At 73.3% G+C, this 54,766-nt stretch carries 56 protein-coding genes and 1 pseudogene (2 of these 57 only partly in view); 30 read left to right on the plus strand and 27 right to left on the minus strand.

The features are described from left to right. Positions 1-17 carry the beginning of a LacI family DNA-binding transcriptional regulator gene (locus HDA33_RS10440; protein WP_184173072.1) on the minus strand. Its footprint begins 1,003 nt before the window's first position, so 17 of the gene's 1,020 nt are visible here — the first part of the coding sequence; its start codon is at positions 15-17; the stop codon falls past the left edge of the window. 315 nt (positions 18-332) lie between these two features. Between HDA33_RS10440 and HDA33_RS10445 the strand changes: the two genes are divergently transcribed. The 4 genes from HDA33_RS10445 to HDA33_RS10460 all read left to right on the plus strand — a co-directional run bounded on the left by HDA33_RS10445 (position 333) and on the right by HDA33_RS10460 (position 5,010). Beyond that, positions 333-1,688, plus strand: coding sequence for a sugar ABC transporter substrate-binding protein (locus HDA33_RS10445; protein WP_184173074.1), 1,356 nt, complete (start codon positions 333-335; stop codon positions 1,686-1,688). A 116-nt stretch (positions 1,689-1,804) separates the two neighbouring features. Continuing rightward, on the plus strand, positions 1,805-3,433 hold the full coding sequence (locus tag HDA33_RS10450) for an ABC transporter permease subunit (RefSeq protein WP_184173076.1): 1,629 nt from the start codon (positions 1,805-1,807) through the stop codon (positions 3,431-3,433). A gap of 101 nt (positions 3,434-3,534) precedes the next feature. Beyond that, the gene (locus tag HDA33_RS10455) at positions 3,535-4,431 is read left to right on the plus strand and encodes a sugar ABC transporter permease (RefSeq protein ID WP_184173927.1); all 897 of its coding nucleotides are present in this window, start codon (positions 3,535-3,537) and stop codon (positions 4,429-4,431) included. Between the two features lie 93 nt (positions 4,432-4,524). After that, positions 4,525-5,010, plus strand: coding sequence for an SRPBCC family protein (locus tag HDA33_RS10460; RefSeq protein ID WP_184173078.1), 486 nt, complete (start codon positions 4,525-4,527; stop codon positions 5,008-5,010). A gap of 80 nt (positions 5,011-5,090) precedes the next feature. Here HDA33_RS10460 and HDA33_RS10465 read toward each other — a convergent pair whose 3' ends face one another. Continuing rightward, complete coding sequence (locus HDA33_RS10465) at positions 5,091-6,437, minus strand: fatty acid desaturase family protein (protein WP_184173080.1); 1,347 nt, start codon at positions 6,435-6,437, stop codon at positions 5,091-5,093. Positions 6,438-6,527: 90 nt separating this feature from the next. After that, positions 6,528-7,580 (minus strand): ferredoxin reductase, encoded by a 1,053-nt coding sequence (locus tag HDA33_RS10470; RefSeq protein WP_184173081.1) that lies wholly within the window; start codon positions 7,578-7,580, stop codon positions 6,528-6,530. Positions 7,581-7,670: 90 nt separating this feature from the next. Between HDA33_RS10470 and HDA33_RS10475 the strand changes: the two genes are divergently transcribed. The 4 genes from HDA33_RS10475 (at position 7,671) to HDA33_RS10490 (ending at position 11,031) form a co-directional block, all read left to right on the plus strand. Then, complete coding sequence (locus HDA33_RS10475; protein ID WP_184173083.1) at positions 7,671-8,978, plus strand: PucR-like N-terminal domain-containing protein; 1,308 nt, start codon at positions 7,671-7,673, stop codon at positions 8,976-8,978. Positions 8,979-9,248: 270 nt separating this feature from the next. Next, the gene (locus HDA33_RS12955; protein WP_338104338.1) at positions 9,249-9,788 is read left to right on the plus strand and encodes an excalibur calcium-binding domain-containing protein; all 540 of its coding nucleotides are present in this window, start codon (positions 9,249-9,251) and stop codon (positions 9,786-9,788) included. A 41-nt stretch (positions 9,789-9,829) separates the two neighbouring features. After that, a complete protein-coding gene (locus tag HDA33_RS12795) occupies positions 9,830-10,717 on the plus strand; it encodes a class F sortase (protein WP_246416940.1) in 888 nt (295 codons plus the stop codon). A gap of 104 nt (positions 10,718-10,821) precedes the next feature. Then, on the plus strand, positions 10,822-11,031 hold the full coding sequence (locus tag HDA33_RS10490; RefSeq protein WP_184173085.1) for a hypothetical protein: 210 nt from the start codon (positions 10,822-10,824) through the stop codon (positions 11,029-11,031). Positions 11,032-11,071: 40 nt separating this feature from the next. Here HDA33_RS10490 and HDA33_RS10495 read toward each other — a convergent pair whose 3' ends face one another. After that, positions 11,072-11,617, minus strand: coding sequence for a GNAT family N-acetyltransferase (locus tag HDA33_RS10495; RefSeq protein WP_184173087.1), 546 nt, complete (start codon positions 11,615-11,617; stop codon positions 11,072-11,074). Positions 11,618-11,626: 9 nt separating this feature from the next. Beyond that, positions 11,627-12,319 carry a M23 family metallopeptidase gene (locus HDA33_RS10500; protein WP_184173089.1) on the minus strand — a complete coding sequence of 231 codons (693 nt, stop codon included), beginning with the start codon at positions 12,317-12,319 and terminating at the stop codon, positions 11,627-11,629. Positions 12,320-12,602: 283 nt separating this feature from the next. On the opposite strand from HDA33_RS10500, the gene HDA33_RS10505 reads away from it, so the two are divergent. The 4 genes from HDA33_RS10505 to HDA33_RS10520 all read left to right on the plus strand — a co-directional run bounded on the left by HDA33_RS10505 (position 12,603) and on the right by HDA33_RS10520 (position 15,946). Continuing rightward, positions 12,603-13,349, plus strand: coding sequence for a DUF6318 family protein (locus tag HDA33_RS10505; RefSeq protein WP_184173091.1), 747 nt, complete (start codon positions 12,603-12,605; stop codon positions 13,347-13,349). Between the two features lie 278 nt (positions 13,350-13,627). Next, the gene (locus tag HDA33_RS10510; RefSeq protein WP_246416942.1) at positions 13,628-14,329 is read left to right on the plus strand and encodes a PKD domain-containing protein; all 702 of its coding nucleotides are present in this window, start codon (positions 13,628-13,630) and stop codon (positions 14,327-14,329) included. Positions 14,330-14,402: 73 nt separating this feature from the next. Then, positions 14,403-15,233 (plus strand): TSUP family transporter, encoded by an 831-nt coding sequence (locus HDA33_RS10515; RefSeq protein WP_338104339.1) that lies wholly within the window; start codon positions 14,403-14,405, stop codon positions 15,231-15,233. Between the two features lie 122 nt (positions 15,234-15,355). Continuing rightward, positions 15,356-15,946: a GNAT family N-acetyltransferase gene (locus HDA33_RS10520; RefSeq protein WP_184173093.1), complete on the plus strand. Its 591-nt coding sequence runs from the start codon at positions 15,356-15,358 to the stop codon at positions 15,944-15,946. Positions 15,947-16,235: 289 nt separating this feature from the next. Here the strand turns inward: HDA33_RS10520 and HDA33_RS10525 are convergent, their stop codons facing one another. Then, a complete protein-coding gene (locus HDA33_RS10525; protein WP_184173095.1) occupies positions 16,236-16,844 on the minus strand; it encodes a TetR/AcrR family transcriptional regulator in 609 nt (202 codons plus the stop codon). Between the two features lie 72 nt (positions 16,845-16,916). On the opposite strand from HDA33_RS10525, the gene HDA33_RS10530 reads away from it, so the two are divergent. Then, on the plus strand, positions 16,917-17,702 hold the full coding sequence (locus HDA33_RS10530; RefSeq protein ID WP_017488526.1) for an ATP-binding cassette domain-containing protein: 786 nt from the start codon (positions 16,917-16,919) through the stop codon (positions 17,700-17,702). After that, positions 17,702-20,161, plus strand: a complete 2,460-nt coding sequence (locus HDA33_RS10535) for a YhgE/Pip family protein (RefSeq protein ID WP_184173097.1) — start codon at positions 17,702-17,704, stop codon at positions 20,159-20,161. Before HDA33_RS10530 ends, HDA33_RS10535 begins: the two co-directional genes overlap by 1 nt. 114 nt (positions 20,162-20,275) lie before the next feature. Here HDA33_RS10535 and HDA33_RS10540 read toward each other — a convergent pair whose 3' ends face one another. Both HDA33_RS10540 and HDA33_RS10545 read right to left on the minus strand, forming a co-directional pair. Further along, entirely contained in the window at positions 20,276-20,416 is a 141-nt protein-coding gene (locus tag HDA33_RS10540) for a hypothetical protein (RefSeq protein ID WP_184173099.1), read from the minus strand. A gap of 77 nt (positions 20,417-20,493) precedes the next feature. Further along, positions 20,494-21,408 (minus strand): dioxygenase family protein, encoded by a 915-nt coding sequence (locus tag HDA33_RS10545; RefSeq protein WP_338104340.1) that lies wholly within the window; start codon positions 21,406-21,408, stop codon positions 20,494-20,496. Between the two features lie 74 nt (positions 21,409-21,482). Between HDA33_RS10545 and HDA33_RS10550 the strand changes: the two genes are divergently transcribed. Beyond that, positions 21,483-21,965 (plus strand): MarR family winged helix-turn-helix transcriptional regulator, encoded by a 483-nt coding sequence (locus HDA33_RS10550; protein WP_184173101.1) that lies wholly within the window; start codon positions 21,483-21,485, stop codon positions 21,963-21,965. Between the two features lie 53 nt (positions 21,966-22,018). Here the strand turns inward: HDA33_RS10550 and HDA33_RS10555 are convergent, their stop codons facing one another. After that, positions 22,019-22,612, minus strand: coding sequence for a YybH family protein (locus tag HDA33_RS10555; protein WP_184173103.1), 594 nt, complete (start codon positions 22,610-22,612; stop codon positions 22,019-22,021). Between the two features lie 27 nt (positions 22,613-22,639). After that, positions 22,640-22,795 carry a hypothetical protein gene (locus tag HDA33_RS10560; RefSeq protein WP_184173105.1) on the minus strand — a complete coding sequence of 52 codons (156 nt, stop codon included), beginning with the start codon at positions 22,793-22,795 and terminating at the stop codon, positions 22,640-22,642. A gap of 200 nt (positions 22,796-22,995) precedes the next feature. On the opposite strand from HDA33_RS10560, the gene HDA33_RS10565 reads away from it, so the two are divergent. Further along, complete coding sequence (locus HDA33_RS10565) at positions 22,996-24,246, plus strand: polysaccharide deacetylase family protein (protein ID WP_184173107.1); 1,251 nt, start codon at positions 22,996-22,998, stop codon at positions 24,244-24,246. A gap of 95 nt (positions 24,247-24,341) precedes the next feature. Here the strand turns inward: HDA33_RS10565 and HDA33_RS10570 are convergent, their stop codons facing one another. Further along, positions 24,342-24,695 carry a DUF2200 domain-containing protein gene (locus HDA33_RS10570; RefSeq protein WP_158493829.1) on the minus strand — a complete coding sequence of 118 codons (354 nt, stop codon included), beginning with the start codon at positions 24,693-24,695 and terminating at the stop codon, positions 24,342-24,344. 168 nt (positions 24,696-24,863) lie between these two features. Between HDA33_RS10570 and HDA33_RS10575 the strand changes: the two genes are divergently transcribed. Continuing rightward, complete coding sequence (locus tag HDA33_RS10575; protein WP_017488585.1) at positions 24,864-25,418, plus strand: TIGR03086 family metal-binding protein; 555 nt, start codon at positions 24,864-24,866, stop codon at positions 25,416-25,418. A 25-nt stretch (positions 25,419-25,443) separates the two neighbouring features. Here HDA33_RS10575 and HDA33_RS10580 read toward each other — a convergent pair whose 3' ends face one another. The 3 genes from HDA33_RS10580 to arsB form a co-directional block, all read right to left on the minus strand. Next, positions 25,444-26,142, minus strand: coding sequence for an arsenate-mycothiol transferase ArsC (locus tag HDA33_RS10580; protein ID WP_184173109.1), 699 nt, complete (start codon positions 26,140-26,142; stop codon positions 25,444-25,446). A gap of 170 nt (positions 26,143-26,312) precedes the next feature. Continuing rightward, a complete protein-coding gene (locus HDA33_RS10585) occupies positions 26,313-26,738 on the minus strand; it encodes an arsenate reductase ArsC (RefSeq protein ID WP_184173111.1) in 426 nt (141 codons plus the stop codon). Continuing rightward, positions 26,735-27,886 (minus strand): ACR3 family arsenite efflux transporter, encoded by a 1,152-nt coding sequence (arsB, locus tag HDA33_RS10590; RefSeq protein ID WP_184173113.1) that lies wholly within the window; start codon positions 27,884-27,886, stop codon positions 26,735-26,737. Before arsB ends, HDA33_RS10585 begins: the two co-directional genes overlap by 4 nt. Before the next feature lie 121 nt (positions 27,887-28,007). Here arsB and HDA33_RS10595 point away from each other — a divergent pair, with 121 nt between their 5' ends. Further along, complete coding sequence (locus HDA33_RS10595) at positions 28,008-28,370, plus strand: ArsR/SmtB family transcription factor (RefSeq protein WP_184173115.1); 363 nt, start codon at positions 28,008-28,010, stop codon at positions 28,368-28,370. A gap of 69 nt (positions 28,371-28,439) precedes the next feature. Continuing rightward, the gene (locus tag HDA33_RS10600; RefSeq protein ID WP_158493088.1) at positions 28,440-28,865 is read left to right on the plus strand and encodes an iron chaperone; all 426 of its coding nucleotides are present in this window, start codon (positions 28,440-28,442) and stop codon (positions 28,863-28,865) included. 90 nt (positions 28,866-28,955) lie between these two features. Here HDA33_RS10600 and HDA33_RS10605 read toward each other — a convergent pair whose 3' ends face one another. From HDA33_RS10605 to HDA33_RS10620, 4 genes are all read right to left on the minus strand, one after another. Continuing rightward, the gene (locus tag HDA33_RS10605; RefSeq protein WP_184173117.1) at positions 28,956-29,690 is read right to left on the minus strand and encodes a VTT domain-containing protein; all 735 of its coding nucleotides are present in this window, start codon (positions 29,688-29,690) and stop codon (positions 28,956-28,958) included. Between the two features lie 141 nt (positions 29,691-29,831). After that, positions 29,832-30,653 carry a GTP pyrophosphokinase gene (locus tag HDA33_RS10610; RefSeq protein ID WP_184173119.1) on the minus strand — a complete coding sequence of 274 codons (822 nt, stop codon included), beginning with the start codon at positions 30,651-30,653 and terminating at the stop codon, positions 29,832-29,834. 153 nt (positions 30,654-30,806) lie between these two features. Next, entirely contained in the window at positions 30,807-31,286 is a 480-nt protein-coding gene (locus tag HDA33_RS10615) for an acyl-CoA thioesterase (protein WP_184173121.1), read from the minus strand. After that, the gene (locus HDA33_RS10620; protein WP_184173123.1) at positions 31,283-32,734 is read right to left on the minus strand and encodes an FAD-binding oxidoreductase; all 1,452 of its coding nucleotides are present in this window, start codon (positions 32,732-32,734) and stop codon (positions 31,283-31,285) included. Before HDA33_RS10620 ends, HDA33_RS10615 begins: the two co-directional genes overlap by 4 nt. 84 nt (positions 32,735-32,818) lie before the next feature. Between HDA33_RS10620 and HDA33_RS10625 the strand changes: the two genes are divergently transcribed. From HDA33_RS10625 to HDA33_RS10635, 3 genes are all read left to right on the plus strand, one after another. Next, a complete protein-coding gene (locus tag HDA33_RS10625; protein ID WP_184173124.1) occupies positions 32,819-33,574 on the plus strand; it encodes a GNAT family N-acetyltransferase in 756 nt (251 codons plus the stop codon). Further along, positions 33,571-34,908, plus strand: a complete 1,338-nt coding sequence (glsA, locus tag HDA33_RS10630) for a glutaminase A (RefSeq protein WP_184173126.1) — start codon at positions 33,571-33,573, stop codon at positions 34,906-34,908. The genes HDA33_RS10625 and glsA overlap by 4 nt, the downstream gene beginning before the upstream one ends. 108 nt (positions 34,909-35,016) lie before the next feature. Continuing rightward, positions 35,017-35,763, plus strand: coding sequence for a Pr6Pr family membrane protein (locus HDA33_RS10635; protein ID WP_184173128.1), 747 nt, complete (start codon positions 35,017-35,019; stop codon positions 35,761-35,763). Between the two features lie 4 nt (positions 35,764-35,767). Here HDA33_RS10635 and HDA33_RS10640 read toward each other — a convergent pair whose 3' ends face one another. The 3 genes from HDA33_RS10640 to HDA33_RS10650 all read right to left on the minus strand — a co-directional run bounded on the left by HDA33_RS10640 (position 35,768) and on the right by HDA33_RS10650 (position 37,556). Next, positions 35,768-36,412 carry a GNAT family N-acetyltransferase gene (locus tag HDA33_RS10640; protein ID WP_184173130.1) on the minus strand — a complete coding sequence of 215 codons (645 nt, stop codon included), beginning with the start codon at positions 36,410-36,412 and terminating at the stop codon, positions 35,768-35,770. A 5-nt stretch (positions 36,413-36,417) separates the two neighbouring features. Then, positions 36,418-36,801 carry a YciI family protein gene (locus HDA33_RS10645; protein WP_184173132.1) on the minus strand — a complete coding sequence of 128 codons (384 nt, stop codon included), beginning with the start codon at positions 36,799-36,801 and terminating at the stop codon, positions 36,418-36,420. 89 nt (positions 36,802-36,890) lie between these two features. Continuing rightward, entirely contained in the window at positions 36,891-37,556 is a 666-nt protein-coding gene (locus HDA33_RS10650; RefSeq protein WP_184173133.1) for an SDR family oxidoreductase, read from the minus strand. 223 nt (positions 37,557-37,779) lie between these two features. Between HDA33_RS10650 and HDA33_RS10655 the strand changes: the two genes are divergently transcribed. Genes HDA33_RS10655 through HDA33_RS10670 form a run of 4 tightly spaced genes read left to right on the plus strand, consistent with a single transcriptional unit; the run spans position 37,780 to position 44,062 of the window. Further along, entirely contained in the window at positions 37,780-39,927 is a 2,148-nt protein-coding gene (locus tag HDA33_RS10655; RefSeq protein ID WP_184173136.1) for a site-specific DNA-methyltransferase, read from the plus strand. Beyond that, positions 39,924-42,506, plus strand: a complete 2,583-nt coding sequence (locus HDA33_RS10660) for a DEAD/DEAH box helicase (protein WP_184173138.1) — start codon at positions 39,924-39,926, stop codon at positions 42,504-42,506. Before HDA33_RS10655 ends, HDA33_RS10660 begins: the two co-directional genes overlap by 4 nt. A gap of 49 nt (positions 42,507-42,555) precedes the next feature. Beyond that, entirely contained in the window at positions 42,556-43,101 is a 546-nt protein-coding gene (locus HDA33_RS13045) for a Pycsar system effector family protein (protein WP_184173140.1), read from the plus strand. 37 nt (positions 43,102-43,138) lie between these two features. Then, positions 43,139-44,062, plus strand: coding sequence for a hypothetical protein (locus HDA33_RS10670; protein WP_184173142.1), 924 nt, complete (start codon positions 43,139-43,141; stop codon positions 44,060-44,062). Positions 44,063-44,284: 222 nt separating this feature from the next. Here the strand turns inward: HDA33_RS10670 and HDA33_RS10675 are convergent, their stop codons facing one another. From HDA33_RS10675 to HDA33_RS10695, 5 genes and pseudogenes are all read right to left on the minus strand, one after another. Beyond that, positions 44,285-45,337 carry a siderophore-interacting protein gene (locus tag HDA33_RS10675; RefSeq protein ID WP_184173144.1) on the minus strand — a complete coding sequence of 351 codons (1,053 nt, stop codon included), beginning with the start codon at positions 45,335-45,337 and terminating at the stop codon, positions 44,285-44,287. Then, positions 45,334-46,254, minus strand: coding sequence for an ABC transporter ATP-binding protein (locus HDA33_RS10680; protein ID WP_221432995.1), 921 nt, complete (start codon positions 46,252-46,254; stop codon positions 45,334-45,336). The genes HDA33_RS10675 and HDA33_RS10680 overlap by 4 nt, the downstream gene beginning before the upstream one ends. Before the next feature lies 1 nt (position 46,255). Beyond that, positions 46,256-47,332, minus strand: coding sequence for an iron chelate uptake ABC transporter family permease subunit (locus tag HDA33_RS10685; RefSeq protein ID WP_184173146.1), 1,077 nt, complete (start codon positions 47,330-47,332; stop codon positions 46,256-46,258). After that, positions 47,329-48,351: a FecCD family ABC transporter permease gene (locus HDA33_RS10690; protein ID WP_338104342.1), complete on the minus strand. Its 1,023-nt coding sequence runs from the start codon at positions 48,349-48,351 to the stop codon at positions 47,329-47,331. Before HDA33_RS10690 ends, HDA33_RS10685 begins: the two co-directional genes overlap by 4 nt. A 3-nt stretch (positions 48,352-48,354) precedes the next feature. Beyond that, positions 48,355-49,433: pseudogene (locus tag HDA33_RS10695) on the minus strand (iron-siderophore ABC transporter substrate-binding protein). A 197-nt stretch (positions 49,434-49,630) separates the two neighbouring features. On the opposite strand from HDA33_RS10695, the gene HDA33_RS10700 reads away from it, so the two are divergent. The 4 genes from HDA33_RS10700 to HDA33_RS10715 all read left to right on the plus strand — a co-directional run bounded on the left by HDA33_RS10700 (position 49,631) and on the right by HDA33_RS10715 (position 54,193). Next, positions 49,631-50,374: a ubiquinone/menaquinone biosynthesis methyltransferase gene (locus HDA33_RS10700; protein WP_184173148.1), complete on the plus strand. Its 744-nt coding sequence runs from the start codon at positions 49,631-49,633 to the stop codon at positions 50,372-50,374. 295 nt (positions 50,375-50,669) lie between these two features. Then, the gene (locus HDA33_RS10705; protein WP_026106846.1) at positions 50,670-51,398 is read left to right on the plus strand and encodes a response regulator transcription factor; all 729 of its coding nucleotides are present in this window, start codon (positions 50,670-50,672) and stop codon (positions 51,396-51,398) included. Then, positions 51,379-53,079, plus strand: a complete 1,701-nt coding sequence (locus HDA33_RS10710; protein ID WP_221432996.1) for a sensor histidine kinase — start codon at positions 51,379-51,381, stop codon at positions 53,077-53,079. Before HDA33_RS10705 ends, HDA33_RS10710 begins: the two co-directional genes overlap by 20 nt. A gap of 28 nt (positions 53,080-53,107) precedes the next feature. Next, entirely contained in the window at positions 53,108-54,193 is a 1,086-nt protein-coding gene (locus HDA33_RS10715; protein WP_158493846.1) for an Atu2307/SP_0267 family LLM class monooxygenase, read from the plus strand. 224 nt (positions 54,194-54,417) lie between these two features. Here HDA33_RS10715 and HDA33_RS10720 read toward each other — a convergent pair whose 3' ends face one another. Beyond that, positions 54,418-54,766: the end of an ArgP/LysG family DNA-binding transcriptional regulator gene (locus HDA33_RS10720; protein ID WP_184173150.1), read on the minus strand. 551 nt of this gene lie beyond the right edge of the window; 349 of the gene's 900 nt are visible here — the last part of the coding sequence; its start codon lies beyond the right edge, outside the window; its stop codon occupies positions 54,418-54,420.

A 54,766-nucleotide genomic window follows, 5' to 3' on the forward strand; every position in this document is an offset into this window, starting at 1 on the left:
TCCTTGATGCCGACCATGCGGCGGGTCCTCCTCTCCGGGCGGGACGGTGTGCTGTTGGTCACTGTGCTGTGGGTCACCCTACGCCACGCCCAGGGACGCGGTGGAATCGCTTCCATGCGTGCGGCCGGGCGGCGAGGCGGGGCCGAACCCCCAGAATCCGCGCCGTTCCGCGGGACATCCCGCCTGTGTGGAAAATCACAGTGGAAGCGCTTACACTATCGAGTGCTGTACCCCATCCCCACCGGAACGGGACGGGCGCCCGGGTCTCGGACGCGGTCCCGCCGGGCCCGGCCGGCTTCGGCGCGGGCCCCTCGTACCGTGAAAGGCACATCATGACGTCCACCACCCCTCGCGCCGCCCTGCGTCGCCCCCTCGGCCTGACGCTGACCGCCGCGTTCTCCGCCCTCGCGCTCACCGCGTGTGGTGGCGGCGGCGGGACCGCCGCCTCCTCGAGCCCCGCCGCGGGCGGATCCGCGTCGAGCTCCGCCGGGGGCGGCTCGGACCAGGGCGCCGCGTCGTCGTCCTCCGCCGGCCAGGACCTCACCGAGGCCGGGGCCGCCACCATCACCATGTGGGTGGACCAGAACCGCCAGAAGCCGCTGCAGGCCGTGGCGGAGGACTTCAAGGAGGACACCGGGATCACCGTGGAGCTGGTGGTCAAGGACAACTCGACGATGAAGGACGACTTCATCACGCAGACCCCCACTGGCGAGGGCCCGGACGTGATCGTGGGCGCCCACGACTGGATCGGCTCGCTCGTGCAGAACGGCACCATCGCCCCGCTCGAGCTCGGGGACACCGCGGACGCGTTCTCGGAGACCTCCGTCCAGGCCGTGACCTACGACGGCCAGACCTGGGGCGTGCCCTACTCGGTGGAGAACGTGGCCATCCTGCGCAACACCGCGCTGGCCGAGGAGACCCCCGCCTCCTTCGACGAGATGATCGCCGAGGGCCAGAAGGCCGTGGACGCCGGCGACGCGGACTACCCGTTCGTGGTGGGCCTGGACCCCGTGAACGGCGATCCGTACCACCTGTACCCGTTCCAGACCTCCATGGGCGCCCCGGTGTTCGAGCAGCAGGAGGACGGCTCCTACGACGTCAGCTCCCTCGCCATGGGCGGCGCCGAGGGCCAGGCCTTCGCCGAGAAGCTCGCCGAGTACGGCGAGTCCGGCGTGCTGAACCCGAACATGACCGCGGACATCGCCAAGGAGCAGTTCAACACGGGCAAGGCGGCCTACTTCATCACCGGCCCGTGGAACGTGGACGAGGCCGAGGAAGCCGGCGTCGACTTCGCCGTGGAGGAGATCCCGTCGATGGGCGACCAGCCCGCGCAGCCGTTCGTGGGCGTCAACGCGTTCTTCGTCTCCGCCGAGTCCGAGAACCAGCTGGCCGCCAACGAGTTCGTGGTCAACTACCTCTCCAGCGAGGAGGCCCAGGACGCGCTGTACGCCGAGGGCAAGCGCCCGCCGGCCCTGACCGCCTCCTTCGAGAAGGCCGCCGTGGACGAGACCGTCAAGGCGTTCGGCGAGATCGGCGAGGACGGCGTGCCCATGCCGGCGGCCCCGGAGATGGGCGCCGTGTTCGAGTTCTGGGGCGGTGCCGAGATGAGCATCATCAAGGGCGAGGGCGACCCCGTCCAGACCTGGGACAAGATGATCTCGGACATCGAGGGCCGCATCGGCCAGTGAGCCGTCCGGGCCGCCGTCGTCGGTGGGGCAGGTCCCCTCGACGACGGCGGCCGCACCCCGCGCCCCGACGGGCGCACGCCACTTCCACTGCAGGCCTGAAGGCCGGATGAGGGACCATGAGCACGTCTTCCACCACGTCGGCCCGCCCCGACGCCCCACACGAGGACCCGGCGGACGCCGGACGCCGCGGCCTGCGGGGCCGACGCGCGGACCGCGGCCCGGACGGCACAGCGGGCACGCTCGTCAAGATCGCCCTGCTGGGTCTCGTCGACGCGTTCGCGGCGTTCGTGCTGTTCCAGCTCGCCGCCGCCGGCGACTGGGTGGTGTTCGCCGTGACCCTCGCGGTCACCCTCCTGATCAACTGGATCTACCTGCGGCGCGGCGGGCTGCCCGCCAAGTACCTGGCGCCGGGCGTGTTCTTCCTCGTCCTGTTCCAGGTGTTCGTGGTGGTCTACTCCTCCTACATCGCCTTCACCAACTACGGGGCCGGGCACAACTCGGACAAGCCCGCGGCGATCGAGATCATCCAGCGCTCCTCCTCCATCCGGGTCCCGGACTCGCCCACGTACCCCGTCTCCGTGCTGGAGCAGGGCGGGGACCTGCACCTGCTGACGGTGCGGGACGGCCAGGCCGTGCTCGGCGGGGCGGACGAGCCGCTCGCGCCCGTCGAGGCGCAGATGGACGGCGCGGAGGCCGTGGCCGTGGACGGCTACACCACCCTGACGTTCGGCGACCTCCTCTCGCGGCAGGACCAGGTCACGCAGCTCAAGGTGCCCCTCAGCGACGACCCCGCGGACGGCACCCTGGAGACCCGGGACGGCTCGCGCGCCTACGTGTACTCGCCCCGGCTGGAGTATGACGAGGCGCAGGACACCTTCACCGACCTCGAGAGCGGCGTGGTCTACCGGGACAACGGCGAGGGCCGGTTCCAGGCGGACGACGGCAGCACCCTGCAGACCGGCTGGCGGGTGTTCGTGGGCGTGGACAACTTCGCCAAGGCCTTCACGGACCCCAGCCTGCGGGACCCGCTGCTGCGGGTGCTGGTGTGGACCTTCGCCTTCGCGTTCCTCAGCGTGGCCACCACCTTCGCCCTGGGGCTGCTGCTGGCCATCGCGTTCAACCGCGCGGACATGCGGGGCAAGTACGTGTACCGGGTCCTGATGATCCTGCCGTACGCCTTCCCCGCGTTCCTCTCCGGCCTGGTGTGGGCGGGCCTGCTCAACCCGGAGTTCGGCTTCGTCAACAACGTGTTCTTCGGCGGGGCGGACATCCCGTGGCTCACGGACCCGTGGCTCGCCCGGTTCTCCGTGATCGTGGTCAACCTGTGGCTCGGCTTCCCGTACATGTTCCTCGTGATCACGGGCGCCCTCCAATCCCTGCCCGAGGACGTGGACGAGGCCGCGCGCATGGACGGCGCGGGCCCCTGGCGGATCTTCCGCTCCATCAAGCTGCCGCTGCTGCTGGTCTCCGTGGCGCCGCTGCTGATCTCGTCCTTCGCGTTCAACTTCAACAACTTCAACATCATCTACATGCTGACCGGCGGCGGGCCCCGGTTCGCGGACGCCGCCACGAACATCGGCGCCACGGACCTGCTGATCACGGTGGTCTACAAGACGGCGTTCAGCGGCGTGGGCCGTGACTACGGCCTGGCCTCCGCCCTGTCCATCGTGATCTTCCTGATCGTGGCCACCATCTCGGCCATCAGCTTCCGGCAGACCAAGGCGCTCGAGGAGATCGACTCGTGAGCATCCCCCAAGACCCCTCCGCCCGCGCGCCGCATGGCCAGGCCGCCCCGGCCGCCGCGTCGCCCCTGGCCGCCGCCCTCGCCCAGCAGGAGACCGACCCCCTGCGCTGGGAGGACGGCGCGCCCCCGCCGCGGCGCCGCCGCCCCTTCGGGCGCTGGCTGCGGGAGCTGGGCTGGCGCCACGTGGTGGGCGTGCTGGCCAGCGCCTTCGCGCTGTTCCCCCTGCTCTACGTGCTGTCCGCGTCCCTGGACCCCACGGGCACCATGGCGAGCTCGAACAGCCTGTTCAGCTCGTTCAGCGGGCAGAACTACGTGGACCTGTTCTCGGACCCCAGCAGGCCCTACGGCCGCTGGTTCGTGAACACCATGGTGATCGGCCTGGTGACCTCGTTCTCCACCGTGTTCCTCGGCGCCCTGGCCGCCTACGCGTTCTCCCGGATGCGCTTCGCCGGCCGCCGCGTGGGCCTGCTGACCCTGCTGCTGGTGCAGATGTTCCCGCAGCTGCTGGCGGTGGTGGCGATCTTCCTGCTGCTGACCTACATCGGCAACCTCGTGCCGGTGCTGGGGATCGGCTCGCAGCTGGGCCTGATCCTCGTGTACCTGGGCGGGGCCCTGGGCGTGAACACGTACCTGATGTACGGGTTCTTCAACACGGTGCCCGCGTCCCTCGACGAGGCCGCGAAGCTGGACGGGGCCTCCCACGTGCAGATCTTCTTCTCCATCATCCTGCGCCTCGTCACGCCCATCCTGGCCGTGGTGGGCCTGCTGTCCTTCATCAGCACCGTCTCGGAGTTCGTGATCGCCTCGGTGGTGCTCACGGACCCGGCCGCCCAGACCCTGGCCGTGGGCCTCTACGGCTACGTGTCCGAGACCCGCTCGGAGAACTGGGGCGTCTTCGCCGCCGGCGCCGTGCTGGCCGCGGTGCCCGTGATGGCCCTGTTCCTCTTCCTGCAGCGGTACATCGTCTCCGGGCTCACCGCCGGCGGCGTGAAGGGCTGAGCCCGACCGCCGCCGCGTCGCTGCGGGGGTCGCGTCCATCCGGCGCGGCCCCCGGGCCTCCCGGTCCGGCGCACCCAGACCTACCCTGGCCGCATGGACACCGCCGACCTGCCCGACCTGCCCGCCCCCGAGGACCGCACGGCCACCGCGAGCCGCAGGGTCGAGGCGCCGGCCGGCGTCGTCTTCGAGTTGATCTCGGACCCGTCCCGCCAGCCGGAATGGGACGGCAACGACAACCTCGCCCAGGCAGAGGCGGGCCAGCGCGTCACCGCAGTGGGCGACGTGTTCGTGACGACCCTGCGCAAGGGCGTGGACCGGGCGAACCACGTGGTGGAGTTCGAGGAGGGCCGCCGCATCGCCTGGAAGCCCGCCGAGGTCGGGGGCGAGCCCTTCGGCCAGCTCTGGCGCTGGGAGGTGGAGGGCGACGACGGCGGCTGCCGCGTCGCCCACACCTACGAGTGGGCGCAGCTCACCGACCCGCAGCGCATCCGTCGCGCGCTGCGCACCGGCCCCGAGCAGCTGCGGGCCTCGATCGACCGGCTGGCCGCGCTCGCCGAGGCCGAGGCGCGCGAGGCCTGACGGCCCCGGCTGCCTGTCCCCAGGCTCAGGTCCCCAGACTCAGGTCCCCAGACTCAGACCGCCGGCTGGGCCCCGCCCCGTCAGGGCAGGGCGAGCCGGAAGACCTTCTTCCACGCCGAGCCGACCTGCTTGAGCAGCGGGCCCGTGGTGTACGGCAGGCCGTAGCGGGCGCAGATCTCGCGGACCTTCGGCGCCACCTCGGCGTACCGGTTGGAGGGCAGGTCCGGGAACAGGTGGTGCTCCACCTGGTGGGAGAGGTTGCCCGTCATGAAGTGCATGAGCTTCGAGCCGGAGATGTTGGCGGAGCCGATCATCTGGCGCACGTACCAGTCGCCGCGGGTCTCCCCGTCCACCATCTCCTCGGAGAACGTCTCCGCGCCCTCGGGGAAGTGGCCGCAGAAGATCACGGAGTGCGCCCAGATGTTGCGCAGCCCGTTGGCGAGCAGCCCGGCCACCAGCGCCGCCTTGCCCGAGCCCGTGAGGAACTCGGCCACGGCCGGGGTGGCCACGTAGTCCTTCGCGAACTGGCGCGAGGCCTTCACGCCCACCGAGCGCAGGTCCGTCATCAGCTCCTTGCGGGACTTCTCGCCGGCGCGCACGCGGTCCAGCTCGAGGTCGTAGAGGGCGATGCCCCACTCGAAGATCGGGGCCAGGCCCGCGTTGATCACGGGGTTGAGCAGGTGGCGGGGCCGCCACGGCTCGGACTCGTCCATGCGCAGCACGTTGTAGCCCACGTCCCGGTCCTTGCCGATCACGTTGGTCCAGCGGTGGTGCAGGTCGTTGTGGGTGTTCTGCCACGCGCGGGACGGGGTGACGAAGTCCCACTCCCAGGTGGTGGAGTGGATGTCCGGGTCGCGCATCCAGTCCCACTGGCCGTGCAGCACGTTGTGGCCGATCTCCATGTTCTCCACGATCTTGGCGACCGTGAGCATGGTGGTGCCGGCCACGAACGCGGCTGGGTGCCGGGCGTTGAGCAGGGCGGCGCGGCCGCCGATCTCCAGCCAGCGCTGCAGGCGGATGACGCGGCGGATGTAGGCGGCGTCCGAGGCGCCGCGGCGGGAGAGGACGTCGTCGCGGATGGCGTCCAGCTCGCGGCCGAGCTCGGCCACCTGCTCGTCCGTCAGGTGTGCGGCGCCGGGCGGGCGCACGGCCGGGCTCCCGACGACGCCGAGCAGGCCCGGCTTCGCGTTCGCGGCGGGACGGGTGGCGGCGTCGGCGGTGGGGGCCTCGGGCGTCTCCGAGGCGGCGGGGGCCGCGGCGTCCGTGGCAGCGTCGGCGGTCTGCGGGGCCCAGCTCGTGGTGTCCGGGCGGTCCTCCGGGAGGACGCGGGCGGTGCGGCCGCGCACGGTGGTGCCGGGGATGGCCAGGCTCAGGTCGTCCGGGGCGGTGGCGCCGGTGCGCTCGGTGGCGGGGAGTGTCTGGGTCATGCGGTGCTCCTGGGGGATGGGGAGACGGGAGGGAGGTCGGGGGCGGCGGGGCGGGCCGCGGCTCAGGGGACGGTGCTCAACGGACAGCGCTCACAGGTCGAGGCTCACGGGGCCGGCGGCGGCGCTGACGCAGGTCTGGACGAGGTCGCCGGGCTCGCCGTGGACCTCGCCGGAGCGCAGGTCGGTGACCTGGCCGGAGCGCAGGGGGGTCAGGCAGGCGTGGCAGATGCCCATGCGGCAGCCGGCCGGCGCGGCGACGCCGGCCTCCTCGGCCACGATCAGCAGCGGCACGTCGCCGGGGGCGTCGGCCTCGGCGTCGGAGTGCTCGAACACCACGCGGCCGCCCGCTCCGGCGACGCCCGGGGCGAAGTCCGCGCGGAAGCGCTCGATGCGCAGCTCCCCGCCGGCCTCGCGCCGCCAGAGGTCCTCGGCGTCGTCGAGGAAGGGGGCGGGGCCGCACGCGTACGCGGCGCGCTCGCGCCAGTCCGGGCACAGGGCCTCGAGCTCCGCGGGGGAGGACAGGTCCAGGCGGCCCTCGTCCGCGGTGTGGCGGTGCACCACGCGCAGGCCGGGGAACTGGTCGGCCAGCTCGGCGAGTTCCTCGCGGAACAGCGCCGTCTCCGGGGTGCGGGAGGAGTGGACCAGCACGACGTCGGCGTCCCGGCGGGCCGGGACGAGCGTGCGGATCATGGACATCACCGGGGTCAGGCCGGAGCCCGCGGTGAGCATGAGGAGCGGTCGCGGCTCCTCCGGCAGCGTGAAGTCGCCCTCGGGGACGTCGAGGAAGAGGACGTCGCCGGGCACCGTGCGGCGCACGAGCGTGCCGGAGACGAGCCCGATGTCGGACACCGTGATCTCGGGGTCCGCGCCCGCCGGGGCCGAGAGCGAGTAGGAGCGCCACTGGCGGACCCCGTCCACGTCCACGCCGATGCGGGCCCACTGGCCGGCGTCGTGCAGGCGCCAGCCCGGGCCCGGGCGGAAGGCGATGGTCGCGGTGCCCGGGGTCTCGCGTCGCACGGAGTTGACCACGCCGCGCAGCTGCCGCGAGGAGTGCACGGGGTCCAGCAGGCCCAGCACGTCCTGCGGCGTGAGCGGATGCAGCAGCGTCGACGCCAGGCGGGAGAGCAGAGAGGGACCGGCCATGGCTTCAGCCTATGGCTCGGGGCATCACGATTCTTCACCTCGGGCGTACGATCGGCGGAAGAAGTTCATCTCGAGGAGACAACGAAGCCCGTGACGAGCCCCCGCCCCGAATCCGACTGGCGCCCCCCGTGGCAGGATCTGCCCGCCGATCTGCCCGGCCGCCTGGCCCACGCCCTGCCCGGGATCATGGAGCGCATCATCCAGACCGTGCCGGACCAGATCCCCGCCTACGCGGCGGCCCGGGACGGGCGCTACGGGAAGAACCTCACCCTCGGAGTCACCACCGCGCTCGAGCAGCTGATGAGCCTGCCGGGCACCTCGCGGCCGGCGCTGAGCGCTGAGTCCCGGGAGCTCATGGCCCGCCTCGGCGCCGGCGAGTTCCGCGAGGGCCGGTCCATGGACGCCCTGCTCGGGGCCTACCGGACCTCCGCGCGGATCGTGTTCCGCGACCTCTCCGCCGAATGCGCGCGGCTGGGCATGGACATGTCCGTGGTCATCGAGCTCGGCGAGTCCATCTGGGCGTACATCGACGAGCTCTCCGCCGTCAGTGCGCAGGCGTACGCCGAGGCGCAGTCCGCGCAGGCCGGCGTGCGGGAGCTGCACCGGACCGCGCTGGCCGCCGCCCTCGTGCGCGGCGGCGCCGAGGAGAAGGAGGTCGAGCGGCTCGCGGCACTCGCGGACTGGCGCGTGCCGGCGCGGCTGGCCGTGGTGGCCCTGCCTCCCGACGCCGGCCAGGCCGTGCGCGCGCGGCTGGGCCGGGCCGGGCTCGTGGTGGAGCGGGACTCCGAGGTGGTCGCCGTGGTGGCGGCGGACGCGCCCGCCCGACGTCGCCGGCTGCTGCGGATCCTCGCGGGGACGGCCGCGGTGGTGGGTCCGGCGGTCGAGTGGCCGCTGGCCCCGCACTCGTACCGGGTGGCGCGCACCCTCGCGGGGCAGGAGGCCGCCCGTCGGACTGCGGAGCAGCGGGCCGCGGCCCGGCCGGAGGGCGACGGGTCAGCGGCCGACGGCCCGGGGGCGGAGGAGGCCGTGGGCTTCGAGCCGGTCGGCGGTGCGGACCCGGCCGCGGGCACGCCCATCCTGGCCGAGGAGCACCTGGCCCGCGTGGTGCTGGGGGCCGAGCCGCGCGTCGTCGCCGAGCTGGCCGAGCGGGTGCTCGCCCCGCTCGCAGAGCTGACCGACGCCAAGCGCACCGTGCTGGAGCAGACCCTGCTGAGCTGGCTCGTGCACTGGGGCCAGCGCGCGCCGATCGCCGCGGAGCTGAGCGTGCACCCGCAGACGGTCGGCTACCGCGTGGCGCGGCTGCGCGAGCTCTTCGGCGACGCCCTCGAGGACCCGGACGCCCGGTTCGACCTCGAGCTGGTCCTCCGGGCCCGCGCCGAGGGCGTGGCCGCGGGGTGAGGCGCGAGGGCGACACATTGCGTCTGACAAGCACCGATGTCACCGGGGCGGCGGCGGATGTGGGTATTCTCTGGGAGTCTCCTGCGTCATCTCTGTACGTGACGCGCTCCACCGATGCGAAGAAGCATGAGGTCTGCCATGAAGAAGATCGTCACCGGGGTCACCCTGTCCGCCGCCGTCGGCCTGTCGCTGGTCGCCGTCGCCACGCCGGCGTCGGCCGTCGAGGCGCCCCAGAACTGCGGCGAGCTCTAAGACCTGGGCTACTCCCACGTGCCGGCAGGTCACGAGTGGTACCTGCCCAAGCTCGACCGCAATGAGGACGGCATCGGCTGCGAGAACGCCGAGGGCCTGCCCGGGCTCAAGCGCCTCGACACGCCGGGCGCTAACACGTCCGAGGGCTACCACGACCCGCGTGACCAGGCGCTGCCGGACGCCGCCTACACCTACCCGGACTGCGCCGACGCCTACGCGGCCGGTGTGTTCAACATCCCGGCCGCCTCGGAGGACTACCACGACGATCTCGACTCCGACCAGGACGGCGTCGCCTGCGAGTACAACGTGGAGTACGGCGTGATCGTGGAGGGCCGCGAGCAGGCCGCCGCCGCCGAGATCGCCGTCCTCGTCGCCGCCGAGCAGTCCGTGTCGGAGGGTGAGGACGAGGACGACCAGGTCGCCGTGGTGCCCGTGGGCGCCGCCGACACCGGCGTGGCCCCGGCCGGCGACCCCGCCGCCGCCCTGACGCTGGGCACCCTCGGTCTGGCCGCCGTCGCCGGCGCCGCCGTGGTGGCCCGCCGCCGCGTCCAGGCCTGATCCGAGCGGTCATGTCCGACGGATCCGCCTACGCTTCGGGCATGACCGGATCCACCGCCCGCCGCGGACGCCTCGTCGCGTCCGCGGCGGCGCTGTCCCTGCTGCTCACCGGCTGCGCCGGGTCTCAGGGGCACGACGTCGACCTCGCCGCCGCCTCCTCCGCCCGGGCCGCACAGCAGTCACGGGACGCGCGGGCGGCGGAGGCGTCGGCCTCCCGTGCCGCGGCGCAGGCCTCGGCCGACCGGGCCCGCGAGAGCGCGAAGGCCGAGCGGGCAGCCGCCGCCGAAGCCTCCGAGGCCGCGGCGAGCGCCGCCGCGGAGGCCGAGCGCGTGGCCGCCGCCCAGGAGGAGGCGGAGCGTGCCCGGGTGGCCGCGGCGGAGGCCGAGGCCGAGGCGGCCGCCGCCGAGGAGGCCGCCCTCGAGGCGGAGCGGGTGCGCCAGGCCCAGGAGGCCCTCGTCGCGGAGGGGCTCGAGTCCTCCCCGCCCACCTCCTTCGGCATCCCCTCGATCGGCGCGGGATCAGACCTGATGCGCCTGCTGCTGCGGGACGACGGCTCGCTCGCCGTGCCGCCGGCCGAGCCCGGCTCCCCGGCGGCGTGGTACGCGCACTCGCCCACCCCCGGCGAGGTGGGTCCCTCCGTGCTGCTCGGGCACGTGAACGCCACGGACGGCTCCGCAGGGGTGTTCGCCCGCCTCGTCGAGCTCGAGCCCGGCGACATCGTGGAGGTGGAGCGTGAGGACGGGCAGGTGGCCGTGTTCGCAGTGGACCGCGGCGTCCAGTACGGCAAGGACGAGTTCCCCACGGACGAGGTCTACGGCAACACCGACGCTCCGGAGCTGCGCCTGATCACCTGCGACGGCTACAACTCCTGGACCCGGGAGTTCGAGGAGAATTACATCGTCTACGCCACCCTGGTGGACGTGTACTGACGCCGTCGGGCGGGTCTGGCCTGCGCCCGGGCGCCCCGGCAGTCTGGGGGATGCGCGGCGCGGCGATCCGCCCGCCGACACCCATCGACGAGGAGAGCAGCGACATGACCCACCTCGAGGACGACCGCGCCGCCCTGGCCGCCGGCGAGACCTACCTGGTCCACATCCTGGAGACCTCCATCCCGCCCGGGAACCCGGAGCACTACCGGATCACCGACGCCGTGGAGGCCCATCACGCCGAGACCGGCTCCTGGGACATCGAGGCCGCCGGCCCGGACGCCGCCCGCGAGCTGCTCGCGCGCCACGGCCGCTGAACGGGGGCGTCGGCGACGCTGAGGACTGCGCCGACGCCGCTCAGAGGCGCATCGCCATGACGGTGCGCGAGGCCAGTCCCATGGCCTCGCGCGCCTCGGCGGCGCCGGTGAAGTCCTGCTCGGCCTCGCGCAGGCCGATCTTCTCCGCGACGCGGCGGGAGGCCGAGTTCTCCGGATGGATGATCGCCACCAGCTCGTGGTGGCCCAGCGCGTCGCGGGCGTGGTCCCGGCACGCGGCCGCCGCCTCGGTCGCGTAGCCGCGCCCCCAGAGGTCGGCGCGCACGTGGTAGCCGACCTCGAGGCGGGGCTCGCCGTTGACCTCCTGCCAGGTCAGGCCGCAGTCGCCGACGAAGCCGGGCTCGTCGTCGTCGGAGTGCTCCGGCAGGGTCTCGATGACCCACAGCCCGTGCCCGTCCTGGGCGTACCGGCGGCGGTTGCCGGCGATCCACTCGGCGGCCTGCTCCCGCGTGCGCGGGGCGGGGTAGAAGCGCATGACGGCGGGGTCGCCGAGGAGGGCGGCCATGGCGTCGAGGTCCGCCTCGGTCATCTCGCGGAAGCGCAGGCGCGCGGTGGGGGCAGGGAGCATGGGGACAGGCTAGCGACGGCGCGGACGCTCCCACGAGGAGCCCAGCTCCACGCCGCGCTCCCGCAGGTACGGCTCCGGGTCCACGGGCGTGCCGTCCACGCGCAGCTCGAGGTGCAGGTGCACGCCGGTGGCGGTGCCCGTCTGCCCGACGCCGGCCAGTGCGTCCCCGGCGGACACCCGCTGACCCGCGTTCACCACGGTGGAGTCCGGGGCCGCGTGGAGGTAGCGCCACACGTGGCCGTCGCCGGAGTCGACGGCGAGGAGGTTGCCGCCCGCGTCCCCGCCCGCCTCGACGAAGAGGACCCGCCCGTCCGAGACCGAATGGAAGGTCGTGCCCTCCGGGACGCCGCCGAGGTCCACGCCGGTGTGGTCTGTGAGGGCATCCGTGTCCGTGCTGGGCGGGGCGCTGCCCTCCCCGAACGGGTTCGGCCGGGGCCCGAAGCGCGAGGTGACGCGGCCGCGGACCGGCTCCGCGAAGCCCTCCGCGGACACGGTGGGCGGGGCGGGCGTGGAGGCGGCGGGGCGGCGGGAGTCCGGCTGGCCCGGGACGCCGTCGGGGCCGAGGGCCAGCGCCGCCCACAGGACCGCGCCGATCAGGGCGAACGCGAGCACCGCCGCGAGCACGCCGCCGGCCGCCGTGCCGGTGCCGGCGGGGCGTCCGGGGGCGGGTTCGGAGGCGGGCTCGGGGCTGCGCTCGCTCATCCGTCCAGGGTGTCACGAGTCTGCGGGCGGGGGCCTGGGGCGGGGTGCGCGGGGACGGATGCAATCGAAATGCGGCGCTTTTCGATTGCATCGCGCGGATCCGACGCCTCTCCGCTCCAGGGTGGCGGTGCGGGCGGCGGCCTGTGGAGAAGTCTGTGGCGGGGTGGAGGTGTCTGCGTACACTCGGGGCAGGTCGGCCCCCTGAGCCCGTGGGAGGGCGCGCTGCGGGATCAGCGCGGGGCCCGACGGTTCGCAGAACGGAACCTTCTGGAGGAGGGGGCTCATGTCCTTCACTGCACCCCGGCGCGTGCTGCGCCGTCATCGTCTGACCCAGGTGGGGGCCCTCGGGGCCGGTCTGGCGCTGCTGCTCACGGCCTGCGGCGGCGGGTCGGAGCCGGCCGAGAGCTCCTCTTCGACGCCGGCCGGGTCGTCGTCCAGCTCTGCCGAGGCGACCACGCCGAGCCCGTCCGGTGAGTCCAGCCCGACGACGTCGCCGAGCGGGTCTGCCGGCTCGACCGCCGCTGCGGGGTCCTCGGGCAGTGGTGGCGCCTATGTGCCGGCGTCTGCGGAGGGTCCTGCGCAGAACGTGCCCAAGCCTGAGATGCCGGCGGTGATGAAGGAGGAGACCCAGGAGGGCGCCGAGGCGGCGGTGGAGTACTGGTGGGCTGCTCTGGACTACATGGACCAGACCGGCGATTCCACCGTCTTTGACACGGTGTCCGCTACGGACTGCCAGTTCTGCGCTTATCGCAGCAATTCGATGAACGGCTTCTATGAAACCGGCGGATGGTCTACAGGTGTTGAGTCAGAGGTCCACTCCCAGATCGCTCGGCCCTCGGTGGACGGATACACCTCTACTCTGCTCATGAACTTCAACGCAGGCCAGTCCTACGACAAGACGGGGGAGGCGTTGCCAGACACCAAGTCGGAGGCCCGGGAGAAGAGCCCATGGATTGTGTCCGTGGAGTTCAGTGATGAAGTCGGATACTGGTTTGTCACCTCGGCCGAGTTCCACAACTCCGACGGATGATGATGAACACCTCTCTCAAGCGCGACGTCATGGCGATATGGGTGATTATCATTCTTGCCGTCGTTTCCTTGGCCTCCCTGGCGCAGGGAAGGGCGCCAGTTGGGCCGGGTGGAGGCGAATACGATTTATCTTGCGGTCAGATGCATGGCCAGCTTGACCCCGAAGAAGCCGCGGTTGATCTCCTGACAAAATGTCGTGAACTGTCTCGCGAGTCAGATGTGCGGTCTCTGACATCTACACGGTCGAAATCCCAGCTTAACGAGCACATCACGACCCATATGGCCAGTGCGTGCCACCCGAACCAGGCCGGCAACGCCGACCTCGGGACGTGCCAGGAGCAGACCGACCGGTTCTGCCCTGAGGGCGGGGAGTGGATCATCCCGGTCAGCACGGACACCAGCGTCGACTACGAGAACTCCGCCTTCGGGCCGACCGAGTGCACGACCTCACCGGTGGCCGGGGCCGGCGGGGCGCGGTCGTTCACCCTGGAGGAGGTCCGCACCCTCCTGCTGCTGGATCCGACCATCGAGTCCGACAACGCCGGCCGCGGCGTGCGCAACGCGGAGACGAACTTCTACACGGATGCCGGCGTGGAGACGCTCTCCACGACCATCAACGGGGTGCCGGTGGAGCTGCGCGCCACCCCGGTGTCCTTCCACTGGAACTACGGAGACGGCACGGCACCGCGGGTCACGCACGTGGGCGGCCACGCCCAGGCCGAGTTCAACACGCCCACGCCCACGAGCCACGTGTACGAGGAGACCGGGGAGTACACGGTCACGCTGACCACGGTCTACATCGGTGAGTACCGCGAGGCGGACGGGGACTGGGTGTTGATTCCGGGCACCATCACCCTGGACGCGGCCCCGGTCACGGCGGACATCTGGCGCACCGTCACCCGCAACGTCGCCGAGGACTGCGCGGCCGACCCGTCCGCGTGGGGCTGCACCGGGCCCATCGAGGCCCCGGACGCGCCCTGATCGGGCCAGGCGGCCGGTGCCGTCGTCGTCGTGCTCTGCTGGGAGGCTCCCGTTTCCCGCACGAAAATGATGGGTGTCCGTCGTCGTCCTCACCGGGGCCGACGGCGGCGCCCGCCTGGGCCATACTGCGCCCATGGACATGTCGCTCGTGATGCTGGTGCCTGCTCTGGTCGCGCTGTTCGCCCTGATGGTGGGCGGCGCCCTCCAGCGGGTCAGCGGCATGGGCGTGGGCATGATCGCCGGGCCGACCCTCTCGCTGCTCCTGGGACCGGTCGCGGGCGTGAGCCTGGCCAACGTGGCCGCCGTCGTCTCCGCGGTCCTGCTGTTCGCCCTGCTGCGGCGGCACGTGGACTGGGGACGATTCCTCCGCCTCGCGCCCCTGCTCATCGTCGGCTCGTTCGCCGGGGCGTGGGCGGTCCGCAGCCTGGACGTGCACGCCCTCGAGGTGCTGCTCGGCGGCTCCGTGCTCGTCGCGATCGCGGCCTCCCTCGGTCTGCAGCGCCGCTTCACGGCCTCGGGCAGCGCCCCCGCGGCCCTGGCCGGCACCGCGGCCGGGTTCATGAACACCACCGCCGCGGTGGCCGGGCCGGCCCTCGCGGTCTACGCCGTCGCCAGCCGCTGGGAGCAGCGCTCCTGGGCGGCCACCCTGCAGCCCATCTTCCTGCTCGCTAACCTCACCTCGCTCGCCACCAAGTCCCTCTTCGGCACTGCGGTCCCTGCCGGCGTGGACGTCCACTGGACGGTCTGGACGGCCGTCGTCGTCGGCGGCCCGATCGGCGTGCTGATCGGCAGCCGGATCGCCCCCCGCGTGAACCCCTCCCGGGCGCGCCTGCTGGCCATCTGCGTGGCCGGCGTCGGGGCGAGCGTCGCCCTCGCCCGCGGGATCGTCGGCCTCCTGGCCTGACGTCGCCCCTCGCCGCGGGGCGTTGCGCTCACGACTCGCCGTCGCGCCGACGTCGGCGCGGCGCGTCGTGAGCGCAACGCAACGGAACCGCTGAAGCGCCCGCACCCGGCTACGGTCCGAGCATGAGCACGCCCCCGCGCCCGTCCACGCCCCAGCCGCCGGCCTCCACCCCGCGCCCCGCCCACGTCCGACCCGCCCGCCCGGAGGACGCCGCCGCCATCGCCGCCGTCGCCGCCGCGACCTTCGGGGACGCGAGCCCGGCCTCCCTGCCGCCCGAGGTGATCCAGGCACACATCGACGAGCATCTGAACGAGCGCGTCGTCGCGGCGTGGATCGCGGACCCGGCGCGGATCGTCCTGGTCGGCGGCATCGCGCCGGACGAGGTCCTCGGCTATGCCATGCTCGAGACCGCCGCCACCCCCGAGGCGCCCGTCGTCGAGCATCTGGGCGAGACCCCCGCCGGCCACCTGTCCAAGGTGTACGTCCTCGCCGAGTCCCGCGGGACCGGCCTCGCCGAAGCCCTGGTGCGCGACGGCGTCGCCCGCCTCGAGGCCCTCGGCTTCCGGCACGTCTGGCTCGGCACCAACGCGCAGAACGTCCGCGCGAACGCGTTCTACGAGCGCCTCGGCTTCGAGAAGATCGGCGCGCGGACGTTCGTGGTGGGCGGCACCCGCGTGGAGGACGACTGGGTGCGGCTGCTCAGCCTGGGCTGAGCCCCGCCGCCCCCGCGGCCCCGGCACCCCCGCCAGCGCAGGCGTCAGCCGCGGACCTCGGCCCACGGCGTCCCCGCCGCCACGAGCTCCCGCCCGCGCTCGTAGTCCTCATCGTCGCACCCACGCTGTCCCTGCTCCTGGGCCCGGTGGCGGGGGTGACGCTGTCCAACGTGGCCGCCTCGGCGTCCGCGGTGCTGCTGTTCGCGATGCTGCCCAGGGGGACGGGGCCGTGTTCGCCTCCGGCGCCGTGGCCGGCACCCTGGGCTGAGGCCGGGCCGGCGCGCAGGCGTCAGGGCAGGAGGGAGCGCACGGCCGCGGCCAGCGTGTCCCGCACGTCGTCCACCGTCAGGTCCTCCGGGGCCAGGTGCCGCTCGACCGTCAGCGTGTGCACGAGCATCAGGAGCATGGCCGCGGTGTGCGTGACCTGCGCATCCGGGACGTCGGCCAGCACGCGGTGCTCGCGCAGCAGGCCGGCCAGGAAGTCCCGCCGCCGGACGGTGAGCACCCGGTAGGCCCGCCCCACGGCGGGCTCGCGCAGGCCCACGGACTGGAACTCGTGGAGGAGCAGGGGCCAGGAGCCCGTGGACTCGAGCACGACGTCGGCCAGGGCCTCCGCCACGCGGGCCACCAGGTCCTCGCGCGGCAGGTCGGGATCGTCCAGGGCGTCGGCGACGCCGTCCATGGCCCGGGTGGTCGCCCGCTCGAACTGGACGGTGCAGGCGGCGGCGAAGAGGTCCGGCTTCCCCGCGAAGCCGGAATAGACGGCACCCTTCGTGTAGCCGGCCTCCGCCGCGATGCGGGTGAGGGAGGACCGCGCGTAGCCCTCCCGTCCGAACACCTGGGCCGCGTGGTCGAGGATCGCCGCGCGGACATCCTCGCGGCGGGGTCGGGTGGCCATGTTGCCCTCTCGATGCCGATGGTATTGAATACCGATGGTACTGAATCCGCCTCGACTCGGCAAAGAGGGCCTATGTCTTCCACTCCCACCGACGCCGATCACCATGGCCCCGGGCCCGCCCCCGTCCCGGCGCACCTCGACGACCTCCCGCCCGCCACCCTCGTGGCGCGCGGTCTGACCCTGCGCGGCGGGCGCGGGCCGGTGTTCGGCCCCCTCGATCTGGTGCTGCCCCCGCAGACCCACCTGGCCGTGCTCGGAACCCAGGGCTCGGGCCGCTCGGCCCTGCTGCTCGCCCTCACGGGGCGCCTGCAGGGCGTGCGGGGTGAGCTCGTGCTCACCGCCGGCCCCGTGGACGTCGCCCTGGACGGGCCGGAGCGACCCGCCGCCCGCGCGTACCGGCCCCTGATCGACGCCACGCGCCACCCGTACGCCCTGCGCGCTCGCACCGCCATCGCCCACACCACCGACGTGGTGGAGCTCGAGCCGGCGCTGACCGCGGCCGAGGTCGTGGACGAGCGCTGTCTCGCCGACGGCGTGCGCCGCCGCGCCGGCCGCGCGCGCTTCGCCCTCCTCGCGGACGCGGTGAGGCTGACCGTGGCGCCGGAGGCCGTCGTCGGGGAGCTGTCCGCGCCCGATCGCGCGCTGCTGGCCGCCGTCGTCGCCTGCCTGCGCCCGGCCCGCCTCGTCACCTTCGACGACGTGGACGCCACCCTGACCCTCGATGAGCTGGTCGCGCTCCACGCGGCCCTGGACGTCCTCAAGGACCACGGCCACCCGTTCGCGGTGAGCGCCGTGGCCTCCGCGCCCGTGCCGCGCGACGCCGTCGTCCTCACCCTGCCCCCCGTCCGGGAGAACTGATGCTGTTCCGCTACGAGCTGCGACGCTTCCGCCGTGGCCTGCCCCTGCTCGCCCTGCTGTTCATCTTCCTCGTCCCCGCCATCTACGGCGCCCTGTACCTGTCCGCGAACTGGGACCCCTACGGGGCCATGGACCGTCTGCCGGTGGCGATCGTCAACGAGGACGAGCCCGTCCAGCGCGGCGACACCACGCTGCGCACCGGCGCGGACATGACCGAACGCCTCAAGGATGACCACGCCTTCGACTGGCGCGAGACCACGCGCGAGGAGGCCGAGGAGGGACTGCGGGAGGGCCGGTACTACCTCGTCCTGGAGATCCCCGCCGAGCTCAGCCGCGACCTCGTCAGCCCCGAGGGCGGCGGGACACCGCAGCAGGCGCAGATCACCCTGCGCCGAGACGACGCCAACGGCTTCGTGATCGGCTCCGTCACGGCCTCGAGCCAGGCCAAGGTCGAGGCCGCCGTGAACCGGTCCGCGATCGAGGCGTACTTCGAGGCCGTCTTCTCCAGCCTCGGCGAGCTGCGTTCGGGCATGGTGGACGCCGCCGACGGCGCCGCGCAGCTGGCCGACGGCTCGGCCTCCGCGGTGGACGGCGCGAGCCAGCTGGAGGACGGGATCGTCCAGGCCCACGACGGCTCCGGCCGGCTGGCCGAGGGCGCGGGCCAGCTCGCCACGGGTGCGGGTGACCTCGCGGACGGCGCCGCCCAGGCCGACGACGGCGCCCAGCGGCTCGCCGAGGGCGCCGCGTCCGCGCAGGACGGGGCCGGCCGCCTGACCGACGGGCTCGACCAGGCGCGCGAGGGCTCCCAGGCCCTCGCCGACGGCGCCGGGCAGCTCGCCGAGAACGCCCCCGCGCTGCGTCAGGGCGCCACGGACCTCTCCGACGGGCTGGCCCAGCTGCAGACCGGATCGGCCGAGCTCACCGACGGCGCCACGCAGGTGGCCGACGGCACCCAGCAGCTCTACGACACGGTGGTCCCCGGCCTGGACCGGGTGATCGAGCGGCAGGACGCGGTGGCCGCCGACGTCGCGGCGGTGGACGAGGACGTCCAGCGGGTCGCCGAGGTGGCCGGCACGGCCGGGGACGGCGCGGGCGCCCGCATCGCCGATGCGCAGGCCGCCCTGGCCGCGCTCGCCGCGGAGGACCCGACGCTCGCCGAGTCCGAGCAGTACGCCGCGCTCCAGGAGGCGCTCACCGGAGTTGACGAGCGGGTGACCGCCGTCGCCGGCCGCGCCGAGGAGGCCGCCGCGACCTCCGCGGCCGCCAACGAGCGCGTTCAGGGCTTCGTCGAGGACGACGTCGCCGCCTCCGCCAAGGCGGATCTGACGGACCTCAACGACGGCGCCCACGCCGTGGCCGCGGGCGCGGAGAAGCTGCAGGGCGGGATCGGTGAGGCGAAGGACGGGGCCGACTCCCTCGCCGACGGCGCCGGGAAGTTCGCGGACGGCCTCGAGCAGCTGGGCTCCGGCGCGACCGAGCTCGACGGTGGCCTGGCCCAGCTCCAGGACGGCGCCGGGGAGCTGCAGTCCGGCCTCGGCGAGCTGACGGACGGGGCGACCACCCTCGCCGAGGGCAACGCCGCGCTCCACGACGGGGCGCTGACGCTGCAGGACGGTGCGGGGCAGCTGGAGTCCGGCGCGACCGAGCTCGACGGCGGCCTGGCCCAGCTCCAGGACGGCGCCGGGGAGCTGCACACCGGCCTCGGCACCCTCGACGACGGCGCCCACGACCTCGCCTCCGGGCTCTCCGACGGCGTCGACCGCGTCCCCGCCCTGACCGAGGATCAGCGGGACGAGGCCGCCCTGGTGATGTCCCGGCCCGTGGAGGCCGTGATGCAGGTGGACAACTCCGCGGAGGTCTACGGCCGCGGCATGGCGCCGATGTTCTTCTCCATCGCGCTGTGGGTGTTCGGCATCGCCGCGTTCAACATCATGCGGCCCATCAGCGGGCGGCTGCTGGCCGGGCGCCGCAACCCGGTGGCGATCGCGCTGGCCGCGTGGCTGCCCGTGGGCATCGTGGCCGTGGGCGGCGGCCTGCTCATGCTCGCCGCCACGCTGCCGCTGGGCCTGGCCCCCGTGCACCCGGTGCGGGCCGTGGCCCTGACGGTGCTCGTGGCCGTGGTGTTCTCCCTCATCGCGCACCTGGTGCAGACGGCGCTCGGCACCCCCGGTTCGGCGCTGCTGCTGGTCCTGCTGATCCTGCAGCTGGCCTCCACCGGCGGCACCTACCCGGCCGAGGTGCTGCCCGGCTTCTTCCGGGCACTGCACCCGTTCATGCCGATGAGCTACTCCATCGAGGCGTTCCGCAACGCGATCTCCGGCGGCCTGGACCAGCACTTCTGGGTGCCGGTGGTCGTGCTGATGGGCGTCGGGGTGGCGGCGCTCGCCCTGGATGTGCTCGTGGTGCGTCGCCGGCGCCGGTTCCGCATGAAGGACCTGCACCCCGCGCTGCAGGCCTGAGCGGGGGGGCCGCGAAGGCCTCGGCCACCGCGGGTGGGCCGCCCGGTCACCCCGCGACGTCGGCGGTGGGGTCCGCGGAGGACATGGCCGCTCCTGGATCGGGGAAGGGCGGGTTCAGCGGGCGGGTCCGTAGGCCAGCGTCAGCACGACGGCGGCGAACAGCACCGCCATCACGGCCAGGACCGTGAGCACGGCGCGCAGGGCCGCACGCGTGCGCGGGTCGGCCGGGGGTGGTACATCCGGAGGTCGGGTCACGCTCGCCAGTGTGGCACGCGGCACGGCGCGAGGGGCGCGTGCGTCGGCCCGCGTCGAAGGCACCTCCCAGCCGGGGCTCAGTCGACGCTGAAGCTGCGGATGTGGTTGCTGAACACGAAGCGGTCGAACACGGTCCGCGCGCTGGAGGGGTCGTTCGCGGCGCCCATGGTGAGCAGCAGCGGGACGTAGTGGTCCGCCGTCGGGTGGGCGATGCGCGCGCCGGGCGCCTTGTCCAGGTACCCGATCAGGGAGTCGACGTCGCCGGCGTGGGTCATCTCGGCGGCCCACTTGTCGAAGGCGTCGACGTGGCCGAACAGGCGGGGGTCGCGCATGGCGGCGAACGAGTGCGTCATGAAGCCGGAGCCGATCACGAGCACGCCCTCCTCGCGCAGGGAGCGCAGCTTCACGCCGAGGTCCAGCAGTGCGGAGGGGTCCATGGACGGCATGGACACCTGCACCACGGGCACGTCCGCGTCCGGGTACATGGCCATCAGCGGGATGTAGGCGCCGTGGTCCAGCCCGCGGCCGGTCTGGTGCACCGAGCCGGGGCGGCCCTGGCCGAGCACGCCCGCCACGCGCGCCGCCAGGTCGGTGGCGTCCGGGGTGGCGTACTGCAGCTCGTAGTAGCGGGGGTGGAAGCCGCCGAAGTCGTAGACCAGCGGGGTGCCGGCCGCGGCGGAGGAGATGGCCACGGGGGCGTCCTCCCAGTGCGCCGAGACGATCACGATCGCGCGCGGCTTCGGCATGGACTGCGCCCAGTCGAAGAGATCGGCGAGCCACTGCGGGTCGTCCAGGGTCGGCGGGGCGCCGTGGCTGACGAACAGCGACGGCATGGGGCCGTCGGCCGGCTCCCAGCGGCGCTGGGCGCGGGTGACGGGCAGGGCGCGCACGAGCAGGTCGTCGTACGCCCCGGCGGGGGTGGGCTGCGCCCAGGGGTCCTGGATGGTGGTGGTCATGGTGTCCTCCTGGACGACGACGGTCAATGGCTTCACGCTTGAACTCGATGGTACGCGGGTTGAGTTCATGGTGCAAGGGATATTCGGGGCGGTGGGGCTATCATGGAGCCATGCCCCATGACTCCGCCCGCTGGCTCGACGAGGAGGAGCGCCGCGCGTTCCTCGCCCTGATGAGCGTCACCATGCGCCTCGAGCCCGTGCTGGACGCCCAGCTGCGCCGCGACGCGGACCTCACCCACTTCGAGTACTCGGTGATGGCCAACCTCTCCGAGTCCGAGGGGGACACCCGCCGCATGAGCGAGCTCGCGTGGCTCTCCGCCGGCTCGCTGCCGCGCCTGTCCCAGGTGGTCACGCGCCTGGAGCGCCGCGGCCTCGTCAAGCGCACCCCGGACCCCACGGACGGGCGCTACACCCTGGCCGTGCTCACGCCCGAGGGCCGCGCCGTGGTGGAGGAGTCCGCGCCGGGCCACGTGGAGGAGGTCCGCCGCGTGGTCCTGGACCCGCTCACGCGGGCGCAGGTGAAGCAGCTGGCCGCGATCGGCAAGCGGATCGTGGGCGTGCTCGACCCCGAGGACCGCTGCCTCGAGGACTGACCCCGCGCGGCGCCGTCGTCGTTGTCGGCCCCACCCCCGCCGGGGCCTCGCGCTCAGCCGGCGGCGGGGCCGTCGTCGTCGGGGTGGAGCCACGCGGACGGGTGCGGGTGCACCTCCGCCAGCAGGTCGTCGTCGTCCTCGTCGGCGGGTCGGGGGCGCGGTTCCGGGGAGCGGTCCGTGTTCTGCGCGGCCACGACCTCCCAGGCGCCGGCCTCGTCGCGGCGCACCACGAGCAGGAGCACGCCGGTGCGCTCGCCGTCGCCCCCGCCGGATCCGTCGCCCCCGGCCTCACGGACGCCCACGGTGCCCGTCGCCTCGCCGACCTCCCCGCCCACGCCCGGCCCGGTCATGGTCCAGGGGGCGTGCACGACGGCCACGTCGCCGAGGTCCCGCACCCGCACCTCGTCCATCTCGAGGCGCGACTCCGGGAACATCCACCGGAAGCCGCGCGCGTGGTCGAGTCGGATCTGCCGCCGTCGGGTCCACCAGACGCCCAGCACGGTGACGAAGTCGGCGTCCTCCGCGAACAGGTCCGCCAGCGCGTCGGCGTCCGCGCCGTTCCACGCGGCCTCGAAGGCCTCGGCCACCGCGGCCGGGGAGGCGGGCGGCCGTGCCGGCAGGCGGGGCGAGGGGTCCGCGGGGGACATGGCTGCTCCTGGGTGGGGAAGGGGGCGTCAGCGCGCGGGCCCGTAGGCCAGCAGCAGCACGACGACGGCGAACAGCGCCGCCATCACGGCCAGCGCCGCCAGCACGGCGCGCACCGCGGAGCGGGCACGGTGCCCCGCGGGACGGGGCGCGTCCGGTCGGGGGTCACGCGGCCAGTGTGGCATGCGGGGCGGGCGGGCCCGCGCGTGCGTCCTCCCGCGTGACCTGGGGTTTCGGCGGGCGGGGTGCGCGGCCTCGGCGTCGGCCCCCCGCACCTCGCCGCGACGCCCGGCCTCGGCGCCCGGCGGGCTCCCCGCCTCAGGCGGGCGCGGGTGGCTTTCGGGGCCGCGGTCCGGGACTATGGTGGTCTCGAAGAAAGGTGCACATGGCTCCGTCGCGTCGTCAGATCCTGCTCACCGGCTCCGCCCTGCTCGGCTCCGGCCTGCTCGCGGCCTGCTCGTCCGAGGGGGGCACCGCGCCGGCGTCCTCGTCGCCGGCCGGGACGCCCGCGCCGTCGTCGTCGAGCGCCGCGCCCGCGGGCCCCGGCCCCGCCGGCGAGCCCGTGGCCTGGCCGAACACGGCCCTCGTGCCGCACCTGTTCTTCCACTCCCTCGTGGTGGACCCGGAGCGCGCGTTCGACGGGGACCACAAGGAGGCCGGCTACCTCGACTTCATGGTCACCATGGACGAGTTCGCCGCGATCCTGCCGCAGCTCTACGCGAAGGGCTACGTGCTCGTCTCCCCGCACGAGCTCTACGAGGTGGGCGAGGACGACGTCGTGCGCCCCAAGACCCTCATGGTGCCGGAGAACCGCACCCCGCTCGTGTTCTCCCTGGACGACTGCTCGTACTACCTCTACATGGAGGGGGACGGCTTCGCGGACCGCCTGATCGTGGACGAGGACGGCCGCGTCCGCAACGAGTACACGGACGCGGACGGCACCACCCACGTGGGCTCCTACGACATGGTGCCGATGCTGGACGACTTCCTCGAGGAGCACCCGGACTTCTCGCTCAACGGCGCCCGCGGCGTGCTGGCCATGACCGGCTACGAGGGCGTGTTCGGCTACCGCACCTCCGCCCGCGAGTTCGGGGACAGCCCCACGTTCGACGCGGACGTGGCCGCGGCCACCGAGGTCGCGGACGCCATGAAGGCCACCGGCTGGGAGTTCGCCTCCCACACGTGGGGCCACCGCACCGTACCGAAGCTCGAGCTGGACGAGCTGCAGCGGGACCTGGAGCTGTGGCACGGCGAGGTGGAGCCCATCCTGGGCCCCACGGACATGATGATCTACCCGTTCGGCGCGGACGTGGCCCGCACGGGCAAGTACGAGGCGGACAACGAGCGCTACCAGTACATGCGTAGCCTCGGCTACCGCTCGTTCTTCCTTGTGGACGGCACCGCGAAGGCCTGGGGCCAGCTCGAGCCCGGCTACTACCGCGGCTCCCGCATCAACGTGGACGGCATCAGCCTCGAGGCGGCCATCTCCGGCAAGCGGCCCGTGCTGGACGAGTTCTTCGACTCCCGTTCCGTCCTGGATCCGGCCCGCCCGGCGTCCATCCGCGGCACGCAGCAGAGCCCGGCCGCGCCTCCGGGCGGCCAGTCGGGCTCGGCGAGCCCGTCGGCCACCGGCTGACACGACGAGGGCGCCCCGCGGCTCCGGCGGTCGGCCTGCGGGGCTGACGCGCCTGCAGGAGCGGGGCGTCGGATCGCCGGACCGTCTCCGTCGGCTCAGGCCGCCGGGGTGCGGATGACCTTCTCCACGGACTTGCCTTTGGCCAGCTCGTCCACCACCTTGTCCAGCTGGCGGATTCGCTTCATGAGCGGGTCCTCGACCTCCTGGACCTTCACGCCGCAGACGCTGCCGGTGATGAGGTCGGCGTCGGCGGTCATGTCCGCCTCGGCGAAGAAGTCCTCGAAGGTGGTGCCGGTCTCGAGGTGCCGGGCGAGCGCCGCGTCGTCGTAGCCGGTGAGCCAGGAGATCACCTGGTGCAGCTCCTCGACCGTGCGCCCCTTGCGCTCGACCTTGGCGACGTAGTGCGGGTAGACGTCCGCGACGGCGGTGGTGAAGATCCGGTGGCCCATGCGGTCAGGCTAGCGGCGGCGCCCCCCGGCGCGCTTCGCCCGCCGGACCGTCTCCGCCGGCTCAGGCCGCGTCACCCGCCCGCCCGGGCGGGACACCCGGGCCCGGATTCGCCACACTGGGAGGCGAGCCGGCCGCGCTGCGGCCCTTCAGACCGTGAGGAGACCAGCATGTCCATCCCCGCCACCGAGGTCGAGGCCCGCTGGAACGAGGCCTCGGAGCCGTTCACCGCCGTCGTCCGCGCCGTGCGCGACTGGGACGCCGCCACCCCGTGCGAGGGCTGGGACGCCCTGGACCTGCTGGACCACGTGGTGGGCGCCGAGCGCGACTTCGCCGCCCGCCAGGGCCGTGAGGTGCCCCTGTTCGACGGCTCCCGGCAGCAGACCGCCAACCAGTGGACCAAGCACTCCGCCGCCCTGTCCGCCCTCGCCGGCGACGAGGAGTTCATCATGAAGCCCATGCACACGGCGCTGGGCGAGATGACCGTGGGCGAGGCCATGATCCGCTTCCACGCGTTCGACCTGATCGTTCACCGCTGGGACCTTGCCCGCTCGCAGGGCGTCGACGAGCGGTTCACGGACGCCGAGATGGACTGCATCGAGGAGTCCCTGGATCTGTTCGGCGACGCCGCCTACACGCCGGGCATCCTGGCGCAGCCGGTCCCCGTGGCCGACGATGCCGACCGGCAGGCCCGCCTGCTCGGCCGCCTGGGCCGCCGGGCCTGAACACCGGCCCGCGCCGTCGTCGGGATCAGGCCGCGAACCGCCCCTGGATCTCGGCCCAGAGCGCGTCCACGCGCCGCTCGATGTCCGCGACGATCTCCTGGAGGCGCTCCCAGTCGGCCTCGGCGGGGTCGCCCACGGGCCAGTCCCGCACCTCGACGCCGGTCCGCTCGCGGCATTCGTCGCTGCAGCCCAGCGAGATCACGTAGTCCGCGGCCGCCAGCAGCTCGGGCGTGACGGGCTTGGGGTAGGCCGCGGCCGGGTCCGCGCCGATCTCGCTCAGCACGGGCGCCACGTCGTCGTGGACCTCGGGGGTCGGCCGCGAGCCGGCGGAGGACACGCGCACGGCGTCGCCCGCGCGCTCGGCCAGCAGCGCGGCGGCCAGCTGCGAGCGGCCCGCGTTCTGCAGGCAGACGAAGAGGACGCGGGGGACGCTGGGCTCGACGACGCCGGTGGTCTCCGCCAGCGCCAGCAGCCGGGACTCGGCGAAGTGGATCGCGGTGCTCTCCCGGTGCGTGCGCGGCACCCCGGAGCGGCGCAGCTCCTCGAGCGAGTCCTCGATCTGCCGGTCCACCACGGCCTCCCCGAGCACCGGCCCGAAGCGACGGCGCAGGTCCGCGGCGCCCTGCTGCAGGACGGTGGTGCACACGGCGAGGGCGGCGGTGTCCAGCGGGGCGTCGTCGGCCGTGGGGGCGTGCGGGTACGCACGCTCGATGGTCTCGCTCATGAGACCTCCTCGATGTCCGGGGATGGGGACGGTCCAGGGGGCGGTGCGGCGGGACCGTGGTGACGGCTCCGTCATGACGACCCCACGTTACTCGCGGGTCACCTCCTGGGGGAGAGGGATTCCTGTGCGCAGCGTGTGCCTTTGCTCGGCTGTTGCCGAGGTTCGCCGGGTCAGCCCTCCGGGAGCAGGTCCGCGAGCAGGGCCTCGACGCGGCCGCGGATCTCGTCGCGGATGGGGCGCACGGCGTTCACGCCCTGGCCGGCGGGGTCCTCCACCGCCCAGTCCTCGTAGCGCTTGCCGGGGAACACCGGGCACGTGTCCCCGCAGCCCATGGTGATCACCACGTCCGACTCCCGCACCGCCTCGGTGGTGAGCACCTTCGGGGTGTTCGCGCTCAGGTCGATCCCGGCCTCGGCCATCACGGCGACGGCGGACGGGTTGATCCGGTCCTTCGGCGCGGATCCGGCGGAGCGCACCTCCACGCGGCCGCCGGAGAGGTGCTCCAGCCAGCCGGCGGCCATCTGGGAGCGACCGGCGTTGTGGACGCAGACGAACAGGACGGAGGGGCGGCGGTCGGTCGGGGCGTGCTCGGTCACGGGGTGCTCCTGGCGGTGCGGGCGGGGACGGGGGGCGGGACGGTCGGGTCGCCGGGGAACAGGCGGGGCGCGAGCCACCGGGCCACGTACACGAGGCCCACGAGCACGGGCACCTCGATGAGCGGCCCCACGACGCCGGCCAGCGCCTGCCCGGAGTGGACGCCGAAGGTGGCGATCGCCACCGCGATGGCCAGCTCGAAGTTGTTGCCCGAGGCGGTGAAGGCCACCGTGGTGGAGTGGGCGTAGTCCAGGCCCACGGCCCGGGAGGCGACCAGGCCCAGCAGGAACATCACGGTGAAGTACACGAGCAGCGGCAGCGCGATCCGGGCCACGTCCCCGGGGCTGGTGGTGATGGCCTCGCCCTGGAGGGCGAAGAGCAGGACGATCGTGAACAGCAGGCCGTACAGCGCCCACGGGCCGATCCGCGGCAGGAACCGGCCTTCGTACCAGGCCCGGCCCCGCGCCCGCTCGCCGAGCACCCGGGTGAGGAACCCGGCCAGCAGCGGCACGCCCAGGAAGACGAGCACCGAGAGGACGATCGCGCCCACGGAGAAGCCGGCCGTCGTCGTCGGCAGCCCCAGCCAGCCGGGCAGCACCTGCAGGTAGAACCAGCCCAGGGCGCCGAAGGCGACCACCTGGAACACCGAGTTCACGGCCACGAGCACCACGGCGGCCTCGCGGTCGCCGCACGCGAGGTCGTTCCAGATCAGGACCATGGCGATGCAGCGCGCCAGGCCCACGATGATCAGCCCCGTCCGGTACTCGGGCAGGTCCGCGAGGAACAGCCAGGCCAGGGCGAACATCAGCGCGGGCCCGACGATCCAGTTGAGCACCAGCGAGGTGCCCATGAGGCGACGATCGGCGGCGATGCGGTGCGTCTCGTCGTACCGGACCTTGGCCAGCACGGGGTACATCATCACGAGCAGGCCGAGGGCGATGGGCACGGAGACCCCGGCCACCGTGAACGCGTCCAGGGCCTCGGCCAGTCCCGGCACGAGGCGGCCGAGCAACAGGCCGGCGGCCATCGCGGCGAGGATCCACACGGGGAGCCAGCGGTCCAGGAAGGACATCTCCTGGAGGACGGGCCGCTCCGCGGGGCGCGCGGCGGGGCCGGTCGCGGGGGAGGGGGCGACGGCGCGGGAGGGCATGGGGACCGCCTCGGTGGGGAGGGAAGGGGGCGACGACGGGGCCGTGCGGAGCGACGGCCGTCGGTGCCCACGCTAGCCAGACGTATCGACATCCGTCAATGTGAGGCGTAGGCTCCGGGGCATGACCGCCTGCTCCGTCCCCGTCTCGACCGCCGCCGCACCCGTCCTCGCCGACGACTGCTGCTCCCTCGCGGACGGGCCGCTGGGTGCCGAGGACGCCGCGGAGCTCGCCGTGCTCCTCAAGGCGCTCGCGGACCCCATGCGCCTGCGGCTGCTCTCGCACGTGGCCGCCCGCGGCTGCGCGGACGTGTGCGCGTGCGACCTCGCCGAGGAGCTCGGGATCGCCCAGCCCACGGTCAGCCACCACATGAAGCGCCTCGTGGACGCCGGCCTGCTCACCCGCGAGCAGCGCGGGCGCTGGGCGCACTACACCGTGGTGCCGGAGGCGTTCGCGCGGCTGCGCCGCGTCCTCGTCCTCGGCTGAGGGGGTGCGGGCGAGGGCGCCGGCGGGGGAGGATGGCCCCGTCCGATCCCCCCGTCCCAGGAGGCAGTCATGTCCGAGTCCACCGGCTTCAGCGCCGCGGAGAAGGCCGCCATGGCCGAGCGCGCGGAGGAGCTGCGCGCCCAGCGCGGCGGCAAGAAGAAGGCCGACGCCCTGCAGGACCTCATGGAGAAGATCGAGGCCATGCCCGAGCAGGACCGCGCGCTCGCGGTGGCCGTGCACCAGATCGTCACCGAGGTGGCCCCGGAGCTCGAGCCCCGCACCTGGTACGGCATGCCCGCCTACGCGCGCGGCAAGGACGTCCTCGTGTTCCTGCAGGTCAGCAGCAAGTTCGACGTCCGGTACACCACGCTGGGCTTCAACGAGTCGGCGGCCCTCGACGACGGCCCCATGTGGCCGACCGCGTACGCCCTCACGGCGCTGAACGACGACGTCCGGGCCCGGATCGCGGACCTCGTGCGGCGCGCGGTGGGCTGAGTCGCCAGCCGAACGAACCCTGCGGTATGGCCCCTACCGGCGCGTGGATAGGGGCCATACCGCAGGGTTCGTTGTTGAGGCTGGCGCGGGTCAGTCCTCGCCGCCCTCGCCGTCGTCGTGATGCGCAGCCCGCCGCCAATGGCGCGCCGCCCACACCGTGAGCACGCCGACCGCGAGCCAGCCGACCCCGAGGATCACCCCGTTGAGCACCCCCGGGTGCACAGCGAACGCGCCGAGGGCCACGAGCGAGACCTGGCCGGGGATCACGCCCACCGCGGTGGAGCCGACGAACATGCCGGAGGGCACCCCGAGCGCCCCCGCCCCGTAGTTCACGGGCCAGTACGGCAGCCCGGGCGCCACGCGCAGGGTGAGCAGGGCCAGGAATCCGGCGTCCTCCAGGTGCTCCTCCACCGTGTCCGCGTGCCGGCCCAGCCCGCGCAGGATGACGTCCCGGCCCAGCGCCCGCGCGATCCAGTACGCGCCGATCGAGCCGAGCAGCGCGCCGGCGACCGAGAGGACCGAGCCCTGCACGGCGCCGAACAGCACGCCGCCGGTGAGGGCCATGAGGGTCACGGGGACGGGCGTCAGCGCCACCCCGGCGTAGGCGAGGACGAACATCAGCCAGCTCCAGAAGCCGAACGAGGCCAGGCGGTCGCGCAGGGTGTCGATGTCGGGCAGGCGCACGGAGGTGGCGAGCCAGATGAACAGGGCCACGACCACCACGAGCAGCAGCGTGCGGATCGCCGTGCAGACGGAGCCCGAGGAGCCGCGGCGGTCCGGGCGGGACGAGGCGGCGTCGCTGGGTGGCGCGGCGGAGGAGGGCACCGCCCCACATTACCGGCGCGCCCGGGGGCGGCCCGCGTGTCCGGAGCCGGACGACTCACACCGGTGTGACTCGTCCACACCTGTGGACAACTCTGTGGAGAACCCTGTGCACGCCGGGGGTCGGGGTGTGGACGGGAGGCCTCAGCCGGTGGACGTCCCGGGCGCGTCGCCGTCGTCGTCGCCCTCGTCCTCGAAGGCGGGGCCGCCGTCGTCCTCCCAGGAAGCCGCGGCGTCGTCGTCCTTGTCGGTCTGCCGCACCTGGTCGCTCAGCCGCTCCATGCGGGTGTCCAGGTCCGCGGCCACGCGGGCGGCGGCGATGAGCTCGGTGGTGATGTCCGGCGGCACGGCGCCGTCGAACTTGTAGTTGATCTTGTGCTCGAGGGTGGCCCAGAAGTCCATCGCGCTGGTGCGGAACTGCATCTCCACGGTCACGGGGATCGAGCCCGTGGACAGGTGCACGGGCACCTGCACGAGGCAGTGCAGGCTGCGGTAGCCGGAGGGCTTGGGGCGGGAGATGTAGTCCTCCACCTCGAGCACGCGGATGTCCGGCTGGCGGGTGAACAGGCGGAACACCTCGTACACGTCCCGCGCGAAGCTGACGATCACGCGCGCCCCCGCGATGTCCGTGACGTTGCTGCGCAGCGCGTCCAGGTCCATGGACAGGCCGCGGGAGGCGGCCTTGCGGAGGATGGACTCCGGCGTCTTCACGCGGGTGACGATGTGCTCGATGGGGTTGTAGTCGTGCAGGTGCGTGAACTCGTCCCGCAGCACCTCCAGCCGCGCCTCCACCTGGAGCAGGGCGGAGCGGTACTCGAGGTCGAAGCGCTCGACGTCCCGGCGCAGGCGGTCCAGCGCCCCGGCCATCGCCGGCGGCAGGTGCGTCAGCTCGGAGACGGGCGTGCCGCGCAGCGTCTCGATCGCCGTCGACTGTGACGACTCCTCCGGGTCTCGGTCCTGCTCCATGACGGGAGAGCCTACGGCGGCCGCCTGCGAATCCGCTGGCCGTCCACAGGGTGCAGGCGGCCGGGGCCTGTGCTGCGTCCTCGGGCTCGACGGTGATCTCGCCCAGACGCTCAGCCAGCACGGGGCCCGCCCGGTCGGCGTCACCCCCCCCGATCAGGTGGCGTCGGCCTCGGCGGGGATCAGGACCCGCTCGAGCGTGACCCGCTCGTCCTCGGCCAGCGCCACCGACCGGCCGGTCTCCGGGTCGACGTGCACGAACACGGCGTCGCACAGCACGCACCGCCGCCCGTCCTGCCAGAGCTCGTGACGCAGCGTGTACGAGCTGGTCCCGATCCGGGTGATCCAGACCTTCGCGGTCAGCTCGGGGCCGTAGACCACGGGCGCCTCGTATTGGACTTCCATCGCGCGCACCACGCGGTGCACGTCCCGGCCGGGCGTCACCCCGGACCAGGCGCGGGTGGCCCGCACCCGGGCCTCCTCGGTGAGGGTGAGCAGCCGCGCGTTGTTGACGTGGCCGTAGCGGTCCTCGTCCGACCAGCGCACCTGGATCTCGGTCTCGAAGGGGACGGGGGCCTCGCGGCCCGTCGCGCCGTCCGTCGTCGTGCGGCCCTGGCCGCCGTCCTGTCCGTTCATGGGGTGAACACCTTTCCGGGGTTGAGGATGCCGTGCGGGTCGAACACGGCCTTGATCTTCGCCTGCAGGGCGTGCTGGGCGTCGCCGAGCTCGTCGCGGAGGAACGCGCGCTTGAGCAGGCCCACGCCGTGCTCGCCGGTGAGGGTTCCGCCGAGCTCCAGGCCCGCCCGGAACAGCTCGCCGGCGGCCTCCCACACGTCTGCCGGGATCGACGTGGCGTCCTCGGCGGCGCCGCCCACCTGCGCGGCCGCGCCGAAGAGCAGGATCGGGTGGAGGTTGCCGTCGCCGGCGTGGGCCGTCGTCGGGATGGGGATGCCGGTGCGCGCCTCGATGTCCCGGATCCGGGCGAACATCTCGGCCATCCGGCTGCGGGGCACGGCCACGTCCTCCACGAGCGGCGTGCCGAGCCGCTCGAGCGCGGGGAACGCGGTGCGGCGCAGGGCCAAGAGGGCCTCGCCCTCGGCGTGGTCCGCGGTGACGGTGACGTCCCCGCCGTGGGCGCGCATGAGGTCGGCCATGGCGGCGCCGTCCTCCTCCGCCCCCGCGCCGTCGGCCTGGACCAGCAGGAACGCGCCGGACTCCGGCAGCGCGGCGCCGCGCTCGGGGCCGGCGTAGGCGCGCACGGCCGCCAGGGTGACCTCGTCCATGAGCTCCATCAGCGCGGGCACGTGGCCCGCGTTCGTGACGGCCTCCGCGGCGGCAGCGCCGGCGACGACGTCCGGGAAGAACCCGCCCAGCGTCACCTGCGTCCCGCGCACGGCCGGGCGCAGGGACAGGGTGGCGCCCACGATCACGCCGAGGGTGCCCTCGGAGCCGATCATCAGGGCGGTGAGGTCGAAGCCCGTGACGCCCTTGACCGTGCGGTGCCCCAGCCGCATCAGCGTGCCGTCCGCGAGCACCACGTCCAGGCCCAGCACGGCCTCGCGGGTGACGCCGTACTTGGCGCACAGCAGCCCGCCGGCGTTCATGGCAATGTTGCCGCCCACCGTGGAGATGTCCTTAGACGCGGGGTCCGGCGCCCACCACAACCCGTGCTCGGCGAGCGCGGCGTTCAGCGCCCCGTTGAGGATCCCCGGCTCGACGACGGCCACGCGGTCCGCGGGGGAGACCTCCAGGATCCGGTCCATGCCCATGACGTCCAGGACGACCTCGCCCGCCCCGGCCACGGCGCCGCCGGCCAGGCCCGTGCCCGCACCGCGGGTCACCAGCGGGGTGCGGGTCTCGTGGGCGAGGCGGCACACGGCCTGCACGTCCGCCACGGACGCGGCGTGCACCACGGCCAGCGGCACGGCGGGGGAGCGGTGGCCCGAGCGGTCCGCGCGGGCGGCCTCGAGGGCGGTGGGGGAGACGTCCACGCGGCCCGGCAGGGCGGCCTGCAGGCGGGCGACGACGCCGGCGGGCCGGGTCGTCTCGGGGTGCGGGGCACCGGGGGAGGCGGGAGAGTCCATGCGGACAGCGTCCCAGACCACAGCGGCCGGGCGCGCGGGGGGCGGGCCGGTGACGCGTCCGGCCGCCTCCCTAGACTGGCGGCCATGACATCCCCGGACCGAGCCGCCCCGCCCGCACCCCCGACCCCGGCCTTCGGCCCGGCCCCCGAGGCCCCCGCGGCCGACAACGCCGCCCCCGCGCGTCGCCGCCTGCAGGTGGTCTCCCTGCGCCCCGAGGGCCTCAGCGAGGACGCGGTGGGTCGCGTCGCCGGGCTCCTGGCCGAGGCGTTCGCCGAGGACGAGTTCACCCTCGGCCTGCTGCCGGCCGACCGCCGCGCCGAGCGGCTCGCCCGGATGTTCGCCCTCGACGTCCACGACGCCCTGCGCCCCGCACGCGCCGCCGGCGGCGAGGCAGGGCCGCGCGGCGCCGTCGACGTCGCCCTCGACCCTGAGGACGGGACCCTGCTGGCCGCTGCCGTGTGGGACGGCCCGGACGCCCCGCGCGGGACCACCGTGCCCGGCGCGCTCGCGGCCCTGCCCGCCCGGCTGCGCGTGCACGGCCGCCGCACCTGGGATGCGGCCCGCACGGACGCCGCGTGCGAGCGCGCCCGCCCCGCCGCCGCCCACTGGTACCTCACCCAGCTCGGCACCGCCCCGGCCGCCCGCGGCCGCGGGGCCGCCTCCGCCCTGGTCCGGCTGCGCCAGCGCCGGGCCGCGCGCGCCGGCGTCGGGATCCACCTCGAGGCCTCCTCCGCGGAGGCCGTGCCGTTCTACGCGCGCCTGGGCTTCCGCGAGACCGGGACGGTCCGCGCGCACGGCACCCGGGACCTGGCCGCGATGTGGTGGGAGGCGCAGGCATGAGGCATCCGTTCGTCGACTACCTGGAGGGCCTGCTCGGCTCCCTCGAGCACGTCACCGAGGGGGACGTGGCCCGGTACATCCCGATCCTCGCCGAGGCGGACCCGTCCCTGAGCGCCGTGGCCGTGGCCACCACCTCGGGGCGCGTGCACACCGCCGGCGACGCCGACGCCGAGTTCTCCATCCAGTCGGTCTCCAAGCCGTTCACCTACGCCGGCGCCCTCGAGGACCGCGGCGTGGAGCTGGTGGACGAGTACGTGGCCCTGAACCCCTCCGGGGAGGCCTTCAACGAGCTCTCCCTCGAGGCCGACTCCCACCGCCCGGACAACGCCATGATCAACGCGGGCGCGATCGCCGTGCACCAGCTCCTCGTGGGCCCGGGCGCCACCCCCGCCGAGCGCACCGAGCGGGCCGTGTCCCTGATGTCCACGCTGGCCGGGCGGCGCCTGCGCGTGGACGAGCGGACGTTCGAGTCGGAGATGGCCAACGCGGACCGCAACCTCGCGCTCGGGCACATGCTGCGCAGCCACGGGATCCTGCAGGACCGTGCGGAGGACGTGGTGGCCGGGTACATCGCCCAGTGCTCCGTGATGGTGAACGTGCGGGACCTGGCCGTCATGGGCGCCACCCTCGCCTCCGGCGGCATCCACCCCCTCACCGGGGACCGCGTGCTCTCCTCGCTCGTGTGCCGGCAGGTGCTCTCCGTGATGTCCTCCGCCGGCATGTACGACGCCGCCGGCCAGTGGATGGCCCACGTAGGCATCCCCGCGAAGTCCGGGGTGTCCGGGGCGGTGCTCGGCGCGCTGCCCGGGCAGGTGGGCATCGGCACCTACTCCCCGCGCCTGGACCCGTTCGGCAACTCGGTGCGCGGCGTGGAGATGTGCCGGATCATGTCCGAGGACCTGGACCTGCACATCATGGAGGCGGACGCGATCGGCAGCACCGTGGTGCGCAGCGTCCGCCGCGAGGGGGACACCGTGCACCTGCACCTGCAGGGCGTGATCCGCTTCGGCGGCGGCGAGTCCGTGCTCGCGGCCATGACCGAGCTCGGCACCGGCGCGGACCCGGACCCCGTGGACTGGGCGCACTGTTTCTACCCGTTCTCCGAGGAGCCGGACACGGCCGCGGGCCGCGCCGCCGCGCAGGACGAGGGCCGCACCGCGGCCGAGGCGCTCGAGCAGGAGGCGCCGGTGCGCGCCGTCGTCGTGCACCTGGAGCGCGTGGACCGGGTGGCGCCCGTGGGCCGGCGGCTGATCGAGGACGGTCTGAAGCGGCTGCGCGCGGACGGGGTCCAGGTGCGCGTGGAGGACCCGGACGGGGTGCTCACGGGCGGCTGACGGGAGCCGGGCGCCGCGGCCGTGTTCTTCCCCACGACCCCTTCTGTTCACCTGGCGTTCATGTGAGAATGGCGGATCCCTCGTGTTCCCGTCTCTCCAGGACCCGCCATGCTCCGCCTCGCACGCCCCCGCTCCCGTCGCGCCCCGCAGGGGCTCGGCGGTCGGCTCGTGCGCGCCGTCGCCGCGCGCCCGGTGCCGCCGGGGCGGCCGCGGGCCCGCCTGGCCTGGCACGTCTCCGGGGCGCTGCCGCTGATCGGGTGCCTCACCTCGTTCCCCATCGGCATGTCCAAGGACTCGATGGTGATCCCGGGCGTCGGCTACCAGGGCGGCTTCTCCGCCGGCTGGCACCACGCCCTGAACCAGCCGGCGTACTTCACGTGGCTGTCCAACGCCCTGGTGGCGGGCACCTCGCTGACGCTGGCCACGCGCCGCACCGCGCCGACGTCGGACGCGTTCTGGGCCGTGCGCACGGCCGGTCTCGGCTCGGTGATGGTCACGGGCATCGTCTACAACTCCGTGCTGCGCGGCCGGGAGCAGGACACCGTGCTCTACCGGTTCAACGACACGCTGCAGCACATCGTGAACCCCGTGCTCGCGCCCGCCGTGTGGGCGCTGTTTGACCCGCGCGGGCAGATCACCCCGCGCCGCGCCGGCCTGGCCGCGGTGATCCCGCTGCTGTGGGCGACGGCCACCATGGCGCGCGGCCCTCGCATCGACTGGTACCCGTACCCGTTCCTGGACGTGCCGCGGCACGGGGCGCGGACCGTGGGCGTGGTGCTGGCGGGCATCCTGGCCGGGTTCACCGGCCTCATGGGCCTGCTCGGCGGCCTGGACCGCCGGCTCGGCGCGCGCTGAGCGCTCAGTCTGACGACGGCGCCGCAGCTCCCGACGACGCCGCCCGGCGGGCGTGCCACTCGTGCGCCAGCAGCCCCATGACGTGGCAGTCGATCCACTCCCCGTCCAGCAGCAGCGCCTGCCGGAGGGTGCCCTCGTGGACGAAGCCGAGCCGGGCGTAGACGTGGCGGGCACGCGGGTTGTGGTCGTAGACCTCGAGACCCACGCGGTGCAGTCCGACCGTGGTGAAGGCGTGCTCGAGCACGAGCGTGAGGGCGCGGGTGCCGACGCCGCGGTCCCGGCCGGCCCCGGCCAGCCAGAGCCGCAGCCCGCACGCGCGGTTGCCCGGGTCCAGGTCCAGGAGGAGGATCTCGCCGAGCACGGCGCCCTCGGCCTCCACCGTCCACACGGCCCGGTCCTCGTCCGCGGCCCAGCCGGCGTAGATCTCGGCGAGCCGCTCGGGTGTCGGGCCGGCGTGCGCCTCTCCGCGGGCGATCGCGGCCGCCTGGGCGGTGGAGTGCACGGAGCCGGTGAGCACCTGCACGTCCGCGTCCCGCAGGAGGGCGCCGAGCGCGGGAGCGTGGCGGGCGTCGGCGGGGCGCAGGGTGACGACGCCGTCGCCCAGCTCCGGCACGTCCGCCAGGCTGGGCACGGACTGGAGGTCCGGCACGGGCCTCAGCCCTGCAGGCGACGCAGCTCCACGGGCTGGCCGCACGCGTAGGAGGCCTCGCCGGCGAGGGTCCGGGCGGCGGCCTCGTCCGGGGACTCCACGATCCAGAAGCCGCCGAGCTGGGCGCCCTCGGGGGAGGCGGTGCCCTCGGCGATGCGCCGCTGGGCGGCCACCTCCTCGGGGCCCTGGGCGGCGGTGGCGTCCACCACCACGGCCTCCTCGGGCGGGGTGAGGCCGCCGGCGCCCACGAGCGCGCCGGACTCCTCGAGCCGTGCGTTGAACGAGGCGACGCGCTCGAAGGCCAGGCGCATCTGGTCCTCGGACTCGTAGGCGGTGCCGGCGGCGTGCACGCCCGGGGCGTGCCACACGGAGATCAGGTACTGGCTCATGCGGTCATTGGACCACACGCCCCGGACGCCGCACCGCGTGTCAGCGGCGCAGCGTCCGGGGCGTGTGGTGGAACGCCGGGGCCGGGGCGTCAGGCGCGGTGGACGGCCTCGGCGACGGGCGTGTCCCCGTCCACGAAGTCGATCTTGCGGCCCACGGTGGTGGGGTCCGCCAGCACCGCGACGAGCGCGCGGGCCACGTTGCCGCGGCTGACCTCGCCCTTCGGCGCGTCCGGGGTGTCGAGATCCGGGTCCACGGTGATGCGGCCGGTGGGCTCCTCCAAGGTGAGCGCGGCCGGGCCGAGGATGGTCCAGGCCAGCCCCGAGTCCCGCAGGGCCTCGTCCGCCTCGGCCTTGGCCTGGGCGTAGGCGTGGAAGGAGTCGTCCTCGGGGACGCCGTGGTGCAGGGAGGCGCCGAGGTAGGACACCATCACGTAGCGGCGCACCCCGGCGGCCTCGGCGGCGCGCATGGTGGCCAGGGCGGCGTCGTGGTCCACGGCGCGCGTGCGGGCGGGGTCGCCGCCGCCGGCGCCCGCCGAGAACACCACGTTGTCCGCGTCGCGGAACGCCTGGACGAGGTCCTCCTCGCCCGCGCGCTCGACGTCCAGCACGAGCGGGGCGGCGCCGGCCGCCTCCACCTCGGCGGCGTGCTCCGGGTTGCGGATGATCGAGGTGACGTCGTGGCCGGCCTCGGCCAGCAGCGGGGCGGCCAGCAGGGCCACCTTGCCGTGGCCGCCGATGATCACGGTGCGGGTCATGAGAGTGCTCCTTCGGGTCGGGTGCGTCTCACCGAGGCCAGCAAGCGCGGGGAGCGGGATATTCCGGGGGTGGGGGGAGGTGCCCGAGAGGCTGGGTGACGACGGCGACGCCCGCAGGGGGACGGCATGACGGGTGGCGTGTTCCGAACCCTTGTCTGGTCCCGTCCCTAGGATGGACGAAGCGGGCCACGAGGCACTCGCAAGCATGAAGGGGCACTGAGTATTGTCACGACTGACTGAACTACTGCGGCAGGCGCGCAAGGCCGACGAGCAACTGGGCAAGGACCTCGAAGCCGAGATCGTTGCCCTGACCAAGCGGCGGACCTTTGGCCTGGTCTTCGAGCAGCACCAGCCGGAGGCCGTGGAGTTGCCCGGGCGTGCTGTGCGTCGTGGTGACAAGGTGCGGGTCCTCCCGCCCCGGGGCGAGGTCAAGCAGGGCGACCAGCGGCTCTGGCGGGTAGACCGGATCGAGCGCGTGGACGGCACGCGGGTGGCGCACCTGAGCGAGTTCGAGGCAGAGCAGCCCGAGCAGCCCGAGCAGCAGTCGGCGCTGGTCGAAGACGTGGTGGTCGTGGCCGAGTTCCGCGACCGTATCTACCCCGGCTTGGTCGAGACCGGGCGGGTGGAGCGCGGCGGGGACAAGCCCTTCCACACGGTGATCAACGCCGAGAACTATCACGCGCTGGAGATGCTGACCTACACCCACCGGCACTCGATTGACGCCATCTACATCGACCCGCCGTACAACACCGGGGCGAAGGACTGGAAGTACAACAACAACTACGTCGAGGGGGACGACGACTACCGGCACTCGAAGTGGCTCGCCTTCATGGAGCGACGGCTGGAGATCGCCAAGGAACTACTGAACCCCGAGGACAGCGTGCTCATCGTCACGATTGACGAGAAGGAGTACCTGCGGCTGGGGCTGCTCCTGGAGCAGATCTTTCCCGACGCGAGGATCACGATGATCACGTCCTCGATCACACCCGGGGGGTCCACACGTAGCGGGACCTTCAACCGCGCTTCGGAGTACATCTACTTCGTCCAGGTGGGTACGTCCGCGCCTATGCCACTCCCCTTGTCGGCGGAATGGAATCCCGTTGGCACCAAGAACAAGCAGGACCTGTACTGGGCACGACTGATCCGCTCGGGCACTCAGCCCTTCAGGACGACCCACCCGAACCTCTTCTACCCCATCTACGTGTGTCAAACCGAGGGTGGAGAGGGAACGTTCCACTCGATCGGTGATCCTTTCTATGGAGACGGCTGGGAAAACGCCTCAGCACCACAGGGGACAACGGCGATATGGCCCATTCGTGCAGACGGCAGAGAAGGTCGGTGGCAGATTTCGCCGAACGCGTTGAGGGAAGCGATGTCGGGTGGGTTCGTCAAGTTGGGTCCCTGGAAGCAAAAGCAGACGACTGTCTACTACTTGAAGCAGGGCGAACGGGCAAAGGTCGCCAACGGCACCTTCAGCATCGTCGGTCATCGCCCAGATGGGTCGGTAATCACGGACGGGAGTGCCTACCAAGCGAGATTTGTCCCAACGGATATTTGGCGGATCACCGCGCATGATGCTGGCAACAGCGGAAGCCGTCTTGTCGAGAAGTTCGTTCCCGCTCGGAAGTTTCCGTTTCCGAAGTCGCTGTATGCGGTCGAAGATGCCCTCCGCTTCTTCGTAAAGGGCAAGCCTCACGCGACTGTCCTCGACTTCTTCTCCGGCTCGGGCACGACTGCACACGCCATCATGCGCCTCAACAAGCAGGACAGCGGCAAGCGCCAGTGCATCAGCGTCACCAACAATGAGGTCAGCGCCGAGGAGCAGCGCGGCCTGCGCAAGCAGGGGTTGCGTCCGGGCGACCCCGACTGGGAAGCGCTCGGCATCTGCGACTACATCACCAAGCCCCGAGTAACTGCCGCCATCACGGGCGAGACACCACAGGGCGATCCGATCAAGGGTGACTATCGGTTCACGGACGAGTTCCCGATGGCCGAGGGGTTTGAGGAGAACGCCGCGTTCTTCACGCTCACCTACGAGGACCCGCTGTCGATCCGGCATCACCGGGCGTTCGAGCGGGTTGCTCCAATGCTGTGGCTGCGGGCGGGATCGCGAGGTCGAGTCATTGACGACCTGGGTGAGGACGGCTGGGACGTGGCCGAGGCGTACGGGGTGCTGGAGAACATCGACCAGATGGGCGACTTTGTGGCGCGGGTGGCGGAGGTCGAGACGGTCGAAACCGTGTTCGTGGTGACGGATTCGGATGCCGCCTTCCAGATGACCTGCCGGGACCTTCCCGCGCGAGTGACCGCCGTGCGGCTGTATGAGTCCTACCTGCACAACTTCATGATCAACCGGAGGGCACGCGCATGAGGTACACGCTGAAGGACTACCAGGCTGAAGCGGTGCACGAGGCCCTGCGCCGGTTGGAGCAGGCACGTGACACCTTCCAGCGATACGGCTCCCTGTCGCAGTTCTCCCTCGCGGCGACGACGGGTGCGGGCAAGACCGTGATGGCGGCGGCGATCATCGAGGCGCTGTTCTTCGGCTCGGACGAGTTCGACTTTCCAGCAGACCCCGGCGCAACGGTGCTGTGGTTCTCCGACGACCCGTCCCTCAACGAGCAGTCGCGGGCACGGATTCAGGCGGCGGCAAGCGAGTTGGACTCACGGCTGCGGGTCATCGAGAACACGTTCTCGGAGACCGCCTTCGCCCCGGGGATGGTCTACTTCCTGAACGCTCAGAAGTTGTCCAAGAATGCTCGTCTGGTGCGCGGAGCGACCCCCGACAATCCGAACGAGCCCCGTCTGTTCCAGCCGACGCCGGACATGGTGCAGCAGACGATCTATGACGTGATCCGCAACACCGTCGAGGCAGAGGGACGCACGCTGTACTTCGTGCTCGATGAGGCACACCGGGGCATGAAGAGCGGCAAGGACCGCGACAGCATCGTGCTGCGCCTGATCAACGGTGGCTCGGGCGCTCCGGCCATGCCGGTGGTCTTCGGCATCTCGGCCACGGTGGATCGCTTCACGCAGGCGATGAAGAAGGTCACGAACCGCACGGCTCTGCCCCCGGTCGAGGTCGACTCCGCACTGGTGCAGGCGTCCGGTCTGCTGAAGGACGACATCGTGTTGACGATCCCGACCGAGGAGGGGAACTTCGACACCACGCTGCTGCGACGGGCGGTGCAGCGGGTCAAGGACTCGACCGCTGCCTGGGCTGCCTACGCCGCCGAGCAGGAGGAGACCGACCCAGTGGTGCCGCTCCTGGTGGTGCAGGTGGCTGACAAGCCCACAGAGGCCGATCTGGCGCGCGTGCTGGATGTGGTCTATGACGAGTGGCCCGACCTTCCGCTGGAGGCTGTCGCCCACGTCTTCGGCACCCACACCGATCTGCTGGTCGGGCAGCAGCCCGTGCCCTACATCGCCCCGCAGCGCGTGCAGGACGCCAAGCACATCCGAGTGCTGCTCGCCATGGAGGCCATCTCGACCGGGTGGGACTGCCCCCGGGCCGAGGTGCTGGTCTCTTTCCGGACGCGCAACGACTCGACATACGTCCATCAGTTGCTCGGTCGGATGATGCGCACCCCGCTCGCGCGGCGCATCCCGGGCAACGAGGTGCTCAACTCGGTGGACTGCCTGCTGCCGCACTTCGACCGCAAGACCTCCACGGCCATCGCCCAGATGCTGATGAAGGGCAAGACTGCGGTCGATGACTCAGACCAGGGCGAGGGCGACGAGGAGACCCAGAAGGCCCGCAGGGTGCTCTTCGACCCGGTGCGGCTGGAGCCCAACCCCGAGGTGCCGCAGGAGGTCTGGGACCTGCTGGAGCAGATTCCCTCGGTGACGATCCCGAAGAAGAACGTCAAGCCCATCCGCAGGCTCGACGCCCTGGCCACGGCGCTGTCCAAGGACGGGTTGATCGACGGCGCAGTAGCGAAGGCCCAGAGCCACCTCTGCGCGGTCCTGGATGGTCGGGCCGTTCAGTACAAGACCAAGGTCGATCAGGCCCGGGCAGACGTGCTCACGATGACCGGCGAGGAAGCCCGGGGACGGGTGGGCAAGGAGGGCTTCTCCTACAAGTCCTTCGAGGTCAGCGCAGACCCGCGCGCCATCGAGGATTCCTACCAGCACGCCGCCCGCCTGCTCACCAAGAGCCTCGCAGCAGCCTACGTCGACCACCTGGTGGGACCGGAGGAAGACGTGGACCTGCTGGAGGCCAACATCATCGTCGCTGCCCTCGGGTGGGTGCCCGAGATCGTGGCCGACGTGGAGCAGGAGGCCGACGAACTCGCCCGCGACTGGCTCACCCAAACCCGCGTGGCCCGCAAGGGCCTCAGCGACGAGCGGCAGGCCGAGTACGACCGCTTGGAAGGCATGTCCACCCAGCCCGAACGCATCTCCCTCACTGCTCCCAAGGTGGCGCAGGCCGACCGCAAGGCCCGCGAGAAGGACGGTACCGAGCATGACCTGCCCGTGCGTCGCCTACACCTGACCTCAGCCGAGGACGGGACCGTACCCATCGACCTCAATGAGTGGGAGCGCAAGGTCCTCGACTCCGAGAGCAAGCAGCCCGGCTTCAAGGCTTGGTACCGCAACCCCTCCCGAGCCACCAAGGAGTCCCTGGCCGTGGCCTACAAGGACGGCGGTGGTGACTGGATGGCTTTGAGGCCGGACTTTGTGTTCTTCAGCTCCCAGCACGACGCCCAGGTCGTGGTGGACCTGGTGGACCCCCACGGCCACCACCTGGCCGACGCCATGCCCAAGTTGCGCGGCCTGGCCGACTTCGCTGAGCAGTACGGCCACGAGTTCCGCCGCATCGAGTCGGTTGCCGAGACGGGGGGAGTGCTGAGGGTCCTCGACCTGACCAAGCACCACGTGCGGCAGGCGGTGCGGGACGGCCAGGACGCCAAGGCTCTTTACGAGTCCGGCGTCGCAAGGGACTACTGACATGGCCCTCCTCGACTGGCTCCGGCGCACGTGGACCTCACCAGGAACCGTGAGCACCCCGCCCTCTCCACCCCACGGTGAACCCGATGAGACCATGGTCTCCGACGCATGGACAGTTCTCTCGAATGTCAACGAATGGGTGAAGCACGCGGAGACCAAACTCGGCGTCGTGTTGGCCTTCCTCGGTGTACTCGCGGCGGGGCTCATTACCCTGGCCATCGAGGTAGGTCGGCCCTCACTCGTTATGGCGATCTTGGAATGGATCGCTGGAGGGTTGCTGCTTTTGGGCATGGGGTGCGCTTCGAAGGGCCTCCTGCCGCAGTTCGTCCATGAGTCCGACGAGACCAAGATGAACCCTCTCTACTACGGTGACGTACGTCGTCACTTCGCGGCCGAGCCGGCGAAGTATGCCGCGCATTTGAGGTCGGCTCTTTCGGGTCCACAGGTGATGACCGATCACGTGGCACATCAGATCGTGGCGAACTCCAAGGTGGCGGTGCGCAAGTACACGTGGGCTAACCGAGCTATCCTCATCGGCTACCTCTCCTTGTTGACAACGGGGGCGCTTGTGCTCGGGCTCGTCCTGGGCTGGTAGCCCAAGAGTGTCCGGGTGGCTCCGTAGCCTGGGTCCCATGAGTGATAAACCGGCATTTCTGACCTCCCTCCTCGATGATCTAGGCGAGGAGGTGAACACCGTGCTGAACAACTCCGACATCCCAGTGGTGGACAAGGACGGCACATTCGACGCCAAGGACATCCCCTCGTCATCTAGCACCACCTGGATCAAATTGCCAGAAGTCGTGGCTGTGGTCTGCGACCTGAAGGGGTCCACCCACCTCGGGACAGGGAAGCATGACAAGTCGACTGCCCGCATCTATAAGGCCAGCGTCGAGGGCGCTGTGCGCATTTTCCACGAGTTCGACGCGAACTTCATCGACATACAAGGAGACGGCGGCTTCGGCCTGTTTTGGGGCGACAAGGCTTACGAGCGAGCCCTATGTGCAGGGGTCACTATCAAGACGTTCAGCGAGGACCTCGTGGCGCAGCTGGAGAAGCGGTGGCCAGATGCGCCGGAGACGGGATACAAGGTGGGCATCCACGCCGCGCGCACATTGGTCAAGCGCATCGGCACCCGGCGTGTGGTCTCGGAGCAAGAAGCTGTCTGGGCAGGCAGGCCAGTCAACTACGCGGCCAAGTGCGCGCAGGCCGCAGAACGCCACCAGATGGTCGTGACGCAGCAGGTGTGGGACAAGTTCAAGAAGAACGACTACATCGCCTTCAGCTGCGACTGCAAGAACGGGCCGTCAGCAAACCTGTGGATGGACATCACCGTTGAGCGGCTGCCCGAAAACGATCAGGCTGGCGTTGTCCTGGGCTCAGGATGGTGTGGAAAGTGCGGCCCAATGTTCTGTGACGCGATCATGGCGGGTGAGACGAAGAGAGAGATCCCCATCAACATCCGCAACACAATTTCCCGCATGGCGATGGAGAAGGCGTTGGAAGCCAAGCGTGGCAGAGACCGCATGCGCAAAGCCCAAAGTGCCTTCCGGCGGTAGCGATTGGCGGGCGCCGACACCCCTTCCATAGTGCGGGCGTATCGGGCGAAATCGACCACCTCGCGGGACGCCCTCGTACCCGCCCACGTAGTGTTCCCGGTGAGACCGGGGGTGCCGCCCTCGCACGGTCGGTCTTTCTCGTGGAGATCTTCCCGGTCGCCTATCTGTCCTGAGCGTCGACGCGTCAGCCGCGTCGGAGGGGCGGCGGCGCACCCACCCCCGTCAGCTCTCCGCCTGCCCCTGACGCCAGTACCCCATGAAGGAGACGTGCGCCTTGGGGACGCCGCCGGCGCCCACGCTCAGCCGCCGCAGGGCGCGCACCATCGCGGACTCCCCGGCGAGGAACACGTAGGCCTCGGGCCGTTCGTCCTCGGCGAGGGCGGCCACGGTCCACTCGCGGTCCGCGGATTCGGCGGGCGGGGCGACGGGCCCGCCGGCGTCGTCGGGGTCCACGCCCAGCAGTGCGGCGAGGCGGGCGTGCGCCCAGGATCCCGACGGCGCCCCCGGCGCCCGGCGGCCCACGTGCAGGCGGACGCGGCCCCGGTCCGCCAGCTCGGTGACCTGCCGCCAGTCCCACGGCTCGGGGACGGCGAGGCGCTCGGCGATCAGGTCGGCGACCTGCCCGTCGTGGGGCAGCTCGAGCACGAGGTCCGCGACGCCGTCGAACCCGCCGAACGGGTCGGCCAGCTCCTCGGCCACGGAGACGAGCGCGGGCACGGCGGTCTCGTCGCCCACGGCGAGCACCCGCCGCGCGCCGGTCTGCCGCCAGGCGGACCACGCCGGGGCCTTGGCGCTCGGCACGAGGACGTTCACGGCGTCCCCGGCCTGCACGGCGCGCGCCCAGCGCAGGCCCGGCCCCTGGTGCGGGTCCGCGGGATCGTCGGCGTCGCCGTGCAGCACCACGTCCACGGTCAGGGACGGCACCGGCCGGCCGTCCAGCCGCACCGGCCCCGCCGACCGCACCGTATAGGTGCGCATCCAGCCGCGCTCGGCCTCGGGGATCGCCAGGAAGCCGGCGCGGAACCCCGCGGACAGGTCCGGGTCGGCGGAGACCCCGCCCGGCGGCGGGATCAGCACCTTCACGTACGCATCCCGGCGCGGCCGCGAGCCCCGGTACAGGGCGTGCAGGTCCGCCGTGCCGGGCGGCAGCAGCCCCATGAGGTCCGGGCTGGCCCGCTCCAGATCCGGCCCGGCCAGCACGATCCGCCGGAAGCCGCGGCACGGCTGCTCCACGGACACCACGCGCGTGTGCGCCACGAACATGCCCTCGCTCATCGGGTCTCCTGGGTCGTCGGGGAGGGGTGGGAGGCGCCGCGGTCCGCCGCGCCCCGCGGGAGCACCACGGGGTGCCCGAGCAGCGGGTCCGGCCGAACGTCCGCGTCGAGGTCGAACACCTCGGCGAGCACGGCGGGGGTCAGCACCTCGGCGGGCGTGCCGGCGGCCGCCACCCGCCCGTCCCGCAGCGCGACGAGCCGGTCCGCCACCCGCGCGGCGAGGCTCAGCTCGTGGAGCACGGCCACCACCGTCACGGGCTCCTCGTCCCCGTCCGGGCGGGTGAGCCCGCGCACCAGGTCCAACACCTCCACCTGGTGGGCCAGGTCCAGGTAGCTGGTGGGCTCGTCCAGCAGCAGCACGGGGGTGCGCTGCGCGAGCACGAGCGCCAGCCACGCGCGCTGGCGCTGGCCGCCGGAGAGCTCGGCCACCTCGCGGTCGGCGAGCTCCTCGAGGTCCGTGTGCCGCAGCGCCCGGGCGACCGCCGCGTCGTCGTCGGCCCCGGCCGCGCCGAACAGCCCGCGGTGCGGGTGCCGGCCCCGCTGGACGAGCTGGGCCACGGTCATGCCCTCGGGGGCCACGGGGTGCTGGGGGAGCAGGGCCACCGTGCGGGCGTACTCCCGCGCGGAGTAGGCGCCCAGGTCCCGGCCGAGCACCTCGGCGGACCCGCCGCGCAGGGGCAGCTGCCGGGTGAGGCCGCGCAGCAGGGTCGACTTGCCGCAGCCGTTCGCCCCGATCAGCGCGGTCACGCGGCCGGCGGGCACGTCGAGGTCCACGGGCCCCACCGTGTCCGGGGTGTCCGGGCGGCCGTAGCCGAGCCGGACGCCGCGCAGGCGCAGGGCCGGATCCGGGGCGGGGCCCGTGGCCGGGTCCGCCCCGGGGCGCTCTGCGGGCGCCGCGGCGGGATGCGGGGGAGTCATTTCAGGCCGTCCTCTCGCCGCGCCGGCCGGCGCGGATCAGCAGGGTCATCATGAGCGGGGCGCCGGCGGCCCCGGTGAGCACGCCCGTGGGCAGGCGGGTGCCGTCGGCGAGCAGGGCCACGGCCTCCGCCGCGAGCAGGTCCGCCGCGAGCACGAGCACCGCGCCGGCCAGGGCCGCCGCCGCCAGGGAGGGCCGTCCTCCGGCCAGGCCGCGGGCCAGCGGGGTGGCCAGCAGCGCCACGAAGGCCAGCGGCCCGACGGCGGCCGTGGCGGCCGCCGCGAGCACCGCGCCCAGCAGCAGGGCGGCGGGGCGCGTGCGCCGCGGCCGCGCGCCAAGGGCGTGGGCGAGGTCCTCGCCCGTGTCCGCGGGCTCGAGCCGCCCGTGCAGCCAGGCAGCGAGCGGCAGGGCGAGGGCCACGGCGGCGGCCAGCAGTCCGATCCGCCCCCACGTGACGCCCGTCAGCGAGCCGGACACCCAGAGGGCGGCGGCCTGGAGGTCGTGCTCGGCGAGGGTCACCATGGTCCCCGCCACCACGGCCTGGGCGCCCGCGGCGACGGCGATGCCCGCCACCACGAACCGCTCCCCGCCCGTGCCCCGCGCGGCCAGGAGCACGGCGAGGGCCGCGATCAGGCCGCCGGCCAGGGCGGCGGCCGCGCGCGCCGCGTCCGTGGTGCCGCCCGTGCCGGTGGCGGCGGCCTGCCAGAGCACCGCGCCGGCGGCCGCCCCGGAGGTCACGCCGAGGACGTCCGGGGAGGCCAGCGGATTGCCCAGGCCCCGCCGGTAGAGGGCCCCGGCCGCCCCCAGCGCCGCCCCGGCCAGCACGGCCGCCGCGGCGCGGGGCAGCTTCTCCTCCGTCACGATGAAAGAGGCGCCCGGGATCGTGGTCCCGGTCAGGATCCGCACGAGGTCCGGGACGGCCACCATGTACGCGCCCCACGTGAGGCGCAGCAGCACGAGGGCCAGCACCGCCGCCGTGAGGACGGCCAGGGCGGTGCCGACGCGTCGGGCGTCGCGGCGCCGGGCAGCGCGCACGCGCGCCACGGCGTGCTCGAAGGTCGCGCTCCCGCGGCCGCTCATGCCGCCACCCCCCGGCGGCGCAGGAGGGCGAGGAGCACGGGGACGCCGAGCACCGCCGTCGTGACGCCGAGGTGGACCTCGGCCGGCGCGATCACCAGGCGGCCGAGCGTGTCCGCCACGAGGACCAGGACCGCGCCCCACAGGGCGCAGGCGAGCACGAGGGTGCGCGCGTCCGGCGGGCGCAGCCGACGCACCGCGTGCGGGATCACGAGCCCGAGGAAGCCCACGGTGCCGGCCAGCGCCACGGCCGCGGCGGTGAGCACGACCGCGGCGGCCAGCAGCAGCGCCCGCACGCGCTCGGGCCGGGCCCCCAGGCCGTGGGCCAGGTCCGTGCCCAGGGCGAGGGCGTCCATGCCGGGGCCGAGCACCACGACGGCGGCCACCGCGGCCAGCACCACCGGGGCCAGCCACAGGGCGTCGCCGAGGTCCGCCCGGGCCACGGAGCCCACGGTCCACAGCCGCAGGCGGTCCCGCACGGCCGGGTGCAGGACCACGAGGGCGGAGGTGACCGCCGTCGCCCCGGCGGTGGTGGCAGCCCCGGCCAGCACGAGCGAGAGCGGCGACGGCGGACCGGGCAGGCCGCTCACGCGCGCGGCCCCCGCCGCCACCGCGGTGACGAGCGCCGCCGCGGCGAGGGTGCCGAGGATCGCGAGGGCCATGACGGCCGGCAGCGAGCCGGCCACCCCGAGGGCGATCCCCAGTGCGAACGCCAGCACGGCGCCCGCCGTGAGGCCGAGCAGCCCCGGGTCGCCGAGGGGGTTGCGGGTGGCGCCCTGCAGCGCCGCGCCGGCCACGGCCAGCCCGGCCCCCACGAGGATCGCCGCGAGGGTGCGCGGCACCCGCGAGAGCACCGCCGCCCCGTCCATGCCGGTCACGGCGGCGGGCCCGTGGAGGGCGGCCTCGGTGAGGGCGCGCACGGCCGCGTCCACCGGGACGGGCCGGGCGCCCAGGGCCAGCGAGGCCAGGGCGGCGAGCACGGCCAGGACGGCCGGCGCGATCAGGAGCAGGGCGCGGGGCACGGGTCAGCCGCGCGAGCGGGCCGCGGCCTCGGCGATCGGCGGGACGATGCGCTCGAGCGCGAACGGGATGGACAGCGGGGAGATGGCCGAGACGGAGAGGACCTCCTGCTGGTCCACCTGCAGCACGAGCCCGTCCTTCTGCACGGCGGGCAGGGCGCTGAGCAGCGGGTCCGCCTCGATGGCCTCGGCCACGGAGTCGTCCAACGCCCAGGAGACGAGCACGTCCGACTCGAGCTCGTCCGCGCGCTCCGGGGACCACGTGAAGAAGAACGCCTGGTCCTGCGGGGAGTTCGCCGTGACGACGGGCGCCTGCTTCATGCCGAGCGACTCGAGGAAGCGCGGGCGGTTGTCCACGAGGGTGTAGACGCTGATCTGGTCCGCGGCGGTGGGGTCCACGGTGCCGTAGACGAAGGTGGCGTCCTTGAGGCCGGATGCTTCTGCGCGGCCGCGGCGATCCGGCCCTCCACGTCCTCGACGAGCGCTTCGGCCTCGGCGTCCTTGCCGAGGGCCTGGCCGATCATCCGGGTGCTCTGCTGCCACGGCGTGCCGAAGGCGGGCACGTCCTCGGGGTAGGCGACGACGGGCGCGATCTTGGAGAGGCGGTCGTAGTCCTCGCGGGTCAGCCCCGAGTAGGCCGCCAGGATCACGTCCGGGCGGACGGAGGCGACGGCCTCGGCGTCGATGCCCGCGGCCTCCGACCAGGTGACGGGGCGCTCCGCGCCCTCGACCTTCTCCAGGGCGGCGTCGAACCAGTCCGTGGACTTCTCCGCGTTCCCGCCGAACTCGACCGCGGCCATGCCCACGGGGACGACGCCGAGGGCGAGCGCCACGTCCTGGTTCACCCAGGAGACCGTGGCCACGCGGGTGGGCGCGGCGGGGATCTCGGTGGTGCCGTAGACGTGCTCGATCGTGCGGGGGAACGCGGCCGCGTCGCCCGAGGCGGAGGGGGAGCCGTCGGCGGCGGACGACGAGGACGAAGAGCCGCCGCCGGCGGGGCCGGTGGAGCAGGCCGCGAGCAGCAGGGCGAGGCCGGTGCCGCCGGCGGCCAGGACGGAGCGGCGGGGCAGGGAGGACGGTGCCATGGGGAGTGGCCTTTCGGGCGGGGACGCGGAGGGCGTCCGGCTCGGGGAGCCGCCGGCGGGGATTAGGTCATGCCAGCGTAAGGTAACCCGGGAAGGTTAGGCGAACCTCAGTGTCTGACGCAAGGCGGGGCCGAGGACCGCCCCAGCGCCGCCCGCCGTCGTCGTGCCGCCCCGCGCGGCGGGATACCGTGGTCCCCGTGAGCGAGACCCCCACCCCCTCCCCGCGCCGTGACGGCGCCGCCCGCGGCGCGGACCACCACGCCCGCGTGTCCACGATGTTCGACGCCGTCGCCGAGCGCTACGACCTCATGAACACGGTGATGACCTGGGGCCAGGAGCCGCGCCTCGTGCGGCACGCCGTGGCCCGCGCCAACGTCCCCGCGCACGGCCGCGTCCTGGACCTGGCCACCGGCACCGGCGACCTCGCCTTCGAGGTCCTGAGGCAGCACCCGGACGCCACCGTCGTCGGCGCCGACATCTCCGCCGAGATGATGGAGGTCGGCCGGAAGCGCGAGGGCGGGGACCGCGTCGAGTGGGTCGTGGCCGACGCCCAGGACCTGCCGTTCGAGGACGCGTCCTTCGACTCGGTCACCCACGGCTACCTGCTGCGCAACGTGGCGGACATCCCCGCCGCGCTCGCGGAGCAGTTCCGCGTGCTGCGCCCCGGCGGCTGGATGGCCGCCCTGGAGACCTCCCCGCCGCCGGCGAACTTCATCCGGCCCTTCTCCACCTTCTACATGCACCAGGTCATGCCGCGGCTCGCCCGCGTCATCACCGACAAGCCCGAGGCCTATGAGTACCTCTCCTCCTCCACCAAGGCGTTCCACGCCCCCGAGGAGATCGCGGACATGCTCGCCGACGCCGGCTTCGTGAACATCGGCCACGAGACCCACATGTTCGGCACGCTGGCCACGCACTGGGCCATGAAGCCGGTCGCCTGAGCCTGCCCGGACGCCCCGCAGCCCGCCCGGACGCCCCACAGACCGCCCCTGACGCTCATCGCAGACAGCCTGGGACCACACCTGTGCCCCGCGTAGGATTGACCTGCATCGGCGGGGGTCGCGCGAGCGCCCCCGGTCTCGGCCGGCGCCCGCCCGTCATCCCCCCGCAGCGGCGCCGCCGGCCCGGCACGAGGCGCCCATCCCCCCGCCGTGTGCCGTCCGAGTGAGCATCGACCGTTTCCCGAACGTGAGGAATCCCGTGAGCCGCATCCAGAGCACCACCAGCCCGTCGTCCATGGCGGAGCTGAAGAAGGTCCTGCCCGAGCTGTCCCATCCGGACGGCTCGCCGGTGCGCGTGCTCGTGGTGGACGACGAGCCGATGATCGCGGACCTGCTGTCCATGGGCCTGTCCCTGTGCGGCTGGGACGTGGTGGTGGCGCACGACGGCGCCTCCGCCGTCGAGCAGGGCACCGCCCGCCGCCCCGACCTCGCGATCCTGGACGTCATGCTCCCGGACATGGACGGCCTCGAGGTCCTGGAGCGCCTGCGCGCCCACTGGCCGGAGGTGCCGGCGATGTTCCTCACCGCGAAGGACGCCACCGAGGACCGCGTGGCCGGCCTCGCCTCCGGCGGCGACGACTACGTCACCAAGCCCTTCTCCATGGAGGAGGTGCTGATCCGCGCCCACCGCCTCGTCCAGCGCTCCGGCGTGGTCAGCGGCGGCTCCGAGGTGCTCGTGGTCGGCGACCTGGTGATGAACACCCGCACCCACGAGGTCACTCGCGGCGGCCAGGTCATCGACCTCACCGCCACCCAGTACAACCTCCTGAAGTTCCTCATGGCCAACGTCCGCACGGTGCTGTCCAAGGAGCGCATCCTGCAGGAGGTCTGGGGCTACGACTTCGGCGGACGGGCCAACATCGTGGAGCTCTACATCTCCTACCTGCGCAAGAAGATCGACGCGGACCGGGATCCCATGATCCACACCATCCGCGGCGCCGGGTATGTCATCCGCCCCGCCTGACCCGGCGGACGCCTCCTCCGGCCGGGGCGGCCCCCGGCCCCGCCGGCAGTCCTCCCTGGCCCGGCGCACCGGCGCCGGCGTCGTGGTGATCCTCCTGATCACGCTCACCGCCTTCGCGCTGTTTGCCGGCCACACCACCCGGGCGCTCACCGCCGAGTCCGCCTCGCGGAACACGACGGCGGCCTGGAGCCGTGCTGCGGAGCAGCTCGCCTCCCTGGAGGCGGGCACCGCCTTCGACGCCGGCGCCACCGCCGGCGAGCCCCACGTGCCGGGCACGCTCGGCCAGCGCGAGGGGACGGTGGTGGCCCTCGTCTCGCCGGCGGACCTGGAGGATCACCAGGCCGGCACGCTCCGTGGCCACCGGGTCGGCAGGGCCGGCGAATCCGTGCCCCTGGACGCGCGGCAGTCCCACGAGATCATCCACGCGATCCGGGGCGAGCCGATCGGGGCGCCCGTGGACGCGGAGGTGTCCGGCGAGGGCTACCGGTTCAAGGCCCTGCCCATGACGTCGCCGGGGCCCTGGGTGGGGGCGGACCAGCTCCTCGTGGTGGGCGTGCCCACGGGCGCGCTGACGGAGATCTCCCGCCGCGGCCTGCTGATGGTGGTCCTCGGGCTGTCCCTCACCGTCGTCGTCACCGCGCTGGCCGTCTTCCTGTGGCTGCGCCGCGGGCTCGCCCCCCTGGGCGAGGTGGCGGCCATGGCCGAGCGGGTGGCGGGGATGGACCTCGCCCACACCGGCATCGACCGCCGGCAGACGCGCATGCCGAAGCGGCTCCTGCAGGGCCCGGACGAGGTGGTCATGGTGGCCGAGGCGATGGACCGGTTCACGGGCGCCGTGGAGGACGCGCTGGAGGAGCGGCGTCGCCAGGAGCAGCAGCTGCGGTCGTTCATCGCGGACGCCTCCCACGAGCTGCGGACCCCGCTGGCCTCGGTGCGCGGCTACGCCGAGATGATCGCCATGACGGAGGACCTCTCGGAGACGGGGCGGCGCTCCCTGGACCGGGTGCTGCACCAGGCCGGCCGGATGTCCGCGCTCGTGGACGACATGCTCCTCCTCGAGCGCCTCGAGTCGGTCTCCCGCGGCCGCGCCGTGGGCCTGGCGCCCTCCGGGGAGGTCCCGGCCGCGGACCCGGTGGACCTGCCCGAGGTGCTGCTCGAGGCCGTGGTGGACGCGCGCGCGGCCTGGCCGGACCACCAGTGGGTGCTGGACCTGCCGGAGACACTCGGCGAGGAGGGCCAGGGGTGCGTCACCGGCGACCCGGCTCAGCTCGCCCGGCTGGTGGGCAACCTGCTCTCCAACGGGGCCAAGCACACGCCCGCGGGCACCACGGTCACCGCCTCCCTGCGGATCGGCCGCCCGCTCCCGCACCAGGTGGTGGTCAGCGTCCACGACGACGGCGGCGGCATCCCCGCCGAGCAGCGTGAGCGGCTCTTCGAGCGGTTCGAGCGTGGGGCGAGCGCGGGCGGCCCGGGGCGGGAGCCGTCCACGGGCCTGGGCCTGGCGATCGTCCGCTCGATCGCCCGCAGCCACGGTGGCGAGGCCTCGGTGGTGTCCGAGGCCGGGTGGACGCGCTTCGACGTCGTGTTGCCGTGCGCCCGCTGGACCGCGCGGGCCCAGGCCGAGGCCGCGGGGCGCGGCGGGCCCGAGGCCCCCGAGGGGACCGGCGCCCCCCGGGAATAGCGCCCCGCCGCGCGTCGTTGTTTCAAACATGAACAAAGATGCCCAGCCCAGCACCGAGCTGCTCTCCTCCATCCCCGAGGGCCACGTGGAGTTCGGCCTCCACACCTTCGGCGACGTCACCCTGGACGCCGAGGGCCGCCGCCTGAGCCACCCCGAGGTGCTGCGCGACGTCGTCGCCGAGGGCGTCCTCGCGGACCAGGCGGGCGTGGACGTGATCGGCATCGGTGAGCACCACCGGCCGGACTACGCCGTGTCCAACCCGGAGATGGTCCTCGCCGCGATCGGCGCCCGGACCGAGCGGATCAAGCTCATCTCCGCCGTCACCGTGCTCTCCTCGGACGACCCGGTGCGCGTCTACCAGGCCTTCGCCACCCTCGACGGCGTCACGGGCGGCCGCGCCGAGGTCTCGCTGGGCCGCGGCTCGTTCATCGAGTCCTTCCCCCTGTTCGGCCACGACCTCAAGGACTACGAGCGCCTCTACGAGGAGAAGCTCGACCTGTTCATGAAGCTGCGCACCGAGGAGCCCGTCTCCTGGACCGGCACCGTCCGCGCGCCGCTGGAGCGCCAGTCCGTGTTCCCGACGACGGCCCACGAGCACGGCCTGCCCGCCTGGGTGGCCGTGGGCGGCTCCCCGCAGTCCGTGGTCCGCGCCGCCTCGCACGGCGCCGGGCTCGAGCTCGCCATCATCGGCGGCGCCCCGCGCCGCTTCGCCCCCTACGCCGACCTGTTCCGCCGCGAGGTCGCCGAGCGCGGGCTCGAGCCCCGCCGCGTGGCCGTCCACGTGCACGGCTTCGTGGCGGACACGGACGAGGAGGCCATGGAGCTCTACTACCCGCACTGGGAGGCAGCGTTCACCAAGCTCGCGCGCGAGCGCGGCGGCCCCCTGCCCACCCCGGAGCAGTTCCGCCAGGAGGCCGTGCACGGCGCCCAGCACATCGGCTCCCCGGAGACCGTGGCGCGGCGCGTGGCGGACACCGTGCGGGCGATCGGCGCCAGCCGCTTCGGCCTGAAGTACAGCAACGCCACGCTGCCGCACGGGCCCATGATGCGCAGCATCGAGCTCTACGGCTCCCGCGTGATCCCGCTGGTGCGGGACATGCTCTCCGAGGGCTGAGGCCCCGACGACGGCGCGGCCGACGGCGTCGCCGCAAGCAGCAGGTGCACACCGAGCCCGTGCGCCGCGACACGCACACCACCCACACCGCCGGCGCGCACCGTGACCACGACGTGCACCGCACGGATGCCCCCGCGCCGCCGTCGCTGACGGCGCGACCCCGCGGCCCCCACCCTCGAGGCGGGGGCCGCGCCGTGTCCGGGGGTCCGGGGGCCGTCCGGGGCTCAGTCGGCGGCGTCGGCCACCGACGGCGCGGCGCGCAGCACCGCGTCCGTGAGCCGGTCCAGCGCGGCCGTCCCCGCGGACCAGCGCTGCCAGTGCAGGGTCAGGTCCACGGTCCCGAGCGAGGGCACCGGCTCGAGGTCCGGGTGCCGGCCCTCGAGGACGCCGGGCGGGAGCTGGGCCGAGGGCAGCATGCCCCAGCCCAGCCCCAGCTCGACGGCGCGCAGGTAGGACTGCACCGAGGGCACGAGGTGGTGCGGCGGGTCGAAGGCGGCGCGGCCCCGGGCGGCGCGGCGCAGCACCGTGCGCTGCAGGCCGTCGCGGAGGCCGTAGTCCACCCGGGGCAGGGCG

Origin of the sequence: Micrococcus endophyticus (genome assembly GCF_014205115.1) — a bacterium.
Lineage (GTDB): Bacteria > Actinomycetota > Actinomycetes > Actinomycetales > Micrococcaceae > Micrococcus > Micrococcus endophyticus.

Coding starts and splice junctions, on each gene's coding strand:
- HDA33_RS10530 (WP_017488526.1), top strand. CDS start 16,917: ATGTCTTCCACTCCCACCGACGCCGATCACCATGGCCCCGGGCCCGCC.
- HDA33_RS10705 (WP_026106846.1), top strand. CDS start 50,670: ATGGCGGAGCTGAAGAAGGTCCTGCCCGAGCTGTCCCATCCGGACGGC.
- HDA33_RS10505 (WP_184173091.1), top strand. CDS start 12,603: ATGTCCTTCACTGCACCCCGGCGCGTGCTGCGCCGTCATCGTCTGACC.
- HDA33_RS10490 (WP_184173085.1), top strand. CDS start 10,822: ATGACCCACCTCGAGGACGACCGCGCCGCCCTGGCCGCCGGCGAGACC.
- HDA33_RS10715 (WP_158493846.1), top strand. CDS start 53,108: ATGAACAAAGATGCCCAGCCCAGCACCGAGCTGCTCTCCTCCATCCCC.
- HDA33_RS10650 (WP_184173133.1), bottom strand. CDS start 37,556: ATGACCCGCACCGTGATCATCGGCGGCCACGGCAAGGTGGCCCTGCTG.
- HDA33_RS10565 (WP_184173107.1), top strand. CDS start 22,996: ATGGCTCCGTCGCGTCGTCAGATCCTGCTCACCGGCTCCGCCCTGCTC.
- HDA33_RS10710 (WP_221432996.1), top strand. CDS start 51,379: ATGTCATCCGCCCCGCCTGACCCGGCGGACGCCTCCTCCGGCCGGGGC.
- HDA33_RS10510 (WP_246416942.1), top strand. CDS start 13,628: ATGGCCAGTGCGTGCCACCCGAACCAGGCCGGCAACGCCGACCTCGGG.
- HDA33_RS12795 (WP_246416940.1), top strand. CDS start 9,830: ATGACCGGATCCACCGCCCGCCGCGGACGCCTCGTCGCGTCCGCGGCG.
- HDA33_RS10560 (WP_184173105.1), bottom strand. CDS start 22,795: ATGCCACACTGGCCGCGTGACCCCCGACCGGACGCGCCCCGTCCCGCG.
- HDA33_RS10550 (WP_184173101.1), top strand. CDS start 21,483: ATGCCCCATGACTCCGCCCGCTGGCTCGACGAGGAGGAGCGCCGCGCG.
- HDA33_RS10600 (WP_158493088.1), top strand. CDS start 28,440: ATGTCCGAGTCCACCGGCTTCAGCGCCGCGGAGAAGGCCGCCATGGCC.
- HDA33_RS10635 (WP_184173128.1), top strand. CDS start 35,017: ATGCTCCGCCTCGCACGCCCCCGCTCCCGTCGCGCCCCGCAGGGGCTC.
- HDA33_RS10535 (WP_184173097.1), top strand. CDS start 17,702: ATGCTGTTCCGCTACGAGCTGCGACGCTTCCGCCGTGGCCTGCCCCTG.
- HDA33_RS10675 (WP_184173144.1), bottom strand. CDS start 45,337: ATGAGCGAGGGCATGTTCGTGGCGCACACGCGCGTGGTGTCCGTGGAG.
- HDA33_RS10620 (WP_184173123.1), bottom strand. CDS start 32,734: ATGGACTCTCCCGCCTCCCCCGGTGCCCCGCACCCCGAGACGACCCGG.
- HDA33_RS10470 (WP_184173081.1), bottom strand. CDS start 7,580: ATGGCCGGTCCCTCTCTGCTCTCCCGCCTGGCGTCGACGCTGCTGCAT.
- HDA33_RS10660 (WP_184173138.1), top strand. CDS start 39,924: ATGAGGTACACGCTGAAGGACTACCAGGCTGAAGCGGTGCACGAGGCC.
- HDA33_RS10555 (WP_184173103.1), bottom strand. CDS start 22,612: ATGTCCCCCGCGGACCCCTCGCCCCGCCTGCCGGCACGGCCGCCCGCC.
- arsB (WP_184173113.1), bottom strand. CDS start 27,886: ATGCCCTCCCGCGCCGTCGCCCCCTCCCCCGCGACCGGCCCCGCCGCG.
- HDA33_RS10615 (WP_184173121.1), bottom strand. CDS start 31,286: ATGAACGGACAGGACGGCGGCCAGGGCCGCACGACGACGGACGGCGCG.
- HDA33_RS10570 (WP_158493829.1), bottom strand. CDS start 24,695: ATGGGCCACCGGATCTTCACCACCGCCGTCGCGGACGTCTACCCGCAC.
- HDA33_RS10610 (WP_184173119.1), bottom strand. CDS start 30,653: ATGGAGCAGGACCGAGACCCGGAGGAGTCGTCACAGTCGACGGCGATC.
- HDA33_RS10685 (WP_184173146.1), bottom strand. CDS start 47,332: ATGAGCGGCCGCGGGAGCGCGACCTTCGAGCACGCCGTGGCGCGCGTG.
- HDA33_RS10580 (WP_184173109.1), bottom strand. CDS start 26,142: ATGAGCGAGACCATCGAGCGTGCGTACCCGCACGCCCCCACGGCCGAC.
- HDA33_RS10525 (WP_184173095.1), bottom strand. CDS start 16,844: ATGGCCACCCGACCCCGCCGCGAGGATGTCCGCGCGGCGATCCTCGAC.
- HDA33_RS10520 (WP_184173093.1), top strand. CDS start 15,356: ATGAGCACGCCCCCGCGCCCGTCCACGCCCCAGCCGCCGGCCTCCACC.
- glsA (WP_184173126.1), top strand. CDS start 33,571: ATGAGGCATCCGTTCGTCGACTACCTGGAGGGCCTGCTCGGCTCCCTC.
- HDA33_RS10450 (WP_184173076.1), top strand. CDS start 1,805: ATGAGCACGTCTTCCACCACGTCGGCCCGCCCCGACGCCCCACACGAG.
- HDA33_RS10670 (WP_184173142.1), top strand. CDS start 43,139: ATGAGTGATAAACCGGCATTTCTGACCTCCCTCCTCGATGATCTAGGC.
- HDA33_RS10595 (WP_184173115.1), top strand. CDS start 28,008: ATGACCGCCTGCTCCGTCCCCGTCTCGACCGCCGCCGCACCCGTCCTC.
- HDA33_RS10500 (WP_184173089.1), bottom strand. CDS start 12,319: ATGAGCGAGCGCAGCCCCGAGCCCGCCTCCGAACCCGCCCCCGGACGC.
- HDA33_RS10680 (WP_221432995.1), bottom strand. CDS start 46,254: ATGACTCCCCCGCATCCCGCCGCGGCGCCCGCAGAGCGCCCCGGGGCG.
- HDA33_RS10575 (WP_017488585.1), top strand. CDS start 24,864: ATGTCCATCCCCGCCACCGAGGTCGAGGCCCGCTGGAACGAGGCCTCG.
- HDA33_RS10645 (WP_184173132.1), bottom strand. CDS start 36,801: ATGAGCCAGTACCTGATCTCCGTGTGGCACGCCCCGGGCGTGCACGCC.
- HDA33_RS10445 (WP_184173074.1), top strand. CDS start 333: ATGACGTCCACCACCCCTCGCGCCGCCCTGCGTCGCCCCCTCGGCCTG.
- HDA33_RS10465 (WP_184173080.1), bottom strand. CDS start 6,437: ATGACCCAGACACTCCCCGCCACCGAGCGCACCGGCGCCACCGCCCCG.
- HDA33_RS10625 (WP_184173124.1), top strand. CDS start 32,819: ATGACATCCCCGGACCGAGCCGCCCCGCCCGCACCCCCGACCCCGGCC.
- HDA33_RS10495 (WP_184173087.1), bottom strand. CDS start 11,617: ATGCTCCCTGCCCCCACCGCGCGCCTGCGCTTCCGCGAGATGACCGAG.
- HDA33_RS10460 (WP_184173078.1), top strand. CDS start 4,525: ATGGACACCGCCGACCTGCCCGACCTGCCCGCCCCCGAGGACCGCACG.